Annotated in this window: 44 protein-coding genes, 1 other RNA gene and 1 pseudogene; 20 read left to right on the forward strand and 26 right to left on the reverse strand. The window is 63.6% G+C overall.

The window, feature by feature from the left end:
* A pseudogene (locus tag ACOZK4_RS20570) lies at positions 1–481 on the forward strand (peptidase M20); the annotation flags it as partial.
* A gap of 148 nt (positions 482–629) precedes the next feature.
* Here ACOZK4_RS20570 and ACOZK4_RS20575 read toward each other — a convergent pair.
* From ACOZK4_RS20575 to ACOZK4_RS20585, 3 genes are all read right to left on the reverse strand, one after another.
* Positions 630–1,853 (reverse strand): PLP-dependent aminotransferase family protein, encoded by a 1,224-nt coding sequence (locus ACOZK4_RS20575; RefSeq protein ID WP_421593512.1) that lies wholly within the window; start codon positions 1,851–1,853, stop codon positions 630–632.
* Positions 1,854–2,404: 551 nt separating this feature from the next.
* On the reverse strand, positions 2,405–3,424 hold the full coding sequence (gene ilvC / locus ACOZK4_RS20580; protein ID WP_117366444.1) for a ketol-acid reductoisomerase: 1,020 nt from the start codon (positions 3,422–3,424) through the stop codon (positions 2,405–2,407).
* Positions 3,425–3,482: 58 nt separating this feature from the next.
* Positions 3,483–4,130, reverse strand: a complete 648-nt coding sequence (locus tag ACOZK4_RS20585; protein WP_421593514.1) for a TetR/AcrR family transcriptional regulator C-terminal domain-containing protein — start codon at positions 4,128–4,130, stop codon at positions 3,483–3,485.
* A gap of 395 nt (positions 4,131–4,525) precedes the next feature.
* Between ACOZK4_RS20585 and ACOZK4_RS20590 the strand changes: the two genes are divergently transcribed.
* The 4 genes from ACOZK4_RS20590 to ACOZK4_RS20605 all read left to right on the forward strand — a co-directional run bounded on the left by ACOZK4_RS20590 (position 4,526) and on the right by ACOZK4_RS20605 (position 6,098).
* Positions 4,526–4,906: a hypothetical protein gene (locus ACOZK4_RS20590; protein WP_421593515.1), complete on the forward strand. Its 381-nt coding sequence runs from the start codon at positions 4,526–4,528 to the stop codon at positions 4,904–4,906.
* Between the two features lie 117 nt (positions 4,907–5,023).
* The gene (locus ACOZK4_RS20595) at positions 5,024–5,323 is read left to right on the forward strand and encodes a hypothetical protein (RefSeq protein ID WP_421593516.1); all 300 of its coding nucleotides are present in this window, start codon (positions 5,024–5,026) and stop codon (positions 5,321–5,323) included.
* Between the two features lie 10 nt (positions 5,324–5,333).
* Positions 5,334–5,696 carry a DUF4087 domain-containing protein gene (locus tag ACOZK4_RS20600; RefSeq protein WP_421593518.1) on the forward strand — a complete coding sequence of 121 codons (363 nt, stop codon included), beginning with the start codon at positions 5,334–5,336 and terminating at the stop codon, positions 5,694–5,696.
* A gap of 192 nt (positions 5,697–5,888) precedes the next feature.
* Complete coding sequence (locus ACOZK4_RS20605) at positions 5,889–6,098, forward strand: cold-shock protein (RefSeq protein WP_064330432.1); 210 nt, start codon at positions 5,889–5,891, stop codon at positions 6,096–6,098.
* 57 nt (positions 6,099–6,155) lie between these two features.
* Here the strand turns inward: ACOZK4_RS20605 and ACOZK4_RS20610 are convergent, their stop codons facing one another.
* Complete coding sequence (locus ACOZK4_RS20610) at positions 6,156–6,617, reverse strand: Lrp/AsnC family transcriptional regulator (RefSeq protein ID WP_421593581.1); 462 nt, start codon at positions 6,615–6,617, stop codon at positions 6,156–6,158.
* A gap of 168 nt (positions 6,618–6,785) precedes the next feature.
* On the opposite strand from ACOZK4_RS20610, the gene ACOZK4_RS20615 reads away from it, so the two are divergent.
* Positions 6,786–7,499: an aspartate/glutamate racemase family protein gene (locus tag ACOZK4_RS20615; protein WP_421593519.1), complete on the forward strand. Its 714-nt coding sequence runs from the start codon at positions 6,786–6,788 to the stop codon at positions 7,497–7,499.
* Positions 7,500–7,553: 54 nt separating this feature from the next.
* Positions 7,554–8,516, forward strand: a complete 963-nt coding sequence (locus ACOZK4_RS20620) for a bifunctional helix-turn-helix transcriptional regulator/GNAT family N-acetyltransferase (RefSeq protein WP_421593521.1) — start codon at positions 7,554–7,556, stop codon at positions 8,514–8,516.
* Here the strand turns inward: ACOZK4_RS20620 and ACOZK4_RS20625 are convergent.
* The gene (locus ACOZK4_RS20625; RefSeq protein WP_421593522.1) at positions 8,504–9,748 is read right to left on the reverse strand and encodes an FAD-dependent oxidoreductase; all 1,245 of its coding nucleotides are present in this window, start codon (positions 9,746–9,748) and stop codon (positions 8,504–8,506) included. The two genes, ACOZK4_RS20620 and ACOZK4_RS20625, sit on opposite strands and share 13 nt — an antisense overlap.
* A gap of 22 nt (positions 9,749–9,770) precedes the next feature.
* On the reverse strand, positions 9,771–10,178 hold the full coding sequence (locus ACOZK4_RS20630) for a winged helix-turn-helix transcriptional regulator (RefSeq protein ID WP_421593524.1): 408 nt from the start codon (positions 10,176–10,178) through the stop codon (positions 9,771–9,773).
* A 160-nt stretch (positions 10,179–10,338) separates the two neighbouring features.
* On the opposite strand from ACOZK4_RS20630, the gene ACOZK4_RS20635 reads away from it, so the two are divergent.
* Positions 10,339–11,226: an SDR family oxidoreductase gene (locus ACOZK4_RS20635; RefSeq protein WP_421593525.1), complete on the forward strand. Its 888-nt coding sequence runs from the start codon at positions 10,339–10,341 to the stop codon at positions 11,224–11,226.
* A gap of 41 nt (positions 11,227–11,267) precedes the next feature.
* On the opposite strand, the gene ACOZK4_RS20640 is transcribed toward ACOZK4_RS20635, so the two are convergent.
* Positions 11,268–12,020: a pyridoxine 5'-phosphate synthase gene (locus ACOZK4_RS20640; protein WP_421593526.1), complete on the reverse strand. Its 753-nt coding sequence runs from the start codon at positions 12,018–12,020 to the stop codon at positions 11,268–11,270.
* 252 nt (positions 12,021–12,272) lie between these two features.
* On the opposite strand from ACOZK4_RS20640, the gene ACOZK4_RS20645 reads away from it, so the two are divergent.
* Together ACOZK4_RS20645 and ACOZK4_RS20650 are read left to right on the forward strand one after the other, a co-directional pair.
* Complete coding sequence (locus ACOZK4_RS20645; protein WP_421593527.1) at positions 12,273–13,376, forward strand: hypothetical protein; 1,104 nt, start codon at positions 12,273–12,275, stop codon at positions 13,374–13,376.
* A gap of 335 nt (positions 13,377–13,711) precedes the next feature.
* A complete protein-coding gene (locus tag ACOZK4_RS20650; protein WP_313527325.1) occupies positions 13,712–14,395 on the forward strand; it encodes a MerR family transcriptional regulator in 684 nt (227 codons plus the stop codon).
* 174 nt (positions 14,396–14,569) lie between these two features.
* Here the strand turns inward: ACOZK4_RS20650 and ACOZK4_RS20655 are convergent, their stop codons facing one another.
* Positions 14,570–15,697, reverse strand: a complete 1,128-nt coding sequence (locus ACOZK4_RS20655; protein ID WP_313527220.1) for an ATP-dependent RecD-like DNA helicase — start codon at positions 15,695–15,697, stop codon at positions 14,570–14,572.
* Positions 15,698–15,839: 142 nt separating this feature from the next.
* On the opposite strand from ACOZK4_RS20655, the gene ACOZK4_RS20660 reads away from it, so the two are divergent.
* On the forward strand, positions 15,840–16,931 hold the full coding sequence (locus tag ACOZK4_RS20660) for an AbrB family transcriptional regulator (RefSeq protein WP_421593528.1): 1,092 nt from the start codon (positions 15,840–15,842) through the stop codon (positions 16,929–16,931).
* Here the strand turns inward: ACOZK4_RS20660 and ACOZK4_RS20665 are convergent.
* The 4 genes from ACOZK4_RS20665 to ACOZK4_RS20680 are packed head-to-tail and all read right to left on the reverse strand — an operon-like array spanning position 16,928 to position 19,187.
* Positions 16,928–17,284, reverse strand: coding sequence for a nitrile hydratase accessory protein (locus ACOZK4_RS20665; protein WP_421593529.1), 357 nt, complete (start codon positions 17,282–17,284; stop codon positions 16,928–16,930). The two genes, ACOZK4_RS20660 and ACOZK4_RS20665, sit on opposite strands and share 4 nt — an antisense overlap.
* The gene (gene nthB / locus ACOZK4_RS20670; RefSeq protein WP_421593530.1) at positions 17,271–17,930 is read right to left on the reverse strand and encodes a nitrile hydratase subunit beta; all 660 of its coding nucleotides are present in this window, start codon (positions 17,928–17,930) and stop codon (positions 17,271–17,273) included. Before nthB ends, ACOZK4_RS20665 begins: the two co-directional genes overlap by 14 nt.
* The gene (gene nthA / locus ACOZK4_RS20675) at positions 17,927–18,559 is read right to left on the reverse strand and encodes a nitrile hydratase subunit alpha (protein WP_421593531.1); all 633 of its coding nucleotides are present in this window, start codon (positions 18,557–18,559) and stop codon (positions 17,927–17,929) included. Before nthA ends, nthB begins: the two co-directional genes overlap by 4 nt.
* A 34-nt stretch (positions 18,560–18,593) precedes the next feature.
* Positions 18,594–19,187, reverse strand: a complete 594-nt coding sequence (locus ACOZK4_RS20680) for a LysE family translocator (RefSeq protein WP_313527205.1) — start codon at positions 19,185–19,187, stop codon at positions 18,594–18,596.
* Positions 19,188–19,312: 125 nt separating this feature from the next.
* On the opposite strand from ACOZK4_RS20680, the gene ACOZK4_RS20685 reads away from it, so the two are divergent.
* On the forward strand, positions 19,313–20,158 hold the full coding sequence (locus ACOZK4_RS20685; RefSeq protein WP_421593533.1) for an aldo/keto reductase: 846 nt from the start codon (positions 19,313–19,315) through the stop codon (positions 20,156–20,158).
* A 63-nt stretch (positions 20,159–20,221) separates the two neighbouring features.
* On the opposite strand, the gene ilvN is transcribed toward ACOZK4_RS20685, so the two are convergent.
* Both ilvN and ACOZK4_RS20695 read right to left on the reverse strand, forming a co-directional pair.
* Positions 20,222–20,794 (reverse strand): acetolactate synthase small subunit, encoded by a 573-nt coding sequence (ilvN, locus tag ACOZK4_RS20690; RefSeq protein WP_313527199.1) that lies wholly within the window; start codon positions 20,792–20,794, stop codon positions 20,222–20,224.
* A 19-nt stretch (positions 20,795–20,813) separates the two neighbouring features.
* The gene (locus tag ACOZK4_RS20695) at positions 20,814–22,592 is read right to left on the reverse strand and encodes an acetolactate synthase 3 large subunit (RefSeq protein WP_421593534.1); all 1,779 of its coding nucleotides are present in this window, start codon (positions 22,590–22,592) and stop codon (positions 20,814–20,816) included.
* Positions 22,593–22,937: 345 nt separating this feature from the next.
* Here ACOZK4_RS20695 and ACOZK4_RS20700 point away from each other — a divergent pair, with 345 nt between their 5' ends.
* The gene (locus ACOZK4_RS20700; protein ID WP_421593536.1) at positions 22,938–25,046 is read left to right on the forward strand and encodes an ATP-binding protein; all 2,109 of its coding nucleotides are present in this window, start codon (positions 22,938–22,940) and stop codon (positions 25,044–25,046) included.
* Here ACOZK4_RS20700 and miaA read toward each other — a convergent pair.
* Entirely contained in the window at positions 25,043–25,951 is a 909-nt protein-coding gene (gene miaA / locus ACOZK4_RS20705) for a tRNA (adenosine(37)-N6)-dimethylallyltransferase MiaA (RefSeq protein ID WP_421593582.1), read from the reverse strand. The two genes, ACOZK4_RS20700 and miaA, sit on opposite strands and share 4 nt — an antisense overlap.
* On the opposite strand from miaA, the gene serB reads away from it, so the two are divergent.
* Positions 25,950–26,840, forward strand: a complete 891-nt coding sequence (gene serB, locus ACOZK4_RS20710) for a phosphoserine phosphatase SerB (RefSeq protein WP_421593537.1) — start codon at positions 25,950–25,952, stop codon at positions 26,838–26,840. The genes miaA and serB overlap by 2 nt on opposite strands.
* A gap of 95 nt (positions 26,841–26,935) precedes the next feature.
* On the opposite strand, the gene ACOZK4_RS20715 is transcribed toward serB, so the two are convergent.
* The 7 genes from ACOZK4_RS20715 to ACOZK4_RS20745 all read right to left on the reverse strand — a co-directional run bounded on the left by ACOZK4_RS20715 (position 26,936) and on the right by ACOZK4_RS20745 (position 32,840).
* The gene (locus tag ACOZK4_RS20715) at positions 26,936–28,480 is read right to left on the reverse strand and encodes a DegQ family serine endoprotease (RefSeq protein ID WP_421593538.1); all 1,545 of its coding nucleotides are present in this window, start codon (positions 28,478–28,480) and stop codon (positions 26,936–26,938) included.
* A gap of 119 nt (positions 28,481–28,599) precedes the next feature.
* Positions 28,600–28,788 carry a DUF2065 domain-containing protein gene (locus ACOZK4_RS20720; protein ID WP_421593540.1) on the reverse strand — a complete coding sequence of 63 codons (189 nt, stop codon included), beginning with the start codon at positions 28,786–28,788 and terminating at the stop codon, positions 28,600–28,602.
* Positions 28,789–28,792: 4 nt separating this feature from the next.
* Positions 28,793–29,740: a protease modulator HflC gene (gene hflC / locus ACOZK4_RS20725; protein ID WP_421593541.1), complete on the reverse strand. Its 948-nt coding sequence runs from the start codon at positions 29,738–29,740 to the stop codon at positions 28,793–28,795.
* A complete protein-coding gene (hflK, locus tag ACOZK4_RS20730; RefSeq protein ID WP_313527180.1) occupies positions 29,740–30,867 on the reverse strand; it encodes an FtsH protease activity modulator HflK in 1,128 nt (375 codons plus the stop codon). The genes hflC and hflK overlap by 1 nt, the downstream gene beginning before the upstream one ends.
* Positions 30,868–31,077: 210 nt before the next feature.
* Positions 31,078–31,599 (reverse strand): dihydrofolate reductase, encoded by a 522-nt coding sequence (locus ACOZK4_RS20735; protein ID WP_421593542.1) that lies wholly within the window; start codon positions 31,597–31,599, stop codon positions 31,078–31,080.
* Positions 31,600–31,614: 15 nt separating this feature from the next.
* Positions 31,615–32,409, reverse strand: a complete 795-nt coding sequence (locus tag ACOZK4_RS20740) for a thymidylate synthase (RefSeq protein WP_421593543.1) — start codon at positions 32,407–32,409, stop codon at positions 31,615–31,617.
* Positions 32,410–32,528: 119 nt separating this feature from the next.
* A complete protein-coding gene (locus ACOZK4_RS20745) occupies positions 32,529–32,840 on the reverse strand; it encodes a DUF2853 family protein (protein WP_421593544.1) in 312 nt (103 codons plus the stop codon).
* Positions 32,841–33,058: 218 nt separating this feature from the next.
* Between ACOZK4_RS20745 and ACOZK4_RS20750 the strand changes: the two genes are divergently transcribed.
* From ACOZK4_RS20750 to ACOZK4_RS20770, 5 genes are all read left to right on the forward strand, one after another.
* Positions 33,059–34,387, forward strand: coding sequence for an EAL domain-containing protein (locus tag ACOZK4_RS20750; protein ID WP_313527169.1), 1,329 nt, complete (start codon positions 33,059–33,061; stop codon positions 34,385–34,387).
* A 26-nt stretch (positions 34,388–34,413) separates the two neighbouring features.
* Positions 34,414–34,775, forward strand: a transfer-messenger RNA (tmRNA) gene (gene ssrA / locus ACOZK4_RS20755).
* 111 nt (positions 34,776–34,886) lie between these two features.
* Complete coding sequence (locus tag ACOZK4_RS20760; protein WP_117366475.1) at positions 34,887–35,405, forward strand: SspB family protein; 519 nt, start codon at positions 34,887–34,889, stop codon at positions 35,403–35,405.
* Between the two features lie 8 nt (positions 35,406–35,413).
* Positions 35,414–35,620, forward strand: a complete 207-nt coding sequence (locus ACOZK4_RS20765) for a DUF4169 family protein (protein WP_421593545.1) — start codon at positions 35,414–35,416, stop codon at positions 35,618–35,620.
* A gap of 68 nt (positions 35,621–35,688) precedes the next feature.
* On the forward strand, positions 35,689–35,919 hold the full coding sequence (locus tag ACOZK4_RS20770) for a ribbon-helix-helix domain-containing protein (RefSeq protein ID WP_421593546.1): 231 nt from the start codon (positions 35,689–35,691) through the stop codon (positions 35,917–35,919).
* On the opposite strand, the gene ACOZK4_RS20775 is transcribed toward ACOZK4_RS20770, so the two are convergent.
* The 4 genes from ACOZK4_RS20775 to ACOZK4_RS20790 all read right to left on the reverse strand — a co-directional run bounded on the left by ACOZK4_RS20775 (position 35,912) and on the right by ACOZK4_RS20790 (position 45,618).
* Positions 35,912–39,700, reverse strand: coding sequence for an AsmA-like C-terminal region-containing protein (locus ACOZK4_RS20775; RefSeq protein ID WP_421593547.1), 3,789 nt, complete (start codon positions 39,698–39,700; stop codon positions 35,912–35,914). The genes ACOZK4_RS20770 and ACOZK4_RS20775 overlap by 8 nt on opposite strands.
* Before the next feature lie 51 nt (positions 39,701–39,751).
* Positions 39,752–41,164, reverse strand: a complete 1,413-nt coding sequence (locus ACOZK4_RS20780; RefSeq protein WP_421593549.1) for an FAD-binding oxidoreductase — start codon at positions 41,162–41,164, stop codon at positions 39,752–39,754.
* Between the two features lie 93 nt (positions 41,165–41,257).
* Positions 41,258–44,431, reverse strand: a complete 3,174-nt coding sequence (locus ACOZK4_RS20785) for an efflux RND transporter permease subunit (protein WP_421593550.1) — start codon at positions 44,429–44,431, stop codon at positions 41,258–41,260.
* Positions 44,431–45,618, reverse strand: coding sequence for an efflux RND transporter periplasmic adaptor subunit (locus ACOZK4_RS20790; protein WP_421593552.1), 1,188 nt, complete (start codon positions 45,616–45,618; stop codon positions 44,431–44,433). The genes ACOZK4_RS20785 and ACOZK4_RS20790 overlap by 1 nt, the downstream gene beginning before the upstream one ends.
* A 297-nt stretch (positions 45,619–45,915) precedes the next feature.
* On the opposite strand from ACOZK4_RS20790, the gene ACOZK4_RS20795 reads away from it, so the two are divergent.
* Entirely contained in the window at positions 45,916–46,737 is an 822-nt protein-coding gene (locus tag ACOZK4_RS20795; protein WP_421593553.1) for a cyclase family protein, read from the forward strand.
* Positions 46,738–46,747: the final 10 nt, after the last annotated feature.

Consider the following 46,747-nt stretch of genomic DNA (forward strand, 5'->3'; position numbering starts at 1 on the left):
AGGCGGCACCGATCCTCTGAAGGTCAGCCGGGAGATCGTGGCGGCAGCTGCGACGGAAGCAGGGATCGAGGGCCCCGCCGTCATTATCGGCTTCGGCAGCCTGCATTATCCGCTGGTCCATCTGGAGCGCGCCGGCGAGACCGGGCGCTTGATACAGGGCCGGCTGGAAACGGTCATGCAGGACGCCGCCAGGCGGCACGGCACGTCGATCAAGTTCAAGCAGATCTTTGCCGGCATTTCCGACATGAGCTTCTTCGGCCATCGGCCGAACGCCGGCGAAACCGGCCTGCTCGCCGCCAACACGCCATCGGCGGCCTTCACCGACAACGCGCCGGACGGACTGCTGTCTTTCCCGACGGTCAATATCGGGCCGTGGGGGCGGGATTATCACCAGAAGTGGGAGCGCGTGCATGCGCCCTATACGTTCGAGGTTCTGCCGGATCTGGTGTTCGAATCGGCGCTGGTTTGGCTGGCGGCATAGGCAGGCAAGACCCTCTCTGCCTGCCGGCATCTCCCCCACGAGGGGGGAGAAAAGCCAGCGGCAAGCTCCTCGCAAGAAATCGTTAGCCGAGAGTGCCGCAGGTTAGTCCCTCCCCCTTGTGGGGAGGGATTTAGGGAGGGGTTTCCGCTCAGGCTGCAAGCCGCTCGGTATTTAGCAGACGACCGAGACGGGAAATCCCCTCCTCGATGGTCGCCGCATCGGCGCAGGAGAAGCTGAGGCGCAGCGTGTTGGCACCGCTGCCGTCGGCGTGGAAGGCCTGACCGGGCACGAAGGCGACCTTTTCCGTCTCGATGGAGCGGGCAAGCAGTTTCGCGCCGTCCATGCCGGCCGGCAGCGTCACCCAGACGAACATGCCGCCTTCCGGCTTCGTCCAGGAAACGCCTTCCGGCATGTATTTCTGGAGCGCCGCCAGCATGGCATCGCGGCGTGCGCTGTAGGCGGCCTTGATCTTCGCCACCTGCGCGTCGAAACCGCGCTCGGCGACATGAGCGATGGCCATCTGGTTGATGGTCGAGGAATGCAGGTCCGCCGCCTGCTTCATCAGCACGAGCTTGCGGATAACGGGCGCGGCCGCGACGATGTAGCCGACGCGCAGGCCCGGAGCCAGCGTCTTGGAGAAGGAGCCGCAGTAGATGGTACGGGCGGCGTCGATATCGCCGGTCTTGGCGATTTCCAGCGCCAGGATCGGCGGCACGGCTTCGCCGTCATAGCGCAGCGACTGGTAGGCCGCGTCCTCGATGACGGGGATGTCCAGTTCTTCGGCAAGCGACAGCAGCTTTTCGCGGCCGGCGCGATCGACGGTTTCGCCGGTCGGATTGGCGAAATCGGCCGAGAGATAGGCAAACTTGACGCGGCCGCCCGCGTCCGTCGCTGTGGCGCGATAAGCGTCCGGCGTGCGGTTGCCCTGAAGGTTCAGGCGGTCATAGGTCGGCTCATAGGCATTGAAGGCCTGCAGCGCGCCGAGATAGGTCGGCCAGGTGACGAGCGCGGTGTCCTTCGGCGACAGGAAGAGTTTGCCGAGATAGTCGAGGCCCTGCTGCGAACCGGAGACGATGAAGACATTGTCGGCGGTGCAGGGAATGTCGAGCTTGCCCATTTCGCCGGCAAGCCACTCGCGCAGAGGCTTATAGCCCTCGCTGACGGAATATTGCAGGCCTGCATTGGCGCCCTCGCCGGCCAGCACGTCCGTATAGGCGGCGGAGAAGGCTTCCTTGGGAAACAGGGCCGGATCCGGAATACCGCCGGCAAACGAGATGATATCGGGCCGCTCCAGCAGTTTCAGGAGTTCACGGATTTCGGATGCCTTCATCCGCGACGCGCGGGTCGCGAAGGCCTGTTCCCATTTGAACATAGGGGTTTCCTCGGGCTTGTTGTTTGAACGCACCTCATCACGGCGCCGTATTTATGTCAATAATGCTGACCTAAATATTCGCACGGAGAAAAAGGTGCACCAACAAGGTTTCGCGCAGACATAGACTTTCCGGAGCATCCCTGCTCCGGTTGCCGTTTCAGACTGCGGGAGCGCTCAGGTGGCGCGGTCGCTGTAAAGGCTGAGCAGGACAAGCATGGCTATACTGCCCAGGATAAAGAGGTCGAACCAGGCGAAGTATTGGATAATCGTGGTCATCGCACCATCCTCCTGACGGCTGAACGAAACACTTGCGTATTTTGTTCCCGTTTCGCCGTCCGCGCAAGATTATTACTTGCTGCGCCGCAATAGATCAGAGGATGCGCTGCATTATTTCAGATTGACTGAAATAGAGGGCCGGGCGGATAACGCCCGGTCCTTCGTCTGCGCTTTCGCGCAGGACGATTAGTTGACGGCCTTGTCGACCGGCTTGTTCTTGCCGATCACCGCATTGCCGCAGGCATGCAAGCAATCAACGGGGATCGGCAAGCCACTTAGTTGACAGCCTTGTCGACGAGCTTGTTCTTGCCGATCCACGGCATCATGCCGCGCAGCTTCGCACCGACTTCTTCGATCTGGTGCGAGTCGTTGTTGCGACGGATGCCCTTGAAGCGTGCGCCGCCGGCCTTCCATTCCTGCATCCACTCGGAGGTGAACTTGCCGGTCTGGATGTCGTTGAGGACGCGCTTCATTTCAGCCTTGGTGTCGGCGGTGATGATGCGCGGACCCGTGACGTATTCGCCCCACTCGGCTGTGTTGGAGATCGAGTAGTTCATGTTGGCGATGCCGCCTTCATAGATCAGGTCGACGATGAGCTTTACTTCGTGCAGGCACTCGAAATAGGCCATTTCCGGCGCGTAACCGGCTTCGACCAGCGTTTCGAAGCCGGCGCGGATCAGCTCGACGAGACCGCCGCACAGAACGACCTGTTCGCCGAAGAGGTCGGTTTCGCACTCTTCCTTGAAGTTGGTTTCGATGATGCCCGAACGGCCGCCGCCGACGCCGCAGGCGTAGGAGAGCGCGAGGTCAAGCGCGTTGCCCGAAGCGTTCTGGTGAACGGCAACGAGGCAGGGAACGCCGCCGCCCTTCTGGTATTCGCCGCGAACCGTGTGGCCCGGGCCCTTCGGCGCGATCATGACGACGTCGACCGAGGACTTCGGCTCGATGAGGCCGAAATGCACATTGAGGCCGTGGGCGAACGCGATGGCGGCGCCGTCACGGATGTTGCCGGCGATTTCGGCCTTGTAGATGTCGGCCTGGAGTTCGTCCGGGGTCGCCATCATCAGGAGGTCGGCCCACTTGGCGGCTTCGGCGACCGTCATGACCTTGAAGCCGTCGGCTTCGGCCTTCTTGATCGTCGGCGAACCGGCCTTGAGCGCGATCACAACGCCCTTGGCGCCGGAATCCTTGAGGTTGAGGGCGTGAGCACGGCCCTGCGAGCCGTAGCCGACGATGGCGACGTTCTTCGCCTTGATGAGGTTGAGATCGGCATCACGATCGTAATAGACGCGCATCGATGGTTCCTTCCCTTGCTGTCTGTTTGAACCTGAACCGGCGGTTTTCCTGCCGGCCTTACCCTTTCGCGCCGTGAAGCGTCAGGAAGGCGTCGACCGCCTTCTCCGCGCGTGGCGAGAATTCCTTTTTGAGTGCGCTAGCGTCCTCGCCCAGCAACATGCGCAGATGCATGTCGGAGACTACAAGGCCGTAGAGCGTGCCGTATGCCTCGTCGGCGGTGTCGAATGCAAGCAGCTTCGCCTTGCGGCCGGCTTCGAGCAGCGCTGCGGCACGCTTGCCGATCTGCCGGCGGCCGCGCTCCTGCAGCAGGCGGCCGAGACCGGCGCCCTCGCGGCTCGCCTGGCCGATGGCAAGGCGGTTCAGCGCCAGCGACACGTCGCCCGAGAGCACGTCGATCAGATCGCCTGCGAAGGCGACGAGATGCTTGCGCAGGCTTTCCGCCGTCAGGGCGCGCGCATCGACCTCGACGGTGCGCACCTTGCCGGCCTGGTAGGTGATCATCGCCGAGATCAACCCGTCGCGATCGCCGAACCACTTATAAAGACTTTCCTTCGAACAGTTCGCAGCACGCGCCACTCCGGCCGTGGTCAGGGCCCGTTCGCCGCCCTCCACCAGCAGGCCGAGCGCACGCTCCAGCACCGCGCCCTGACGTTCCGTCAGTCCCGCGGCGGCCGCGCCCGTCTTTGCCTGCTCTGCGATATGCAAGATTTCCACCCGTCATTTTGCGTACCGTACGGTACGGTTCGCATCTTCTAGCGATGTCCGGTGCCCTGGTCAACGCTCTTCTTGCCGAAGCTGAAAAAACTGCGATTTGGTATCTTGATATTTCGGCGTGCGGACACAGGCCCGCACCGCAATGCACAAAGCGGCTCAAAAATTTCTTTCGCCTATGTCGCTGTTTTGAAACAGAACTCCAAGGGAGTGCGATCGCGAGCCGGCTCACAATAAAATATTTCGCTTCCCAATCCGTTTCCCCTTGTTAAGATTTGTGAGACCTGCGGTGCAGCAGGCCGATTTGCGTCGCGGATCGGCAAGCCTGAACCCAGGGGTCTATGTACAGGAGTAACAAGCGAAACGCCCTTACGCCAAGGAGACAGAAAATGTTGAATTTCCTGCCAGACCTTCACGAAGGACATGCTCCCATCACGCTTCAGCAACTGTTTGGTGACGCTCTCGAGGCCTTCGATGCCTGGGAAGACGAACGCGCCGAACCGATGGTGATCTTCGAAGACAAGATCGTTCCCATCGGCGCCGTGTTCGACAGCATGCTGGACTGCACCGACCTCCTGCCGCGCACCATGGCGGATATCGTCGCCGATTGCCTTGCCCGCAATCCGGCGGCGGAAAATGCCGACATCGCCACCTTCGGCGATGCCGCCCGCCTTGCATCCGCCCTCGTCGAACAGCGCCGCCTCTGCGGCGAAGCGGCCATTGCCGCTTTTCTCGACCATAACCGCGTCGACAAGCGACGCCCCGCCTGATTTCAGGAAAGCCCCGCTCCGGCGGGGCTTTTTCGTACCGGCAGCACCCATGCGGGAATAATTGACGGCCCTCGCCCGTTACGGGAGTATCCACACTCCTGTTTCGGATCCCGCGCCATGCTTCGTCTCGTCGCCGCCGCCTTGCTTGTTTCCGTCCTGCCCGCCGCCGCTGCCAAGGAGCCGCCCTATGTCGGCACCTGGGATTGCGAGGTCTCGACCTTCACCTTCACCGCCGACACCTATGATTCGGGCGAAGGCCCGATGCCGATCCTCAAGAGCGAAAAGGATGGCGGCGCCTATACGCTGACCTTCGCCGACGACTACCGCATCGGTCTCGCCAATTTCACCGGCACAGAGATGGACTGGGCGTCCGAGACGAGCGGCGACATGTTCCATTGCAAGAAGATCCAGAACTAAGAGCACGCCTATGAAAAAGACCCTTCTTGCCGCGCTCTTCACGCTCGCAACCCTTTCCACCGCCGCCAACGCTGCTGAAAGCCGCTGCGGCTGGCTACAGAACCCGACGCCGGGCAACTGGTGGCTGGACGATGCCGACGGCACATGGACGATGATGAGCCAGGGCGGCGGCACCGAGCCCGACGGCATGGACCGCATTCCCGATATTTCCGAAGGCGACTATGTGCACACCAACGGCAATTACGGCTATGCCTGCGCCTGCCTGAAGGTCGACACGGATGAAGACGAAGGCCGGATCGTCGCGATTTATTCCTTCCGGCAACTGCCCATCTCGCAATGCGCGAACGACGAGGCACTTTCCGCACCGGAATAAGGACGAGCGTGCGGGCGCGTCTTGACCGGTCGCGCCGAAGCACTTATTTCTCCCGCATCGAGATTTGAACGTTGACGTCGCATTTGCGGGTTTCCAGCCTGCAGCTCCACGAACTTCCCCTTCAAATTCGACCACCCAAGGCCGCCCGACGGGCGGCCGAAGATTGATTTGACGGCTAGGAAAGGTTTCGTCATGGCAACTGGTACCGTAAAGTGGTTCAACACGACCAAGGGCTACGGCTTCATTCAGCAGGACAGCGGTGAGCCGGACGTTTTCGTCCACATCTCCGCTGTACAGCGCGCGGGCCTCGCTGCCCTCAACGAAGGCCAGAAGGTTTCCTTCGAACTGGTTCGCGACCGTAAGTCCGGCAAGATGTCGGCTGATCAGCTCGTCGCAGCCTGATCTGTCGCAACAGACACCGAAAAAGGCCGGTTTTACCGGCCTTTTTTGTGCGTGCTTTCAGGCATGCTCGACAGGCAGGCGCGATCCGCTCTTGAGGCTTTCCATCGAGATCGACGCCGACACGTCGAAAAGCTCGACCCGGCGCACGATGCGCTTGTAGACCACGTCATAGTGCTCGACGCGTGGCAGCACGATCTTCAAGATGTAATCGTAATTGCCGGTCAGCCGGTGCGCCTCGACGACCTCGGGAATATCCGCGATCGCCTTCGAAAACAGCGCGATCCAGTCGTCGCTGTGATGGGCGGTCTTGATGAGGGCAAAAACCGTCGTCGGCACACCCATCTTGTCACGATCGAGCAGCGCGACCCGGCCCGCTATATGGCCGCTCTCCTCCAGCCGCTGGATACGCCGCGCGCAGGCCGAGAGCGACAGGCTCACCTTTTCCGCCAGCATGGAAACGGGCGCACCCGCATCCTCCTGCAACAGCGCCAGCAATTTCCGGTCTCGTTCGTCCAGCACGCAGGGATTCTCCATCGCCGCCTTCATTCACGCAAGCAATGAGCGTCACTTGAATTTTATGCAAGAAAATTTCCTGCCAATTCGTGGATTAGGCGCGAACATTGCGAACAATCGCCGGCGGTTGCACTGCATTCTCCCTGCCATCCAGACAGAGCGGAGGAAACGACCATGAAAACAATCGGCCTTATCGGCGGCATGAGCTTCGAGAGCACGGCGGTCTATTACCGCATGATCAACGAGGCCGTGCGTGAGCGGCTCGGCGGCCTGCATTCGGCGGAAGTGCTGGTGCATTCGGTTGATTTCCAGTCGATCGTCGAGCTTCAGAAGGCCGGCCGCTGGGACGCCGCCGGCGCACGGCTCGGTGCGGTTGCCGCCGGTCTTGAAAAGGCCGGCGCCGATTGTGTGCTGATCTGCACCAACACGATGCATCTCGTCGCCGATGCCGTGCAGGGCGCCACCAAGGCGACGCTCCTCAACATCATCGATGAAACCGCAGGCGAAATCCGCGCCGCCGGCAAGCGCCGTCCGCTGCTGCTCGCCACGCGCTACACGATGGAACACGGATTTTATGCGGAACGCATGAAGGCCGCCGGCCTCGACGTCATGGTGCCCGACGAAGCTGGCCGCATCCTGATGCACGACGTCATCTTCAACGAGCTGTGCCAGGGCAAGGTGCTCGACACCTCGCGCGACCGCGTGCTGGCGCTGATCGATGCCGCACGCGCTGAGGGCGCCGACAGCGTCATCCTCGGCTGCACGGAAATCTGCCTTTTGCTCGATCCCGATGCGCTTGCCCTGCCCGGCTTCGATTCCACCGCGATCCACGCCAGAGCCGCCGTCGATTTCGCCCTCGGCACTGATGTCGCCAGCAAGGCCGCGTAATTTATTTGACTCAGTCAATTAAATTGGGAAACATGGTGGTCGAAGGAGATCACCATGACTGCCCATGCCCCTGACGAAGCCGCATCAGACCCGATCGAGACGATCCGCGCCTTCAACCGCTTCTACACCAACCGGATCGGCGTGCTCGACCGCGCCTATCTCGACACGCCCTATACGCTGACGGAAGCGCGCGTGATCTATGAGCTTGCCGCACGCGGCACCACGTCAGCCTCGCAGCTCACCGAGGAACTGTCGCTCGATCCCGCCTATCTCAGTCGTCTGCTCAAGACGTTTGTCGGCAAAGGTTTTGTCGATGCCCGCAGGGACCCGGCGGACGGACGCGGACGCCTGCTCGGCCTGACCGAAAACGGCCGGGCCGTCGCGGCCGATCTCGCCATACGTTCCCGGCAAAGCATCGCAAAGCTTATCGAACCTTTAGCGCAAACCGAACGGCTGGACCTGACGGCGGCGCTGGACCGCGCCACGACCCTGCTCACCGGCGCATCTGGCAAAGCCGTCATCCGTCCCCATCGCCCCGGCGATATGGGCCGCGTGATCGCCAGTCAGGCCCAGAGCTATACCGAAACCTATGGCTGGAACGCGGAATATGAGGCACTGGTGGCGGAAATCTGCGCGCAGTTCCTGCGCCATTTCGATCCCGCACGGGAACGCTGCTGGATCGCCGAACAGGACGGCCAGTTCGTCGGCAGCGTCTTCCTGGTCAAGGCGAACGAGACGACGGCGAAGCTACGCCTGCTGCATGTCTCGGATGCCGCTCGCGGCCAGGGGCTCGGCACGCGGCTGGTGACGGAGTGCATCCGTTTTGCTCAGGACGCCGGATACAGCAGGCTGGAACTCTGGACGAACGACATCCTGATCGCGGCCCGGCGCATCTATCAGGCGGCCGGCTTCGTGCTGGAAAAGGAAGAGGCGCATCACAGCTTCGGCAAGGACCTCGTCGGCCAGACCTGGGCGCTCGATCTCGATGGCTGGCAGCCGCCGGGTCATGCCTCCTGAAGCACGCTCTCCAGCCAGCGGCACTCTTCCAGACCGGCCCGCGTGAACGGGTCGGCAAGCGTGCCGGACACGATCGCCGCAAGTATCTGCGGTGCTGGCGGAATTTTCGCGACCGTCGCCACGAGCCGGTCGCGTAGCCAGGCGATCGCCCGCGAATCCGACTGGTAGAACGGCGTGAAGACATAGGAGAGCAGCTGGAAGAGGCGCACATGGTTGCGCCTCGCATTTGCATAGGCCGCAAGCCCCTCGTCCAGCGTCGCCGCCGAAGACAGCGCATGCGCCAGCGCCGCAGCATCCAGCAAAGCCATGTTCGCGCCCTGCCCGAGCTGCGGGCTCGTCGAATGCGCGCTGTCGCCAATGAAGACGATGCCGTCCGCACAGGGCGGCAGCGTGGTGCGGTGGGCGTAGCGGGCGAGCGTCAGCTGGTCCCAGTCCGTGATCTGGTCGAGGAACGGCACCGCCTCCGGCCAGTAGCCGGCAATGCCGGCTTTCCAGCGATCGAGACCGGCCTGCTTCACCGCCTCCGCCTCTGCCGTCTTGAGGCTCCAGAAGAACGCGGCCTTGCGCCCCTCGCCGGCATGCGCCCGGCCGACCGGCAACACGCCGATCATGACTTTCGCAGCGTCATACCGCTGAGAGAGGGCCGTAGAGTCATGCGCGATGCCATCGCAATCCAGCGTCGCCCAGAAGGCGCCCCAGGGCAGTGCCTTGACCGGCGGCGCAACGACGGAGGCGGCGACGAGCTGAGACCGCGCGCCCGTCGCATCGATTACCAGATCGTAGTCGCCGACGATCTCGCCCTCAGGATCATGCAGCGCCGTGCGAGCCTGCCGCGTTTCGGCTTTCGCCAGCGTGATGCCGGTGCGAATGGGCAGACCTTCCGCTACGACCGCATCATGCAAGGTTGAAAACAACGCGGCACGGTGCACCGCCAAGCCATAGCGCCCGCCGGCCAGCGCGTCGTAACGCACATCGAGCACCGTCCTGCCGCTCAGGGCATCGGCGCCGTGCAGCCGATCGATGCGGTTTCCAAGCGCATGGATGGCGGGCGAAAGGCCGAGCGCATCGAGCACGGTCAGCCCTGTCGGCTGCATCAGGAGACCCGATCCCACCGGCGAAGGGCGCTCGAAGCGCTCGATCAATTCGACCCGATGGCTGGCACGCGCAAGGAACAGTGCGGCTGCAAGGCCTGCGGGGCCCGCGCCGGCAATGCCGATATCCAGTGGCTTCATGCCCGTCCCCGCTGCGCCTTCGTCAGTCCTGTTCCGCGTCATAGGCCGTACGTGCGGCCCGGATCGCGGCATGATTTTCTGAAGACCACTGCACGAGCGTGCGTAGAAGCGCAAGGAAGGAATGGCCGAGCGGCGTCAGCTTGTATTCGACGCTCGGCGGCTGGGTCGGATAGACGGTGCGCGTGAGATAGCCGTCGCGCTGGAGGTCGCGCAGCGTCTGGGTCAGCATGCGCTGCGAAATATCGGGAATCAAGCGGCGCAGCTGCGAGAAGCGGCGCGGCCCATCGGCAAGGCCGAGGATCATCAGCGACGTCCACTTGCCGCCGACGCTGTCGAGCACGTCGCGCACCGGACAGTCGTCCATCGACATGGGCACGCCATCGATGAGCATGATGCGTTCGCCATCGGCGCTGCCGACGATCTTGTTCATAGTCGGTTCCCTCCAGGTAACCACCGCAGAAAAAACTGCCTCCTTTACAGGCTCTATCAGATTACCAGATAAGAGCAAGTCTCAATAAGAGACCGACATCCACGGGTTCGACGGTATCCCCCCTGCCCCAGCCGGAAACCCTGCCCAGAAAGGCATAGACATGACCGACACCATTCTCGTCACCGGCGCTTCCGGCCAGCTCGGCCGCCTCGTCCTCGACAACCTCATCGCCTCCGGCGAGGTGGCTCCGACCGATATCATCGCCACGACGCGCGACGTTGCAAAACTCTCCGGCTATGCCGCCAAGGGTGTCACCGTGCGCGCCGCCGATTTCGACGACCCGGCCTCGCTCGACGCCGCCTTCGCCGGCGCCGGCAAGATCCTGATCATCTCCACCGACGAACTGGGCGTTCCCGGCAAGCGCCTCGCCCAGCACAAGACCGCCGTCGCTGCCGCCAAGAAGGCCGGCGCCAAGCACATCCTATACACGTCGATCCCGCAGCCGGACGATTCGCTCGTCACCTTCGCCCCCGACCATCTCGGCACCGAACAGGCCATCCAGGCGACCGGCATTCCCTACACGATCCTGCGCGACGGCTGGTATGCGGAAAACCTGGTCATGTCGCTGCCGCACGCGCTTCAGACGGGCTCCTGGTACACCTCGACGGGTCAGGGCAAGATCGCCCACATCACCCGCGCTGACACCGCCGCCGCCCTTGCCGGCGCAATCCTGAAGGCCGGCGACGAGAGCAAAATCTACACGCTGACCGGCACCAAGGCGCGCACGGCGGAAGAAATTGCCGCCATCGTCTCCGCCGCCACCGGCAAGGAACTGAAGGTCGTGCATGTCACGGATGCGCAGCTTGCCGAGGGCCTGAAGGGCGCCGGCCTGCCGGAAGGCTTTATCCCCACCATCGTCTCCTTCGACGCCAACACGCGCGAAGGCAAGATCGCAGCCGTCACCGGCGATGCGGAGGCGCTCTCCGGCCGCAAGCCGACAGCCTTCGAGGATTTCGTTGCCGCCAGCAAGGCAGCCTTCCTCGGCTGATCGCGAAAAGATGCGGCGCTCCAAAGGGGCGCCGCATTGCGTCAGACATCCTGACCGCAGGCGCGGCGGAAGCGGCGAACGCTCTCCGCCATGCCATATTCCAGCGCGTCGGCGGTCAGGCCGTGGCCGATGGAGACCTCCTCGAGACGCGGAATGCGGCCGATGAGCGCCGGCAGGTTGGCGACCGTGAGATCATGGCCGGCATTGACGCCAAGGCCGAGTTCGAAGGCGATATCCGCCGTTTCCCCAAGCAGTTCGACCATGCGCACGGCTTCCGCCGGATTATCGTAGCAGCCGCCATAGGGGCCTGTGTAAAGCTCGATCCGGTCGGCCCCGAGATCGCGCGCGATCGTCAGCGATTCCCGATCCGGCTCGCCATCGGCGAAGACCGAAACGCGCAGGCCGAATTTCTTCAGCCGCTCGATGATGTTACCGAGCAGATTGTGGTTCTTGCGGAAATCCCAGCCGTGGTCGGAGGTCGCCTGCGCCGGATCATCCGGCACCAGCGTCACCTGCTCGGGACGGTGTTCCTCAATGAGGCGCATGAAGTTCTCTTCCGGGAAGCCCTCGATGTTGAATTCGGTACCGGAAAATTCGGTGTCGATGAGGCTGCGGATCATGCCGAGATCGCTGAAGCGCACATGGCGCTGGTCGGGGCGCGGATGCACGGTCAGGCCGCAGGCGCCCGCTTCAAGCGCAATCCGGCCAAGTGCCGTGACGCTCGGCCAGGGCAGGTCCCGGCGGTTACGCAGCATGGCGATTGCGTTGAGATTGACCGACAGTTTCGCAGGCATGACGACGCGGGCTCCTATGACTGAAAACAAGGTCTAGCGCGTTGTTTCCACAAGGGCAATCGCCTGAAAACGCCGGATGGCGGTACGATGGCGGACAATTGCCGCACACGTGGTCAACCACCCCTTGCCGTTCATCAAGAATCACCGCTAAACTCCCCGTGATTTTTGGGGGTAGCGGTCATTCCGGCCGCCTCTGTTCCGAAATGGGGAAGGAACTCAGGCAGCGACGATGGCCTCCTCTGTGGCGACACCATGAGCAGGACCGACAGGCCGGCGTGCGATCTCGTGCGGCGCGCGCTTCATGCCGTCATTGCGAGCGAAACCTTCGCCCGCTCCGAGCGGTTGCGCTCGTTCCTCTCCTATGTTGTGGAGAACGAACTGGCCGGCAAAGCCGCCCAGCTCAAGGGCTACAGCATCGGCATCGACGTGTTTGGCCGGCCGCCGGGCTTCGACGCCGGCAACGATCCGCTGGTGCGCGTGCAGGCCGGCAAGCTGCGCAAGCTTCTCGAGCAATATTACGAGACCGAAGGCACGGCTGAACAGCTGCGCATCCGCGTGCCGCTCGGCAGTTACGTCCCGGAATACAGCGTTGCGCAAATCGCGGCAGATGCCGGCGATAAACCGGCAATTGACGAGGCAGAGACAACGCGGCTTCTCGCCAATGCCGTATCGAGGCCAAAGCGCTCATGGCTTCCCAAGCCGATCTCCTCGCCGCTTGCGCTCTTCTCGCTGCTGCCGCTGCTCTTCCTTGCGCCCTCCTTCTATCCCGAAGCCACCAATGCGGCCGTCGCCAAGGTGCAGCAGGTATTGTCGATGCAAAACAGGCTCGGCGGCATGGTCGAGCTATTGCCGCAGCTGCACATCCTGCAATGCTGGCCGCAGAGCGGCGAGTGCAACGCGCTTGCCCGCGCCATTTCCAATTCGGCGGAATATCACCGCACCGTGCGTCTGGCAGATACGCTTGAGACCGGTGCGCCGCCGCCGCTTTCCTATTCCATCCGCGTGGAGAACCGGCCGGATGGGCTCGGCGTCTATGCAAGACTGATCCACGATCAGTCCGGCGCCACGATCTACGCGCGGCATTTTTCGCGTGATCAATTGAAGAGCGAAGCGGGCATCGCCTATGAAGCCGTCGCCTTCGCCGCCCGGACCCTTTCGGCCAGCGGACCGCTTTACCGCCACGCCATCCGCAAGGGAACGGCAAGCAGCGTGATGGAATGCCTTTCCCACAGCAGCCAATCGACGCCGCGCGGCACGCCGCACTTCCGCCAGCCGGCGGCCTGCACGATCACGCCGGGCGCAGCGCTGGCCGAAGCGGCAATCGTTGACGACGCCGGCGCCACCCTGACGCGATAGTCCGCTCTTCCCCGCCGCAAAGCGGGAAGCCGACCCAGGAAATACATCCCTAGATATAACGATAGGCACGCCCGGCCCCAGGGTTTATTTTATGAACCTGGGCGGATTGGTATTCTGTGCCGCTTCGGGGTTTGGATTCCTGCACAATCTCCTCGCGAGATGGATCTGGAACCCAGGCAGAGTCGTAGGTGGTTTCCTGGCAGACAGGCCGGAGAAGCGGCGAGCGATAATGGGGCGTTTTTCGCCGTCTTGAAGCCTCGTCTCTGAACGAGGTGTAGGCTGGCGACCGGGGGTAATGACATGACCGATCTTCTTTTTTGCGGGCTGCTTTCATGATGACGAACGAGTCGAAGAAAGTCGCCGCCGACGCCCGCTCCGGCGCGCGTAAATCCATCCGTTATCTGCCCGTGACCCCGCTCCCGGAAAATCTGCCGGCGGGACGTCTGGCGATCGCCGATATGGCCAATGCCTTCGGCGTCACGCACCGCACGCTGCATTTCTACGAGGAAAAGGGCCTGCTGAAGGCCGCCCGCGTCGGGCCCATGCGCGTCTATGGCCCGGAAGAAATCCAGCAGATGGCGGTGGTCAACACCTGTCGCGAGACGGGCATGCCCGTCGCGGTCATCCAGGAACTGCTGGAGCGCCTTTCGTCCGCCGAAAGCCAGGACGAGGCCGACATGATCTTCCGCACCGCTATGACGGCGCGCAAGCGCGAGCTGGCCGCCCAGCAATCGACGATCCGCCGCCAGATGCAGCAGATCAACGAACTGCTCGATTTCACCGGCGCGCTCGAGCCCGAGACCAACGACAACACGCCGCAGGCGCATCTGACCGCCGCGGAACTGCGCTGCCTCTCGCTGATGGCCGAGGGCTATCCGACGAGCCGCATCGCCCGTGCGCTCGAAGTCGAGCCCGGCGAAGTGCAGGTTATGGAAAAGAACATCATCGCCAAGTTCAACAGCAACAACCGTTTCCAGGCCGTCGCCAAGGCGGTCATGCTCGGGATCGTCGGCCATTAAGGCTGGCGTTAAGCGGCCGGACATGATGACCGGCCTCTCGTCTCCGCCTCCTGAAAGGCGGTTCGTCGTACGGGTCCCATAGCAATTCCAGCAAAAGTGCACCGCGGTTTTGCGCCCGGAATTGCGTGAGAAAAATGGATGGATCCTTTTCGCGCTTCAGCGAAAAAGATCCGTCTATCGTACGATGGTGAGCGTTTCCGCGGCGCGCGTAATGGCAGTGTAAAGCCAGCGTTCGCGCGTGTCGCGGAATGCAAAACTCTCATCGAACAGAACGACATCGTTCCACTGCGAGCCCTGTGCCTTGTGCACGGTCAACGCATAGCCAAAATCGAACTCGTCATAGCGCTTGCGCGTCGACCACGGGATTTCCTCCTCGAGGTTCTCGAAGGCCGCCTTCAGCAACTTGATCTTGGCCGCGCCGCGATCCATGTCGTCGTCCTCGGGCCGGATCATCAGGTTGATGCCGGGCTTCACCGTTTCCTTCGACGAACTCATCACCTGCCAGAGCGAACCGTTGAGCAGGCCCTTGGCCGGGTCGTTGCGCAGGCAGACCAGCTTGTCGCCGGACTGCGGATAGTCCGTCGTAAACCCCTTCAGCTCGCGAAGACGCTGGTTATAGCGCCGGCGCGTGCGGTTGGTGCCGACAAGCACCTGATCGGCCTCGAGCACCAGGGTCTGGTCGACCTCGTTGCGGCCGATGACGCGTGCGGCACCATAGTCGCCATAACCGATGTCGTTGCCCTCGCGCACCTGCATGGCAAGGCGGATGATCGGGTTGTCGCGCGCCTGCCGGTGGATGTCCGTCAGCAGATAATCCGGCTCCTGGTTGGTGAAGTAACCACCGCCGGTGACAGGCGGCAGCTGGCCGGGGTCACCGAGCACCAGGATCGGTGTACCGAAGCTCATCAGGTCGCGGCCGAGCGCCTCGTCGACCATCGAGCATTCGTCGACCACCACGAGGGCCGCCTTGGCGACCGGGCTCTGGCGGTTGATCGAGAACATCGGCGAGATCGAGGTCTTGCCCGTCTCCTCGTCCGACACCTCTTCCTCGCCACGCGGACGATAGATCAGCGAATGGATCGTCTTGGCATTGCTCGCGCCCTTGGAGCGCAGCACCTGCGCGGCCTTGCCGGTGAAGGCGGCAAACAGCACCTCGCCATCGACATTTTCGGCAAAATGCCTGGCCAGCGTCGTCTTGCCCGTTCCGGCATAACCGAACAGCCGGAAAAGCGGTTCGCGCCCGTCCTTCAGCCACTTTGCGACGGCCTTGAGCGCTTCATCCTGTTGGGGTGCGAATTCCATGCCGGGACTTGGCAGGATTCGCGCCCGCGAAGCAAGAGGCGGAACCCCGTTCGCAGGCTGCACAATCCGCCCACCCCCTGTTTTGGCCCTGTTCGTCACGGCGGCGTCGCTGTATGGAAAACACGATCCACGGAGCGATGACGTGTCCCCCGCCTCCCCGACCCCAGATGAAACCGTATCCCCGCCCAGCGGCCTTGGACGCTTGCCCGCCGCCCTGCAATGGACCTGCGTGACCTGCCTGTCGCTGGTAACCACCACACCGCTTTACATGACCGGCTTTCCGGCGGCGCTGATGATCGGCCCCATGCTTGCCGGCATCGTCGTGGCGCTTGCCGGCGGCACGATCCGCCTGCCGCGCCTCTGCTTCTTCGTCGTGCAGGTCGTCCTCGCTTTGATGATCGCCGGCACGGTGTCGCAGGATTTCGTCGCCACCTTCCTCGACAACTGGCTGCTGATCCTCGCCGTCGTCTTTTCCGTGATCGCGGTCAGCGCCTTCAGCGGCTGGATGATCGCACGCACCGGCGTCCTGCCCGGAACGACGGCGATCTGGGGCTCTTCGGCGGGCGCTGCCTCCTCCATGCTGATGATGGCGGAAGCCTATGGCGCCGATATGCGCCTCGTCGCCTTCATGCAATATCTGCGCGTGCTGTTCGTCGCGAGCCTCGCCACACTGGTCGCGCATTTTGCCGGCCATGAGGGTGCGGCCGCACCGCCACATGCCTGGTTCGAGCCGGTACCCTTGCTTCCGCTCGTCGCGATGCTGGCCATCGGCATTCTTGCCGGCCTTGTCGCTCAGAAGCTGCGCATTCCGGCCGGTGCCTTCCTTCTCCCCTTCGCCCTCGCCTCGGTGCTCAACACGTCCGGCACCGTGACGATCGTCCTGCCGCAAGGACTGCTGGTCATCGCATTTGCGCTGCTCGGCTGGAACATCGGCCTCGGTTTCACACGCGCCATCCTCATGCATGCTCGCCGCGCCATGCTGCCGACGGTGCTCTCCATCGTCGCGCTGCTCTGTTTCTCAGGCCTTCTGGCGGCAGGGCTCGTCTTCCTGCTCGGCGTCGATCCGCTGACGGCCTATCTCGCCACCAGCCCCGGCAGCCTCGATTCGGTTGCCGTCATCGCCGCCTCCGCCAATGTCGACATCGCCTTCGTCATGACCTTGCAGACGGCGCGGCTGATCCTCGTGACCTTCATCGGCCCGTGGCTTGCCCGCTTCGTGGCCGACCGGATCTAGCCGGCGTTCTCAAGGAGGATAGGCTTGCCGTGCGGCGTCGCCTCGGCGGCGCGCGCCCAGCGGTCGGAAAGTGCGGTTTGTTCCGCCTCACTTGCCACGCCGCGCGCGGAAAGCAGCGATGACAGAGCCGTCACCCAGCACTCGAAATAATCGGCGCCATCAACGGCACGACCGGGCCGATGCACCTCGCGCGACAGCGCCTCGGCCCATTCGGCCCAGGAAAACACGCCCTGCTCATGCAGCCGCACCGTCATCGCAAAGGCCTGCGCCTGCCAGGGCTCGGCAAAGATTGGGTCACCCTCGGCGGATGTCGGCAGGCCGGGTGTATCGGCAAGCGTCTCACACCGGCTCAAGATAGCTCTCCCAGGCATCGATGGAGACGGTCAGGCCGGGTGCAGCACCCTCGCCCCAGATCTCACCGCCATCGAAGACGACGGTATAGACCCATTGCGGGCTTTCGCCCTTGCCATGCGCATTGTCGTCGGGAAACACGAAGGCGCCCTGCACGGTCTCGATCACGCCGACCTTGTCGCGGGCATAACGCGGCAGGCGCGTGTGGGTCGTCGGGTTGAAATTGCGGGTGCGCACGCGTGCGCCGGCGGCAAAGCGCGGGGCTTCCTCCACCGGCCGGTCGCAAGGGCCGCCTTTGGCGAGCACCGCCGGCACCATGTCGGCCTTCAGGACACGCTTCGGCGTGGCGCCCTTTTCCAGCATCCGGCCCTCGGCCAGTTCCGCGGCGCTGACGAAGCCGTGGCGCTGCAACAGCGTTTCCAGCGCCCGGATCCAGATCTCGTAGTAACTCGCCGAGAGATAAGTGGCGGGCGGGATGTTTTCGCGCGCGTGGCGGCTCTCGTCGATCGTCCAGGCGCCGAAAGCGCCGCAGGACAGCGTCACGCCCAGCGCCCGCTTTTCCCAGTCGCCGTGAAAATACGGTTCGTTCGGCTCCGGCGCGACCGGGCCGAGACCATGCTGGCCACCCAGATCGTGCGGCCCGTTCATGGCCGTGCCTCCGGCGCCAGCGCCAGCCCGGTGCCGATCATCGCATCGCGCGTCACGAGATCGGCGAGCGCTTCCTGGTCCAGTTCCTCGGTGCCCTCGGGGCGTTGCGGCACGACGAGGTAACGCAGCTCCGCCGTCGAATCCCAGACGCGGATTTTTTGGGTCTCGGGAAGAGTCACGCCGAATTCCGCCAGAACGCCGCGCGGATCGATGACCGCGCGCGAGCGATAGGCCGGCGCCTTGTACCAGACGGGCGGCAGGCCGAGCACGGACCAGGGGTAACAGGAGCACAGCGTGCAGACGACGAGATTGTGCGTCTCGTCATCGTTGAACACGGCCCGCATATGCTCGCCCTGCCGGCCGGTATAACCGAGGCTGGCAATCGCCGCCGTGGCATCCCGCTTCAGCCAGTCGGCGAAATCCGGGTCCGCCCAGGCCTTGGCCACGACGCGCGCGCCGTTGCGCGGACCGATCTTCGTCTCATAGGTCTCGACGATGACATCGATCGCCTTGGGATCGATCAGGCCCTTCTCCGTCAGGATGGTTTCCAGCGCGCGCACGCGCGCTTCCATCGGCGAGAAGTGGTTGTCGTGATGGTGATCGTCGTCGTGGTCGTGATCATGCAACATGGCAGTCCCTCAGGCGTTGCCTTTTCATACGCTCCTAGCGCAGCATCGGCCAGAGGCTGGCGACGAGCAGCAGCGCCATCGTGATGTTGAACCATTTCAACCGGACCGGCACGGACAGCCATTCGCGCAGCGCCGAGCCGAAGCCGGCCCAGGTCGAGACGCTCGGGAAATTCACGATCGCGAAGGCAATGCCGACGATCAGCACGCTCATCGTGTAATTGGCCGAATTGGTATAGGTCGCCATGGCGGAGACGGCCATGACCCAGGCCTTCGGATTGACCCATTGAAAGGCGGCGGCCTCCAGGAAGCTCATCGGCCGGGCACCGGCCTTGCCCTCGCCGAGCGAGCGCGAGGTGCCGATCTTCCAGGCGATCCAGACGAGATAGGCGCCGCCGGCAAATTTCAGCACGGTATAGACCAACGGCACGGCCTCCAGCAGCGCGCCGAGCCCGAAACCGACGGCTAAGAGCAGCACGAGGAAACCCACGCCGATGCCGCACATATGCGGGATCGTGCGCACGAAACCGAAATTCACGCCGGAGGCGAACAGCATCATATTGTTCGGGCCGGGCGTGATGGAGGTCGTGAAGGCGAAGACCAGCAGCGCCAGAAAGATTTCGATCTGCATGGCAGTCTCTTGTGATCCGGATTGTTTTTTCCGATTGATAGTCCATCTCTTGGCGACGACCAGCCAATTCTTGTCATACACACAATTCCGATTGCTGATGTATGGCGTCTCTCGTGGAGTGCAGCATGAAAGCGGAACTACCGGCAGTCACCCTTCCCGGCGGAAAACAGGTCCCGGCCCTTGGCCTCGGCACCTGGCATATGGGCGAAGGCGAGGCATCGATGGCCGAGGAGGCCGCAAGCCTGCGTGCCGGGCTCGATCTCGGCATGACGGTCATCGACACGGCGGAAATGTATGCTGACGGCGGCGCGGAGGAAGTCGTCGGCGAGGCCATCAAGGGACGGCGCGACGACGTGTTTCTCGTCAGCAAGGTGCTGCCCTACAATGCCAGCCGCGCGGGTACGATCGCCGCCTGCGAAGCCAGCCTCAAGCGCCTCGGCACCGACCATATCGAACTCTACCTCTTGCACTGGCGCGGCCGCCACCCCTTCTCCGAGACGGTGGAGGCCTTCGAGACGCTGAAGGCTGAGGGCAAGATCGGCGCCTGGGGCGTCTCGAACTTCGACATTTCCGACATGCGGGAACTGCTCGAAGACGCCGAGCCGCGTCGCCCGGCGGCCAATCAGGTGCTCTACAATCTCGCCCGCCGCGGCATCGAATTCGATCTCCTGCGCTGGAGCCAGGTGCAGGGCATCCCGATCATGGCCTATTCACCGCTCGACGAGGGCCGCCTTCTGGGCCATCCCGTGCTGGAGGAGATCGGCCGCATTCACAATGTCGGCTCGGCCCAGGTCGCGCTCGCCTTCCTGCTCACCAAGGCCGGCGTCATCGCCATCCCGAAATCCGGCTCGCCCGAACGGGTACGCGACAATTTCCGCGCCTCGGAAATCCGCCTGACCTCGGAGGACCTGCGCCTTCTCGACGAAGCCTTCCCGCCACCGACCCGCAAGCGGCCGCTGGAGATGATCTGAGCAAAACAAAGGGCCTTTCCGTTTCCGGAAAGGCCCTTTGCCGAATTCAAACCGTGAGAAATCTCACATGCCCTGCGGGCCGCGGTTCATCGCGGCGATGCCGGTGCGGCAGACTTCGACGAGGCCGAGCGGCTTCATGATCGCCACGAACTGGTCGATCTTCGAGGACTTGCCGGTGATTTCCAGGATGAAATGATCCGTCGTCGCATCGACGACCTTGGCATGGAAGGCATCGGCCAGACGCAGCGTTTCCTGGCGCATCTCGCCGGAGCCGACGATCTTCACCAGCGCCACTTCCCGCTCGATCGGCCGTTCCTGGCCGAGCGCCTTGGCGCGCACGGTGAGGTCGACGACGCGGTGGACCGGCACGATGCGCTCGAGCTGCGACTTGATCTGCTCCAGCACGCTGGGCGTGCCGCGCGTCACGATGGTGATGCGCGACAGATGCGCCTCGTGCTCGGTCTCGGAAACCGTGAGGCTCTCGATGTTGTAGCCGCGGCCGGAGAACAGGCCGATGACGCGGGCAAGCACGCCGGGCTCGTTATCGACCAGCACGGAGAGCGTGTGGCTCTCCGCGACCTGGGTTTCCTTGGCGATGAAGTAGGCAGAACCGGTGGGCTGTAGGTGTGCGTTCATGATCGTTTCTACCTTTTCATCAAACGAGCTGGCGGCCCTTGGCGTCGATCGCGTTGGCGACCGCTTCGTCCGTGGCCTCGTCGGGCAGCAGCATTTCGTTATGTGCCTTGCCCGAGGGGATCATCGGGAAGCAGTTGGCGAGGTTCGCCACGCGGCAATCGAAGATGACCGGGCGGTTGACGTCGATCATCTCCTGGATTGCGCCGTCAAGATCGGCAGGCTTGTCGCAGGCGATGCCGACGCCGCCATAGGCTTCCGCCAGCTTGACGAAGTCAGGCATGGCTTCCGTATAAGAATTCGACAGGCGGTTGCCGTGCAGCAGCTGCTGCCACTGGCGCACCATGCCCATATACTGGTTGTTCAGGATGAATATCTTGACGGGCAGATTGTACTGGACCGCGCAGCTCATTTCCTGAATGCACATCTGGATCGAGGCATCGCCCGCGATGTCGATGACGAGGCTGTCGCGGTGCGCGACCTGCACGCCGATCGCCGCCGGGAAGCCGTAGCCCATCGTGCCGAGGCCGCCCGAAGTCATCCAGCGGTTCGGCTGTTCGAAACCGTAGAACTGCGCCGCCCACATCTGGTGCTGGCCGACTTCCGTCGTGATGTAGGTGTCGCGGTCCTTGGTCAGCTCATAGAGCCGCTCGATCGCATATTGCGGCATGATCACGTCGTTGCTCGCCTTGTAGGCAAACGAGTTGCGCGCACGCCACTTGGCAATCGAGGACCACCAGTCGCCCTGCTGCGACTTGTCGTAGTCCTTGGCGCCGGCCCGCCATAGACGGACCATGTCTTCCAGGACATTGCCGACATCGCCCAGGATCGGAACGTCGACGCGGACGTTCTTGTTGATCGAGGACGGGTCGATATCGATGTGGATCTTCTTCGAATTCGGCGAGAAGGCGTTCAGGCGGCCGGTGATACGGTCGTCGAAGCGCGCGCCGATGCAGACCATGACGTCGCAGTCATGCATCGCCATGTTCGCCTCGTAAGAACCGTGCATGCCGAGCATGCCCAGCCAGTTCTTGCCGGAAGCCGGATAGGCGCCGAGGCCCATCAGCGTGGAGGTGATCGGGAAACCGGTGATCTCGACGAGTTCGCGCAGCAGGCGCGAGGCTTCCGGACCGGAATTCACGACGCCGCCGCCGGAATAGATGATCGGGCGGCGGGCCGACTTCATCAGACTGACGGCCGCTTCGATCGCGCGGGCATCACCCTGGATCTTCGGCTGGTAGCTTTTCTGAACGGGGGCGGCCGATGGCGGCGTGTAGGTGCCGGTGGCAAACTGCACGTCCTTCGGGATATCGACGACGACGGGGCCCGGACGACCGGACTGCGCGACGCGGAAGGCCTCATGGATGATGCGGGCGAGATCGTTGACGTCCTTGACCAGCCAGTTGTGCTTGGTGCAGGGGCGCGTGATGCCGACCGTGTCGCATTCCTGGAAGGCATCGGAACCGATGAGCGTGGTCGGAACCTGACCGGTGAGGCAGACGAGCGGGATGGAATCCATCAGCGCATCCTGCAGCGGCGTGACGGCATTCGTCGCACCCGGACCCGACGTGACCAGCATGACGCCGACCTTGCCGGTGGAGCGGGCATAGCCTTCGGCCATGTGGCCGGCGCCCTGCTCGTGGCGAACGAGAATGTGCTCGATATCGTCCTGCTGGAAGATCTCGTCGTAGATCGGCAGCACGGCGCCGCCGGGATAGCCGAAGATATGTTCTACGCCATTGTCTTTCAGGGCCTGCAAGACAATCTCGGCGCCCGTCATCTGGTTTTCTGTTCCGCTCATCGGTTTCCCGTCCGTCTCTTTCGTATTTCCAGGGTGCTTATCGAATTTTCGGGCATAAAAAAAGGCCCCTTGGAGGAGCCTGCTTACCGCGCATGGGTGCTTTCGCCGGATGGTTACACCACCCTGCCCATGCGCGTTCCCACCACAAGAATAACAACCGTCAGATTTTTCATGGGTCGAAGTGTTAGCCACAAAGCCGGCGCGCGTCAACGCTTTTCCCGATGCTTCGAAACGGCACGGAATCCGGGACCGACGGGAAAAGCTGGTGCAAAGCCGCGCCAACACGAAACGTCTTATTAAGCGGCCTCGGCTAGAATCCGCCTTTGATGGCAAGGAGTGCCGTGATTGCTGAACAATGATTTTCAAAGTTCTATAGTAGCAGGCGAACAGGAGCGCCGGGACGACGTGTTGCAGGGCAACCGTCTGATGGGCCGAGTCGTCGCCTGCAACGGCTCGCACGCCACCATCAGCGCCGTTGCCGAAAGCGGGCAGACGGCGCTCACGGAACTGTGGGCCGTGGGGCGCCTCATCTCGATTTCCGTCGGCCGCAACCGCATCGTCGCTCTCGTTTATTCCATGTCCACCGACCAGCAAAGCTGGGTGGAAAACCGCGATACCGTCTTCCGCATCGAAGTCGAACTTCTCGGCGAAGTTCATGTGGGCCCTGATGGCCGCGAGGAATTTTCCGCCGGCATCACCGACTATCCGCATCTCGGCGCCATCGCGCACCGCATCCGCGCCTCCGATCTCGCCAAGGTCTACGACACCGGCAAGAACGATGTCTGCGCCATCGGCAAGCTGACGCAGGACGAGAGCATCGACGCGACGATCCATGTGCCTTCAATGCTGGAAAAGCATTTCGCCATCGTCGGCACCACCGGCGTCGGCAAATCGACCTCCGTCACGCTCTTGCTGCACAAGGCCATCCAGGCCGATCCGCGCCTGCGCGTGCTGATCCTCGATCCGCACAACGAATTCGCCTCCGCCTTCGGCGACCTCGCGGTCGTCATCGATACGGATACGCTCGACCTGCCCTTCTGGCTGTTCCGGCTGGAGGAATTCGCCGAGGTCGTTTTCCGCGGACGCCCCCCGGTGCCGGAGGAAATGGATATCCTGCGCGACCTGATCCCGGAGGCCAAGCGCGCCTTCCGCGGCTCCAGCGACAACGGCCTGGTGCGCCGTGCAAGCGAGAAGAGCTCGGTGACGTCGGATACGCCGGTCCCCTTCCGCATCGCCGACCTACTGGCGCTGATCGACGAGCGCATCGGCCGGCTCGAGGGACGGGCGGAAAAGCCGCATCTGCGCTCGCTCAAGGTCAAGATCATGTCGGCGATCAACGACCCGCGCTACCACTTCATGTTCTCCTCGAACACGATCACCGACACGATCCTCGACACGATCGCCCGCATCTTCCGCATTCCCGGCGACGGCAAGCCGGTCACCACCTTCCAGCTCGCCGGCATTCCCTCGGAAGTCGTCAATTCGGTCGCCTCGGTTCTCTGCCGCATGGCCTTCGAAATCGGCCTGTGGAGCAATGGCGGCGTGCATATGCTGGTCGTCTGCGAAGAGGCGCACCGCTATGTGCCGGCCGATCCGAAGCTCGGCTTCATGCCGACGCGCCAGGCTATCGCCCGCATTGCCAAGGAGGGCCGCAAATACGGCGTCTCGCTCGGCATCATCACGCAGCGCCCCGGCGAACTCGATCCGACCATCCTGTCGCAGTGCTCGACGATCTTCGCGATGCGCCTTGCCAACGATCACGACCAGGAGATCATCCGCTCGGCGATCCCCAATTCCTCGTCATCGACGACGAGCTTCATCTCCTCGATCGGCAATGGCGAAGCGATCGCCTTCGGCGAAGCCGTCGCGGTGCCGATGCGCATGCGATTCTCCCGCGTCGAGGCAAGCCGCCTGCCCAAGGCGAACGGCACGGGTGTGAAGGTCACCGAAGAGACACCGCAAAGCGTCGATCTGCGCAACATCGTGGCGCGCATGCGCGCCATTACCGGCCCGGATATTTCCGGCTTCCAGAACGCCTATCTCGCCACGCAGGGCCAGGGCGGCGCATTGCCGACCGGCTACGAGGATGCGCCCTACGAGGACGAGGAGGACTATATCGACACGCTGCAGAACGCAGCCCCCGCACCACGCCCGATCGCAGCCGCGCCAGTGCAGGATCCCTATCGCCCGGCCGCAGCCGCGCCGCCGGCGCATGAGCCCTATCGTCCTGATATGCTGCCGGGGGCCGCAGGCGCCTATGACCAGCCGGCGCAGGATCGCTTTGAAACCATCCGTCGCGAACTGACGACGGAACAGCAACGCCCGGCGGCCGATCCTTATCGCCAGCCGCCCCGCCCGGCCTTCGGCGAACAGCAGCAGGAAACGCCGCGGCGCGAAGGTTCCATCCGCGAACAGCTTCTCAAGAAGCCGCTCAGCAGCCTCATTCGCCGTTAATCGCCCGAATGCGGATCGATCCGCCGCCAGCTCTCGTCGAGCTGGTTGCGGAACCAGGTCATCTGGCGCTTGGCATATTGTCGGGTTGCGGCAGCACCCCGCTCGATCACCTCGGCCTCGCGCATCTCGCCCGCCAGCATCGCCGTAATCTGCGGCACGCCGATCGCCTTCATGACAGGCATTGCCGGCGAGACGTGTTGTGCAAGCAGCGCCTGCACCTCTTCCACCGCGCCCGCCTTGAGCATCATTGCGAAGCGCCGGTTGATGCGGGCGGCCAGCACCGCGCGGTCCGGCAGCACGACGATCTTCTCCGCCCGCTCCGGATCGATCAACGTCGGCCCTGAAGCCGACTGGAAGGCCGAAATCGACTTGCCCGTCGCCTCGACCACCTCAAGCGCCCGCAGAATGCGCTGGCCATCGCTCGGCCTCAGCCGTGCAGCCGTTTGCGGGTCGCATTTGGCAAGATCCCGGTGCAGCGCCTCGGCGCCCTCGGCCACAAGGCGTGCGCGGACCCGCTCCCGGATATCATCGGGAATGGTGGGCATATCCGAGAGTCCCCCCGTCAGAGCCCGAAAATAGAGACCGGTGCCGCCGACGAAGACCGGCAACCGGCCCCGTATACGCAGCTCTCCCACCAAGGCAGTTGCCTCCCGCAGCCAGTCGCCGGTGGAATAGGCAGCACGCGCCGGTACATGGCCATAGAGGCGGTGTTCGATGCCGTCCATATCGCCGGGCCGCGGCCGGGCGGTCAGAACGTTCAGCGTGTCATAGACCTGCATGCTGTCGGCATTGATCACCACGCCACCGTGCTCGGCCGCCAGCCGCACGGCAAGCGCGGACTTGCCGCTGGCCGTCGGGCCGGTTATCAGGATCGCGTCCTGCTTTCGATCAAGGTTTTCCATCATGGCTTTCGTTGCCACGCTTGTCGCCAATCCGTCAAACCCTGTTCTGACCCCGGCGCTCGCCGAAAAGGCTGCCGAGGCCGTCAATGCATCCGGCCTCTACTGGCTCGCCGACGGCATCGCCTGCGACATCGCGCTTCGCGACGACAGCGATCCGGATGAAGCGGGCGACAAAATCCGCGCCGTCATCGGCGGCGCGCCGATCGATCTCGCCGTGCAGGACGCCGAGACGCGTCGCAAGAAGCTCCTGATCGCCGACATGGATTCGACGATGATCGGCCAGGAATGCATCGACGAACTGGCGGCCGAAGTCGGTCTCAAGGACAAGGTCGCGACCATCACCGCCCGTGCCATGAACGGCGAGATCGCCTTCGAGCCCGCCCTTCGTGAGCGCGTCGCGCTGCTCAAGGGCCTGCCGATCTCCGTCGTCGACGAGGTCATCGAAAAGCGCATCACGCTGACGCCGGGCGGGCGCGAACTCATCGCCACCATGAAGGCCAAGGGCTATTACACCGCACTCGTCTCAGGCGGCTTCACCGTCTTCACGAGCCGCATCGCCGCGACGCTCGGCTTCGACGAGAACCGCGCCAACATCCTGCTCGACGTGGACGGCAAGCTGACCGGCGAAGTCGCCGAGCCGATCCTCGGCAAGCAGGCAAAGGTGGATGCCCTGAACGACATCGCCACGCGCCTCGGCATTTCCCCAGACGAGGCCATGGCCGTCGGCGACGGCGCCAACGACCTCGGCATGCTGCATCTCTCCGGCACCGGCGTCGCGCTGCACGCCAAGCCCGCCGTTGCGGCCGAGGCGAAAATCCGCATCGATCACGGCGATCTTACCGCGCTGCTCTACCTGCAGGGCTATCGCAAGTCGGACTTCGTGACCGGCTGAGTCCATGCAAAAGGCCGCTGAAGCGATGCTCCAGCGGCCTGATTCACTCTGTCCGATAGTGCCGGCAAGCCCCTGACGGGACTCGCCTTTTTGTCTCAATCGATGCGAACCGTGACATAGCGCAGCGCGCCGGTATGGTTGGCGATCATCATCAGCGCGTTGCGGCGGTCTTCCGACTTCAGCTTATCGACGCGGGTCGTGACCTCCTCGGCCGTGGTCACCGCTTCCTGGCCAATCTCGACGATCACGTCGCCCGGCACGATGCCGCGCTCGGCTGCGGCCGAATCCGGCGCGACCTCGGTGATGACGACGCCCTTGACGCTTTCGACGATATCAAAGGTCTTGCGGGCATCCGCATCGAGATCGCCGATCGCCATGCCGAGCACCAGGTCGGCAGGGGCCGGCGCGGTCTTCTCGCCGGTCTCGGGCGTCGTGTCCTCTTCGATCGTGCCTTCTTCCGGCACCATCTCGTCGCCGGCATCGGCCTGCTTCTCACCGTCCTCGAGACGGCCGAGCGTCACCTTGACCGTGATCTCCTTGCCGTCGCGCAGCAGCAGCACATCGACCGCCTTGCCGACGGGGCTTTCGGCGACGACGCGCGGCAGGTCGCGCATCTCGTGCACGTCCTTGCCGTCGAAGCGGGTGATGACGTCGCCCGTCTGGATCGAGCCGTTATCGACCGGACCGCCCTTGATGATGCCGGCCACCAGCGCGCCCTTGGTCTCCTTCATGCCGAGGCTTTCGGCAATATCGTCGGTGACGGGCTGGATGCGCACACCGAGCCAGCCGCGGCGGGTCTCGCCGAACTCGCGCAGCTGCGTAAAAATGTTCTGCGCCAGTTCCGTCGGCACGGAGAAGCCGATGCCGATCGAGCCGCCCGAGGGCGAGATGATGGCGGTGTTGATGCCGATGACCTCGCCATGCATGTTGAACAGCGGGCCGCCGGAATTGCCGCGGTTGATGGCGGCGTCCGTCTGAATGAAATTATCGTAGGGGCCGGCATTAATGTTGCGGCCGCGCGCCGAGATGATGCCGACCGTCACCGAACCGCCAAGACCGAACGGATTGCCGATCGCCATCACCCAGTCGCCGATGCGCATGGTGCGGGAATCGCCGAACGGCACGGCCTTCAGCGGCGCTTTCGGCTCAACCTTGAGGAGCGCGAGGTCGGTCTTCGGGTCGGTCCCGACGAGCTTGGCCTTCAGCTTGGAGCCGTTGGCGAAGTTCACCTCGATATCGTCGGCGCCTTCGATGACGTGGTTGTTCGTCGCGATGAAGCCCGAGGGGTCGATGACGAAGCCGGAGCCCAGCGAATTGACCGTCTGACCCTGGTTGCCGCCCTCGCCGCCCTCACCCTTGAAGAATTCGTCGAAGAAATCCTGGAACGGCGAGCCCTCCGGCACCTGTGGAATGGGCGCCTTGTCGTCGCTCTTGACGTTCTGCGAGGTAGAAATGTTGACGACGGCGTCGAGCAGGCTCTCGGCAAGGTCGGCCACGGATTCCGGGCCATTGTTCGTCGGCTTCACCTCAGCGGCGGCCGGCACGGCGAACGGTGTGCCCGCCACCAGCGAGAACGTTACCGCGAGCGCGAGCGCCGCCTTGGCTGCGCTGGACGTCGTCTTCAAAGCCATATCAGGCATCCCCATTCGTTCCGGATCTCATGGCGAGTGTTTGCCCCGGATACGGCAAAAATCAGTCCGCCACGCTGAATTGATGTGAAAGTCATGCCCGTCTTCGCGGGTTCCTGCAAGGGCCGCCGTCATGCGCCCCGGATGAACCAGACCATCAGCACGCCGAGCCCGATGGCAAAGAGCCCGCTCGCCCTCAGCTGCGTCTCGGGAATCTGCGGCAGCATTTCCGCCATGCGCCGCAAAACCGAAGGGGCCAGTGCGTACACCAGCCCCTCGATGATCAGGAAGAAGGCGATTCCCGTGAGGAAATCGGCCATGTCGTCAGTTCGCCGTCGCCGGCGTCGTGGCCGTGCCGGTCGTCGTGTCCGTCGCCGTGGATGCGGCAGGCTTGGTGCCGGCGGCGTCCTCGAAGTAGCGGAAGAATTCCGACTGCGGCGAAAGCACGAGCGTCGTGTCCGACGCCCCCATCGCTTCCCGGTAGGCGCTCATCGACCGGTAGAAGTCGAAGAAGGCCGGATCCTGCGAGAAGGCTTCGGCGAACACGCGGCTGCGCTCGCCTTCACCCTCGCCTCGCAGGATTTCCGAATCGCGCTGGGCGGCCGCGATGAACTCGACGACCTGACGGTCGGCGATGGCGCGGCGGCGCTGGCCGGCTTCGTTACCGCGAGCGCGGATCAATTCGGCTTCGGCAAGACGCTCGGCCTTCATGCGCTCGAAGGTCTGCTGCGAGACTTCCTGCGTCAGGTCCGTGCGGCGGATGCGGACGTCGGAGATCGTCAGGCCGAGATTGGAGGCGTCGTTCGTCAGTTCGCCGCGAACCTCGCGCATCATCGAAGCGCGCTCTTCGGACAGAGCGGATTCGAAACCGCGCAGACCGTAGACGCGGCGAAGGGCGGCATCGAGACGGGTGCGAAGGCGCGATTCCGCCGATTCCCGGTCACCCGAGACGGTTTCGCGGAAGCGGCGGGCATCCGTGATCTTGTAGACCACGAAGGCATCGACCTCATAGAACTTGCCGCCCGAGACCTGAACGCGGATATCGTCGAGATCGAAGCGCAGCGCCTGGTCCTGGATATACTGGACGCTGTCGGCATCCATGAAGCCGAAGGGCAGCTTGAAGTAGAGGCCCGGTTCCGTCTTGACGTCCTGGATCTGGCCGAAGCGGATGACGATCGCCTGCTGGCGCTCGTTGACGACGAACACCGAGGAATAGGCGATGAACAGGAGAACGCCGATGGCGATCAGGATGGCTGGAAAACGGTTACCCATTACTGCGTCCCTCCTGCCTGCTGGCCCGTAGTGCGGCCCAGTTCATTGAGCGGGAGGAAGGGAACGACGCCCTGTCCGCCCTGCTTTTCGTCGATGATGACCTTCTTGGAGTTCTTCATCACGCCTTCCATGGTTTCAAGGAAGAGACGCTTGCGGGTGACATCGGGCGCTGCCTTGTACTGTTCGTAGATGGAAAGGAAGCGTGCCGCCTCGCCTTCCGCTTCCTTGACGACGCGGTCCTTGTAGGCGGCCGCCTCTTCGCGGACCTGCGCGGCCTGACCGCGGGCGAGACCCAGTTTCTGGTTGGCATACTGGTTGGCTTCTTCGAGGAAGCGGTCCTCGTCCTGCTCGGCGCGCTGCACTTCGTCGAACGCGTCGGCGACTTCGCGCGGCGGGGCCGCGTCTTCGATGGCAACCGTGTTGATCGAGATGCCGGCGCCATAGGCGTCCATGGTCGCCTGAATCGTCGTCTTCACGCCTTCGGCGATCGCCTGACGGTTATCGCGGAAGATGTCCTGCGCCGGACGGCGGCCGACGACTTCGCGCATGGCGCTTTCGGAGACCTGCTGCAGCGTTTCGGCGGGATATTCGAGATTGAAGAGGTAGGCCTGCGGGTCGGTGACCGAATAGAGCACCGAGAACTGCACGTTGACGATGTTCTGGTCGCCCGTCAGCATCAGGCCGGAGGCATCGGAATTCGACGCGGCCGTGCGGCGGCCGATATTCTGCTGCTGCTCGGTGATCTTCACGAGTTCGACGGTCTCGAAGGGCCACATGTGGAAGTGCAGGCCCGGCATGGAGATTTCCTGCTTGGGCTTGCCGAAGCGCAACTCGACGCCGCGCTCGTCTGGCTGGACGGTATAGATGGAGTTCATCAGCCAGAAAACGCCGAGAAGCAGGAGGCCGATGACAACGGCGCCGCCGTTGAAACCGCCGGGCATGACGTTCTTCAGCTGGTTCTGGCCGCGCCGGATGATTTCCTCAAGGTCCGGTGGGCCGCCATTGCCGCCACCGCCGCCGCGAGGACGGTTCGGACCCTGCCCCCATGGCCCCTGATTGTTTCCACCACCGCCGCTGCCGCCGCCACCCCAAGGGCCGCCGCCGCCATTCTGATTGCTCCAGGGCATCAATACCTCTTTCTTTCATGTCCCCTTGGCGCATCTCCGCGAAAGGGCGAAAATCCACCATCGATCTGTTGCTGAGCGTTTCGCGGATTGTTTCGCCGCACAACGCTAGGTGAACCCGTTATAGGTATCCCTCGGGCACCTTTCAACAAATCCACGACGGGATGCGCACCCGTGCGGCAAAATAGTTCGTGATCGACGCGATTTACCGCCCTAAGCCGCGGTTTTCCGGCGCCAGGTGACGAAGCGCATGGCGTGGCTGTCCTTCTCGCCCTGGGGAATGGGCTCTTCGACGACCTTCTCGAACACGGCGGGGTCGATTTCGGGAAAGCGCGTGTCGCCGTCGACGTCCGCCTCGACATGGGTGACGTGCAGGATATCGGCGCGGTCGAAGACCTGCGCATAGATCTGCCCGCCGCCGATGACACAGACCTCGTCGACGCCGAGCTTTTCGGCCTCGCGCTGCGCGCAAACCAATCCGTCGTCAAGCGAGGAGACCACCTCGGCGCCGGGTGCGGAAAATGTAGTGTCCCTGGTGATGACGATGTTCGGGCGCCCCGGCAGCGGTCGGCCGATCGAATCCCAGGTCTTGCGGCCCATGAGCACCGGCTTGCCGAGCGTCAGCTGCTTGAAGCGCTTGAGGTCGGACGGCAGGCGCCACGGCAGGTCGCCGTCGCGGCCGATGACACCGTTTTTCGCCACGGCGACGACGAGGACGATCTTGACCTGGCTCATGCGACTTCCCGGAAATCAGACGGCGATGGGCGCCTTGATGGTTGAATCGGCTTCGTAGCCGATCAGGGTGAAGTCCTCGAATTTGAAGGAGAAAAGATCCTTCACATCGGGATTGATCTTCATGAAAGGAAGCGGCTTCGGCCGGCGCGTCATCTGCGTGCGCACCTGCTCGAAATGGTTGGCATAGATATGCGCGTCGCCCAGCGTATGAACGAAATCGCCCGGCTGCAGATCCGTCACCTGCGCCACCATCATGGTCAGCAGCGCGTAGGAAGCGATGTTGAAGGGCACGCCGAGGAAGATATCCGCCGAGCGCTGATAGAGCTGACAGGAGAGCTTGCCGTCCGCCACGTAGAACTGGAACAGGCAATGGCATGGCGGCAGCGCCATCTCGTCGACCAGCGCCGGGTTCCAGGCCGACACGATGTGGCGGCGGGAATTCGGGTTGCGCTTGATGCTGTCGATTACGGCGACGATCTGATCGAGATGGCGGCCGTCATGGGTCGGCCAGGAGCGCCACTGATAGCCGTAGACCGGGCCGAGTTCGCCCTTCTCGTCGGCCCATTCATCCCAGATGGTGACGCCGTTGTCGTGGAGATAGCCGATATTGGTATCTCCCTTCAGGAACCACAGCAATTCATGGATGATCGAGCGCAGGTGCAGCTTCTTGGTGGTCAGCACCGGGAAACCTTCCGACAGGTCGAAGCGCATCTGATGGCCGAAGACGCCGCGCGTGCCCGTGCCGGTCCGGTCTCCGCGGTCGGAGCCGTTTTCCATTACATGGGCGAGAAGATCGAGATATTGCTGCATGGTCGCCGCCGATTCGTTGTCCAGCGTAAGATACTAATGCGCGAACGGCGGCGACCAAAGGACGAAATGGGATTTCCCCGTTTTCCCCAAGGCTCCGTTGTCTTGAGGCCCGGCCTGTCTCAGGCCAGCGCGTCGAGTTTCCCGAGTTCCTTGGCCGTGAGATAGTAGAAGGTGACGCGCGATTTCGTGCGGTCGTCGGCCATCGCCTTGCAAACGGCCTCGACCGCCTTGTCGGCGGCGTCGCCCGTGATGCCGAACTTCTTGCTGCACCACTTCTCCTTGACGCGGTCGAGTTCCGCGGGGTCGGAGCAGGAGACCAGCGACGAGTCGCGGTTGCGCAACGCGATGCCGAGATGGCTCACGATCTTCTTGACGACGGCCTCGTCGGCACCGCTGTCATATTTGCGGACATCTGCGAGATAATCGGTCATGCTGTCTCCCTCTACGATCAACATGCGTGCCGCCATCATGGCGAGCCTGACGCACGGCCATGGTTTTCCCGTGCTCGAGGCAAGTCAAGCGATAATAGGCGATGCCAGGCTCCCATAGGATTTGCACCGGTATTTTTGCAATTTCTGAAGAAATACCACGTAGAGGTGTGTGCTGCGGCCTGCAACAGGCATGCCGCTGATAACGACGGTATCGGCAGGTGCGACAGACGGAAGACCATTCGCAGAGATTCTGGCTTGCCTATGGCGTAGCCTCTCTGGCCGTTGCGGTGATGGCGCTCGGCTGGGGCATCTTCTTTGCCTCCCGGCAAGCCTGGGCCCTTGTTGGCATCGACGTCGCGGTAATCGCCGTCGCCCTCATGAGCTTTCTCCTGGCGCATCGCCGTCAGCTTTCGGCGGCCCTGCTGTTCTCGCAGATATCCTTCTTCTTCATCATCCTGGTCTTCTGCCTCGTCTTTGACGTGCCGAATGCCGTGGCGCCGCGCGTCACGCATATCTTCCTGCTGGTCCTGGCGCTGCTCGGCTATATCAACTACCAGCGCGAGCGCTCGCGCCTCCAGCTGGCCGTCATCGTGCTGTGCCTCGGGTCCTTCATTGTCTTCTCGAGCACCAATTTCACCGCCCCGGTGACCCAGCCGATAGCGGACGAATTTCGCACCTTCGGCACGTGGGTGAATACGATCATCGCCGTCGCTCTGCTCTGTGGCGGCATCTATGTGATGCAGCTGAAATTCGCGCATAACTTCGATCAGGCGCGCGATATCAAGGCCGCGCTCACCAACCGGGAATTCGAGCTGTTTTACCAGCCGCAAGTGGATGAAGCCGGCAAAGTGTCCGGCGCCGAAGCGCTGCTGCGTCGCAAGCGGCCGGGCGGCGGCCATATTTCGCCGGCCGAATTCATTCCCGCCGCGGAAGAGGCCGGCCTGATGCCGGCGCTGGGCGACTGGGTGCTGGGCGAGGCTTGCCGCACCCTCGCCTTCTGGCAGCAGGACGCGGCGACGCGCCATCTGAAACTGTCGGTCAATGTCAGCGTCGACCAGTTCATGAAGGCCGACTTCATCGAAACCCTGATGGCCCGCATCGCGGCCCGCGAGCTCGATCCGACCCGCCTCAAGCTGGAACTCACCGAAAGCATGATGGTCGACGACGTCGATGTCATAGTGGAGAAGATGCGGGCGCTGCGTGCTGCGGGCATCATCCTCTCGCTCGACGATTTCGGCACCGGCTATTCCTCGCTGAGCCACCTGCGGCAATTGCCGATCCACGAGATCAAGATCGACCGCTCCTTCGTGCAGGACGCGCCCCAGAGCAAGCGCAACCGGATCCTGCTCAAAAGCATCTTCGACATCGCCCGCATGCTGGAATTTTCCGTCGTCGCCGAGGGCATCGAAACGAAGGAGCAATTGCTGCTTCTCCAGTCCTTCGGCTGCACCGTTTTCCAGGGCTATTATTTCGGCCGGCCCGTCCCGCTTGCCGAATTCCAGAGCCGCTGGGCCAACGAAGCCCCGCCGCTTGCCGAAACTGCCTGAAGGTAAATCGGAAATCCCGTCACAAAACCCTTTTCTTGCGCGCCGGGAATGCCTATATGTGACGTGCTGCTTCGGCAGCTATGGCAATAAACGGGCGGTGTAATAAACCCATTGGACCCGGGGGCGGTACCCGGCGCCTCCACCAAAAACCGGTCAACCCTTGACGGACCGGCTTTTGATGGGGGCGAAATAGGATCGACAAGGGCGTAAAGATCGACTTTTTGCTCGGCATTGTACCACCGTTATCGGGCTAAACTTGTAGTTGCAAACGACAACTATGCGGAAGCTCGTCTCGCTGCTTAATCGCGGTGTGACACTTCACTCAAAGTCCTGACGGGTCGCACCGGCAGGCGGGGTCCGAAGGCACCTGGCAACAGAAGCCTTCACCTTCTCCAATCCCTTGAAATGGTCTATAGCTGTGCCAGATGACTCGTGCCCGACCGCATGAGATGAGACGCAATGCCTGATATAAAGGCAGCAGGAAGAAAGACAGGAACGGATGGCGCAAGACCACATTCGCTACGACATTCTCGCCCAGGACGCGCTGCGCAGCGTCATTCGCAAGGTTTTGTCCGAAGTCGCGGTCACGGGGCACCTCCCCGGTGAGCACCATTTCTTCATCACCTTCCTGACCAACGCCCCCGGTGTGCGCATCTCGCAGCACCTCAAGGCGAAATATGCCGAGCAGATGACCATCGTCGTGCAGCACCAGTTCTGGGACCTCAAGGTCACCGAGAGCCTGTTCGAAATCGGCCTCTCCTTCTCCGATACGCCGGAAAAGCTGGTCATCCCGTTCAACGCCATCCGCGGCTTCTACGACCCTTCGGTGAGCTTCGAACTGGAATTCGACGTGCCGGCCGCCGAGGAGGAGGAAGAGCACTCCGCCGAGATCACCGCCTATCCCGCCTCGCCAGAAAAGGCCGAGGATGCGGGCGAAGAGCCGACGCCCCCGACCGGCGGCGACGACAACAAGGGCGGCTCGGTCGTCTCGCTCGATTCCTTCCGTAAGAAGAACTGAGTTCTTCGATGAGCGGCGACGTCGTCAATCTTCGCCAGTTCCGCAAGCAGAAAGCCCGCTCCGACAAGGAAAAGCAGGCCGAGCAGAACCGGGTCACCTTCGGTCGCACGAAGGCGGAGAAGACGCTGACGCGCGCCCTCAACGAGAAAGCGGAAAAGACCCTCGATCAGGGCCGTCTCGAGCAATCAGAGCGGCCCGACGAGACGAAGGACTGAAAGCTTTTCAAGCCTTTGCCGGGAAAACCGGAATCGATCTCCCAAACCCTTGAATCGATGCACAAGGCATGATCCGCAAATATTCCACGACCCTTCATGGCCACCGCACGAGCTTTTCGCTGGAGCCGGCCTTTCACGACATGCTGAAGGATATCGCCGACGGGCGGGCGCTGCCGCTGGCCGCTCTCATCCGCGAGATCGACGACACGCGCGCCGTAGACGACAACCTCTCCTCGGCGCTGCGGCTCTATGTGCTCGAATGGCTGAAGGAACGGGTGGCCGACAGCCCGGTTAGTTGACACCGGGCAGGCCGTCGAAATTCAGCTGACCGCCATCGACCGGCGGCAGATCCTCGCCGCGCTCGACACCCTCTCCGGGCGAGACGAGACGGCGCTGCTTTGCCTCGTCCTCAGCCTTGCGCGCTTCCTCAGCCGCCCGCTGCTCGGCAAGCCGGCGCGCCTCCTGCTCGGCTTCCTTGAGACGCCGCGCGTCATCCGCCGCCTTGCGGCGCACGCGTTCGGCCTCCTCGGCAGCGGCACGCGTGGAGCGCTCCTGTTCCAGTCGCTCAAGCGCTTCCGCCCGGCGGCGCGCCTCTTCCTCGGCCTGAAGCCGCGCCGCCTCAGCAAGGGCCGCCCGCGCCTCGGCACGGGAGCGATAAAGGGCAGCCTCGCGACGCAGGCGCTGCTTTTCCAGCACATTGGCCTGCAAGGTCTCGACGCGCCGGCGCTCCGTCTCGAAGCGGCGCAGCGACAGGAAATTGGCCAGAGGCTGCACGTCCATCTCGAAGCCCGGTGCCTCGACAAGCCCGCGATAGCCGAGCACCACTTCCGGCTCGGCACCCGCCAGCGCCTCCTCGCCCGCCTTGTAGCTGACGGCAAGGCGCGCCGTCATGGTGTCGCCGGCAAGATCGACATCGGCATCGCCGGTCAGCGCCGCCATGGCATCCTCGGCCGTCACGCTCTGAACGCGCAACTTGCCGCCGGCCAGCGCGAAGGGAATGCGCACGTCACCGAGGGCTGCTTCCTTCTGGAGAATGGCATCGGCGGCAAAACCCGCGACCCGTTCCGGCGTGACATCGCCTTCGATGCGGTCACCTTCCGCCAGCAGCGCCGGCAGCGCCCCGGTATGGAGCCCGCGCAGGGTCAGGTCCGAAACATGCACCTCGCCGGAACCGCTCGCGCCCTCGACCATGGTCCGGACGCTCTTGCCGGAGGCATCGACGGCCAGTGTTACATCCGCCTTGCCGGTGGCGACAGCGCCTTGCTGTCCAGCCCATGCGATCTTCGAGAGATCCGCGCCCGTCAGCCGGGCGCGCGCCTCGAAGAGCCCGTTCTCATCGGCATTGGCCACCTTGAGGCGACCCGAAAGCCGTCCGCCCAGCCAGTCGCCCTCCATGTCGTCGAGCGTCAGTTCACCGCCCTTCCACTGTAGATTGCCCTTGAAATCCTCGACCGCGCCATAAAGCCCCGGCCAGAAGGAACCGGCCGACAGCGCGACGGAGACATCGGCGGCATCCTGCAGCGGCTGCACCAGCGGCGCGGCATTGAGCCCGCCTTCCACGACATCCTGCACCGGGCCAGCGACGGCCTCGGCGAGGAAGGCGAAATCGACCGTATCGAAACGCAGCGCACCCGTGCCCTTGAGCACCGTCGCCGCGCGATCGAAGGTCAGACTGCCGGAAAACGCATTGCGATCGGCTTTGCCTGTGATCTCCGTGATGGCGATGGCTTCGGGGCTGGTCGCGACCGAGGCCTGCAAAGAGATCGGCAGGCCGGTGCCGGCCTGCGGCACGGCGATGCCGTTCATCATCAGATAGGGTTCGATATCGTCGCTCTTGGCGGTCACGGCGAGCGTACCGTCGAGGAATCCGTTCGCTGCCAGCACGGCGGTGCCCTTCGCGGAAAGCGTCGTACTGCCGGCGTTGAAAGACGCTGACACCGTCGCCGGCCCCTCCTCCGGCTGCGTCACACGGATTGTGGCGCTGCCATCAGGCTCGGCATCGAAGGGCAGTGGATCAAGCCCGATCTGCCCGGCGAGCACGACGGATTGCGGGTTGAACAGGCTGCCCTCCAGCTCGAAGCGGCTGCCGGCCAGAAGATCGGCGGGCGTTTCGGCCGAAACGTTCAGTTCCAGACGCCCCTCATTGACCGGGCCGGTGACGGTCAGCGTCGCCGGCTTGTCCTCCGCCATGGTCGCGCGGATGGAAAGGTCGGCATTGTCATAATAGCCGGCATTGGCGACGAAGCGGCTGAGAAGCGGATGGGCCGGCAGGTGGCGCGCCAGGAGATCGGCGACCGGCCGCATGGCCTCCACCTTCAGCTTCACATCGATGCCGGCGCTCGGCGCGAACAACGTCCCGCCGAGCGTGCCGCTGGCCGACAGCGTCGCGCCCTCCAGTGCGGCGATATCGAGATGGCTCAGCGTCAGCAGGCCGTCCTTCATCGATAGCGCCGCATTGACGCCGCTGGCAGTTTCGCCAAAGGCGTTGAAGCGGTCCGCCTTGATATCCAGCGCCATCGCATGGTCCGCCAGCGTGCCAAGCGATGCATCGCCGGCGACGAGACCGGTCAGGGCCTGCAACGAGTCCAGCTGCACCTCGTTGCCGCGCAGTTCCAGCGACAGGGTCGGCGCGGCATCGGAGCGGGATTCGCGCTCCAGCCGGCCGTTCAGCGACGCACCGCCAATCGCGATTTCCAGGTTCTCAAAGCGCTGCAACTCGTCCGTCAGGTTCACGTCGGCGGAAAAGCCCGCGGTCTTCAGCTTGCGGATTTCCGGATCGACGGAGCCGGCAAGCCAGGTGGCGAGGCCAGACGGCTGGTTGGACGCGACCAGCAGGCTGCCGACGAAGCCGCGGTTTTCGCGCAATGTCAGCCGCCCCTTCGCCTCCAGCGCGGTGCGGCCCGGCAGCTGCGCATCCGCCCGATCGATACGCCAGCCGTCTCCGTCAGGCTTCACGTCGAGGCGGATTTCGCGCACCGTCGTATCGCCTACGACGACGGCGGGCAGGAACAGACTGGCGCGGCCCGGCACCTGCGGGATCGGAATATCCGCGGCGATCGCCAGCAGCGCCTGAAGCCGCTGGCGGGCGGAAAGCTGCGGGTCTCGGCCAGTCTTTCCGGTCTCCCCGCTGTTGCCGATGCGCGAGACATCGATCTGCTGGCCATCGGCGATCAAAAGGAATTCCGGCGCGCGGCCGGTGTCCAGCGTCGCCTCGCCCGTCACCACATAGGGATCGGCGGCAGGCCCCGCTTCCAGTCGGTATTCGGGAATACGCACACGCTCGTTGGAAAGCTCGAACTTGCCAGCGACGCGGATCGGATCGCTTACCACCTCGCCCTTGGCGCGCGGCTTTTCGGAAACGGTGAAACCGCCCTGATATTGCGGACGGAAATCGACGATCTTCAACGCGCCGTCGAGATCCGCTGTAAAGGCGAGATTATCGGGAACGATGCGGGCGCGCATGGACAGCGCGCCATTCTCCACCTGCCCGCTCGACAGCTGGAACGCCCCGCTTTCCCCATCGAGCGCGCCGCGCCCATCGATGCGCCAGGGACCGGCCAGCGTTTTCGCCGAGATCTGCGCGTCGAGCCCGGTGACATGGCGCGTACGACCCGTCTGCTCGTCGACGAACTCGATGTCGCCGCCGGTGATGGCGACATTTTCGAGAATGACGGTGCGGGCGGGGATATCCGACTTGCGGCCCCGCGCCCAGTCGAGCGTGCCGTCCTGGAAGAGTTTGATCCGCGCCTTCGGCTCCTCGATGCGCATGTCAAAGATCAGCGCCTCGCCGGAAAGGAACGGCGCCAGCTCCGCATCCATCGAGAAGCGCGCGACCTCGACCAGCGGCTTGCCATCCTCCGGCGAGCCCACGCGCACGTCGTTCAGCGTCACGGATGGGAACGGGATGAGGCGGGCATCGACGCTGCCATGCACGGTGACGGGACGGCCCATGATACGGCTCGCCTCGCGTTCGAAATCCTGCCGGAAATTCGTCCAATCGACGAAGAGCGGCGCCAGCAGCGCCACGAAGAGCGCCACGACCACAAGGCCGCCACCGATAAGCATGATCCTAGAAAGCACGCCGCATGCCTCGAATTCCAATCCACCGCGTCAGGATAACGCGAACTGCCGCTACAAAGTCGAAAAAATCTTGCCGGGGTTGAGAATGTTGTCGGGATCGAGCGCCTGCTTGATCTGCCTCATCAGGGTGACCGCGCCGCCAAGCTCCGTCGGCAGGAAAGCCTGCTTGCCCTGACCGATGCCGTGTTCGCCCGTGCAGGTGCCGTCCATGGAGAGGGCGCGGGCGTTGAGGCGACCGACGAAGGCCTCGACCTTTTCGACATGAGCCGGGTCCTTGTCGTCGAAGACCACGCAGACATGGAAATTGCCGTCGCCGGCATGGCCGACGATCGGAGCGAGAAGACCATGCTCCTCGATGTCGCGCTCGGTCTCGGCTACGCAATCGGCCAGGCGCGAGATCGGCACGCAGACATCGGTCGCAATCGCCTCATAGCCGGGACGCAGCGCCTTCGAGGCCCAATAGACATTGTGCCGGGCCTTCCAGAGCTTTGCCCGCTCCTCGGCATCGGCACTCCAGTGGAATTCGCCGCCGCCGCATTCGGCGGCGATGGCGCCGAATTCTTCCGATTGCAGGCGAACGCTCTCCTCCGTGCCGTGGAACTCCACGAACAGCGTGGGCTGCTCCGGCAGATCGAGACCGGAATAGGCGTTGCAGGCCTTGATCTGTAAGGTGTTAAGCAGTTCGATGCGGGCGACGGGAATGCCAAGCTGGATGGTCATGATCACCGCATTGCTGGCATCCTTCAGCGTCGGAAAACCGCAGATGCCGCCGGCGATGACGGCGGGGATGCCTTGCAGGCGCAGGGTCACGGAGGTCAGAACGCCAAGCGTGCCCTCCGCCCCGACAAGAAGGCGCGTAAGGTCGTAACCGGCCGAGGATTTGCGCGCCCGCCGGGCGGTGCGGATCTCCTCGCCGGTCGCCGTAACGGCGGTCACGGCCAGTACATTGTCCTTCATCGTGCCGTAGCGCACGGCGTTTGTGCCCGAAGCGCGCGTCGAGGCCATGCCGCCGATCGAGGCATTGGCGCCGGGATCGATAGGGAAGAACAGGCCGGTATCGCGTAGGTAGACGTTCAGCTCCTCGCGGGTGATGCCGGGTTCGACGGTGCAGTCGAGATCCTCGGCATTCACTTCGAGGACGCGCTTCATAGCGCTAAAATCGATCGAGATGCCGCCGAAGGGGGCATTGACCTGTCCTTCGAGCGAGGAGCCCGTGCCGAAGGGAATGACAGGCACCTTCAGCTCCGCGCACAGCCCAACGACCGCCTTCACCTCCTCGGCATTCTCCACGAAGACGACGGCATCGGGAAGCTGCGCGGGAATATAGGTGGTGGTGTGGGCGTGCTGCGTGCGGATCGCCTCGCCGGTCTGCAACCGCGTGCCGAAACGCGCCGAAAGCCGGGTTATCGCTGCGGCGATCCCCGCCTCGTTGCGCTGGCCCGTCCTGATATCCGCCAATGCCATGGTAAGGTCCTCACTCTCTGAGGTTTACTCAGCAAATTGACGCCCGGCTGTCCAGCCGCAATATCCGGTCATGCCCTGCATTTCCGGCGGCGATCACTCCGCCGCCTGCGGCAGGGCCTCGTCTTTCGGCTGTTCTTTCTCGCGGGTTCGCGTCAGCATCTCGGCATGCTGGAGTTCCGCGGCAAGGCGGCGCTCCTCGTCGGCATGCGGGCTGGTGAAGCGGGCGATGACGAGATAGGCGACCGGGGTCAGATAAAGCGTCACGACCGTCGCAAGGCCGAGGCCGCCGACGAGAACCCAGCCGAGCGAGATGCGCGCTTCCGCACCTGCCCCGCTCGCCAGCACCAGCGGCACCGCGCCGACGACTGTGGCGATCATCGTCATCAGCACCGGGCGCAGGCGGATGTTGGCGGCATTCTCGATGGCGCTACGGATATCCTGCCCCTGGTCGCGCAGCTGGTTGGCGAATTCGACGATCAGAATTCCGTTCTTCGCCATGATGCCGACAAGCAGCACGAGGCCGATCTGGCTGTAGATATTGAGCGTCGTGCCCGTCAGGATCATCGCGAAGACGGCGCAGGCGAGCCCCAGCGGCACCGTCACCATGATGATGACGGCACTGACGAAACTTTCGAACTGTGCCGAAAGCACCAGGAAGATGATGGCGATGGCAAAGCCGAAGGTGATGACGAGGCCGCTCGAATTCTCCTGCAACGAGGCCGCTTCCGCCATCGGCATCAGGCGCGAGCCCTCGGGCAGCAGGGGCTTTGCCATTTCCTCGACCATGGTGAGCGCATCACCCAGCGCCAGCCCATCCTTGAGGCCGGCGGAAAGCGAGACAGCGCGCAGCTGCTGCTCGCGTGAAAGCTGCGGGGCGACCGCTTTCTCTTCCAGGGTCGCGATGGACGACATCGGCACGATCTTGCCGTCGCCGGTCTTGAGGAAGATGTTTTCGAGGTCCATCGGGTCGTTGATGGGCGTCGTGGTGGAGGAGAGTTTGACCGGGTAGGACTGCCCGTCGACATAGATGTCGACGACGCTTGTGCCCTCCAGCATCGCCTGCAAGGCGGCGGAAAGGCCTGTAATGTCGATGCCGAGATCGGCCGCGCGCTCGCGGTCGACGGTCACGGAAAGCTGCGCCTGGTTGGCCTCGTAGTTGAGGCGCACGTTCTGGAAGCGGCCGCTGTCCTCGATCTTGCGCACCAGCTCCGCCGCCGCATTGCCGAGCTTGGTATAGTCGTTGCCGACAAGCGCCACTTGCAAGCCGTTGCCAGCGCCGCGAATGCCGAGACTGTTCGGCTGCTGCGCGAAGGCGCGTACCGAGGGCACGTCGGCGACGGCCGTGTTGATATCCTGCACGATCTGCTGCTGCGAGCGCTCGCGCTCGCTCCAGGGCGCCAGCGTCAGCACCATGAAGCCGCTGTTCGTCGAACCGCCCTGCCCCGAAATGGAGAAGATGTTGACGATCTCGCCGCCGTCATAAAGCGGGCGCAGCTTGTCCTCGATCATCTTCATCTGGTCCTGCGCATATTCGAGCGACACGCCCTGCGGCGCGTTGATACGCAGCATCACCATCGAGCGGTCCTCGGTCGGCGTCAGCTCGGATTTGATGGTGAAGAACGAGGTAGCGCCCGCCGCCGTGAACAGCAGAGCGACGATGAAGACGATGAAGGGCGCGCCGAGGCAGGCCTTGAGCGACGCACGGTAGAAGCGCGACGCGGCTCCGCCGATGCGGGCGAGGATGCCGGTATGTTCATGCGTCATGTCCTTCGTCAGCATGCGCGACGCGAGCATTGGGCAGAGCGTCAGCGCCACGAAGGAGGACAGCAGGATGGCGAAGGCGAGCACGAAGCCGAATTCGCGGAAGAGCCGGCCCGCCTGCCCCGGCAGGAAGGAGAGCGGCACGAAGACGGCGGCAAGTGTGGCCGTCGTCGCGATGACCGCGAAGAACACTTCCAGCGTGCCCAAAATGGCGGCGGCGCGCGGCTTCAGGCCTTCGGCCCGGCGGCGCACGATGTTTTCCAGCACCACGATGGCGTCGTCCACCACGAGGCCGGTCGCCAGCACGATGGCAAGCAGCGTCAGGATGTTGACGGAGAAGCCCGCCATATAGATCGCCGCGATGGTGCCGACCAGCGCGATCGGCATGCTGATCGTCGGAATGAGCGTCGCGCGCCAATCGAGCAGGAAGAGATAGATGACGAGCGTCACGATCAGGACGGCGACGACAAGCGCGATCTCCACCTCGTGGATGGCACCATCGATGAAGACGGCGTCGTCGCTGGTGATCTTGATTTGGGTGCCCTCGGGCAGGATCGTGCCAAACTGCGCGACCATCTGCTTGACACCGGCGGAGATATCGAGCGTGTTAGACTGCGCCTGGCGGATAATGCCGAGGCCGATGCCCTGCCGTCCGTTGGAACGCAGCGCCGTCGAGCCCTCGTCCGGGCCGAGTGTGACCATGGCGACGTCGCCGAGGCGCACGTGGTTCTTCAGGATGAGGTTTTCGAAATCGGACGGCTTTGTCAGGTCGGCCGTGGCGCGAACCGTGATATCCTGGCTCTGGCTCTTCAGCGAACCGGCCGGCACGTCGAAGGCAGCGGTCGCCAGCGCATTGCGCAGATCCGCAACCGTCAGCCCACGCGCCGCAAGCTTCGCCTGATCGACATCGACGCGGAAAATCTTCTCCTGATCGCCATAGACCGCCACGTCGGCGACGCCCTCGACGGAGGCAAGCCGGTCGGTGATCTCGTTTTCGGCCAGCAGCGTCAGGTCTTCGAGCGACAGCGTATCGGAGGTCAGCGCAAGGCGCATGATCGGCTGGCTGTCCGCATCGGCTTTGACGACGCGCGGATCGTCGGCATCGTCGGGCAGCTGGTTCGTCACGCGGCCGAGCGCATCGCGCACGTCGTTGGCCGCCTGGTTGATATCCGTCGTGTCGGAGAATTCCAGCGTCACGCGGCTGCGGCCGAAGGACGAGACGGAAGAGATCTTCTTGATGCCTTGCACGCGCGAAACGCCGCCCTCGATGACGTCGGTCAGCTCGCGGTCGATCGTCTCCGGCGACGCGCCGTCGAAATCGGTGGTGACGCTGATGACCGGCTGGTCGACGGATGGCAATTCGCGGATTTCGACGCCGGTGAAGGCGGCAAGGCCGGCGATGATGATCAGCGTGTTGAGCACGAGAGAGAGAATCGGCCGGCGAATGAAAAGCGCGGTAAAACCCGCCTTGCCGCCATCGTTCATTCCGCTCGCCTCGCCCGACATCACGTGCCCTCCGCGACGGCAGGTTTTTCCTTGATGCCGCGCTCTTGCGCCGTGCGCACAGCCCCGCCCGGCCGCAGCGTCTGCACGCCCTCGGTGACGACGGCATCCCCCTCGGCAAGCTCAGCCTTGACCAGCACTTTATCGGGATTGCGCTGCACGATATGGACCGGCACGCGCTCCGCCTTATCGCCCTTCACGCGCCAGATATAGGAACCGTCGGCACTCCATTGGAGCGAAAGCGGATCGACGCTCGGATAGAGATCGCCGGCAAAGTGCATGGCCACCTGGAAGGACATGCCGGCGCGCAGCACGTCTTCGGGATTGGCGATGCGGGCGCGGACGCGCAGCGTGCGGCTTTCCTGGTCGATGCGGTTGTCGATCGCCTGCACCGTTCCTGTGAAAACGTCGCCCGGCCGCGCGACCGCCGTCGCACTCACCTCGCCGCCGACCTTGATGCTGGTGGCAAACCGCTCCGGCACCCAGTAGTCGACGAGGATTTCCGAGCGGTCGTCGATCCGGGCAATCGCCGTCGACGTCGTGACATAGTCGCCCGGATTGACGGAGATGATGCCGACCACGCCGCCATAGGGCGCAGTGATGTCACGGCGGCGCAGCGTCAGTTCGGCATTGCGCAGGGCCAGTTCGGCGGCCTTCAGCGCGGTCTGGGCGTCCTGCAAATCGGCCGTGCTGGTGGAGGAGCGGAGATTTTCCAGGCGTTTCAGCTTCTGCTGGGCCGCTTCGACGGTGACGCGCGCCTGATCGGCGGCGATCTTCTGCTCGTCGCTGTCAAGCCGGGCGATGACAGCCCCCTGCTCCACCCGCGTGCCGGATTCGACGAGGACTTCGGTAAGATTGCCGGTGGCATAGGGCGTGACCGTTACGGTGCGGATCGCCTCGCCGTCGCCGATAGCATTCAGCCGGTCGTTGACGGTGGCCATGGCGACCGGCTTGGTGACGACGAGCGTCGGCCCGCCGCCGAAGCCGCCGCGACGGCCGCCGCCCTGCCCATTGGCCTGGCTCCCGCCGTCCGCCTTCTCCTCAGAGGCCGGCGCGATGGCCGCGACAAGCGGCGCCGGCAGGCCGGCAGCCGTCAGCATCCCGTTTGCGCCGGGCGCGAAGCGGCCCCAGAGCAGAACCCCGGCCGCAATGACGCCAAGGCCGATAAGGAGCTGTTTCCAAACCCGCATGCACTCTCTCTCCGATGGAAGCGAACCGTCACGTTTTGCAGTGCGACATAGGGCAAGTATCCCGTTTTGGAAATGAACCGGCAATGAAAGAATCGGATCATTACGGAATTGTAAGATTGAGGCTTCGATCTGTTACCGAAATGTAAGAAAACGTGGAGAAATCTTCCCCTGCCGCGCCTTATCCGAGCATGGGCGTGACTGGACGCTCCTTTCCCTTGTGATAGCGTTTCTGCCGGCCCACAGGCCGCGAACTATTTCAGTATTCTTTCATAAACCTATTGAACGAGAGGGGAAACCATGTGCGACGCCTGCATTATTGACTCCGTGAAATCCCGCATGCTTTCGAGACGAAGCTTCTTCCGCGCCGCCGCCGCGGGCGGGGCCGCTGTCGCCGCCGCAAGCTCCGGGGTACTCAGCCCGGCTTTCGCCCAGGCGCCATCCAAGGTGACGGACCTGACGCACGAACTCCACGAGGAATTTCCGACCTTCTTCGGCCAGCAGCAGTTCTGGCGCGAACAAAAGTTCAATTACAAGGAACACAAGTTCAACCTCTTCGAGCTGCGCGTCAACGAACACACCGGCACCCATCTCGATGCGCCGCTGCACTTTTCCGAGGACGGGACTTCGGTCGCCGAAATCCCGGTCTCCGATCTCGTCGTGCCGCTCGCCGTCATCGACATCAGGGAGAAGGCTGATGCCAGCCCGGATGCCCAGCTGACGCCGGACGACATCAAGGCCTGGATCGCCGCCAATGGCGACCTGCCGGAGAAAGCCTGCGTGGCGCTCCATTCCGGCTGGGGCAAACATCTCGGCACGGACAAGTTCCGCAATGCGGATGCCGACGGCAAGCTGCACTTCCCAGGTTTTCATGTCGAAGCCGTGCAATATCTCGCGGAAAATTCGAGCGCCGTCGGCATCGCGGTCGATACGCTCTCGCTCGACTATGGCCTCTCGCCGGATTTCGCCACGCACTACGCCTGGCTCTCCTCCGGTCACTGGGGGCTTGAAGGCGCGGCCAATCTGGACCAGCTTCCGGCAAAGGGTGCCACGATCTTCGTCGGCGCGCCGAAAGTGCGCGGCGGCACGGGCGGCCCGTCCCGCGTCTTCGCACTCGCCTGATGTCTGCCGG

Origin of the sequence: Shinella sp. M27, assembly GCF_049199905.1 — a bacterium.
In the GTDB taxonomy this organism is placed as follows: Bacteria; Pseudomonadota; Alphaproteobacteria; order Rhizobiales; family Rhizobiaceae; genus Shinella.

What these genes read in the sequence shown, in the direction of transcription:
- ACOZK4_RS20575 (WP_421593512.1), bottom strand. Translation starts at nt 1,853, where the DNA reads ATGTTCAAATGGGAACAGGCCTTCGCGACCCGCGCGTCGCGGATGAAG.
- ilvC (WP_117366444.1), bottom strand. Translation starts at nt 3,424, where the DNA reads ATGCGCGTCTATTACGATCGTGATGCCGATCTCAACCTCATCAAGGCG.
- ACOZK4_RS20590 (WP_421593515.1), top strand. Translation starts at nt 4,526, where the DNA reads ATGTTGAATTTCCTGCCAGACCTTCACGAAGGACATGCTCCCATCACG.
- ACOZK4_RS20595 (WP_421593516.1), top strand. Translation starts at nt 5,024, where the DNA reads ATGCTTCGTCTCGTCGCCGCCGCCTTGCTTGTTTCCGTCCTGCCCGCC.
- ACOZK4_RS20600 (WP_421593518.1), top strand. Translation starts at nt 5,334, where the DNA reads ATGAAAAAGACCCTTCTTGCCGCGCTCTTCACGCTCGCAACCCTTTCC.
- ACOZK4_RS20605 (WP_064330432.1), top strand. Translation starts at nt 5,889, where the DNA reads ATGGCAACTGGTACCGTAAAGTGGTTCAACACGACCAAGGGCTACGGC.
- ACOZK4_RS20615 (WP_421593519.1), top strand. Translation starts at nt 6,786, where the DNA reads ATGAAAACAATCGGCCTTATCGGCGGCATGAGCTTCGAGAGCACGGCG.
- ACOZK4_RS20620 (WP_421593521.1), top strand. Translation starts at nt 7,554, where the DNA reads ATGACTGCCCATGCCCCTGACGAAGCCGCATCAGACCCGATCGAGACG.
- ACOZK4_RS20625 (WP_421593522.1), bottom strand. Translation starts at nt 9,748, where the DNA reads ATGAAGCCACTGGATATCGGCATTGCCGGCGCGGGCCCCGCAGGCCTT.
- ACOZK4_RS20630 (WP_421593524.1), bottom strand. Translation starts at nt 10,178, where the DNA reads ATGAACAAGATCGTCGGCAGCGCCGATGGCGAACGCATCATGCTCATC.
- ACOZK4_RS20635 (WP_421593525.1), top strand. Translation starts at nt 10,339, where the DNA reads ATGACCGACACCATTCTCGTCACCGGCGCTTCCGGCCAGCTCGGCCGC.
- ACOZK4_RS20640 (WP_421593526.1), bottom strand. Translation starts at nt 12,020, where the DNA reads ATGCCTGCGAAACTGTCGGTCAATCTCAACGCAATCGCCATGCTGCGT.
- ACOZK4_RS20645 (WP_421593527.1), top strand. Translation starts at nt 12,273, where the DNA reads ATGAGCAGGACCGACAGGCCGGCGTGCGATCTCGTGCGGCGCGCGCTT.
- ACOZK4_RS20650 (WP_313527325.1), top strand. Translation starts at nt 13,712, where the DNA reads ATGACGAACGAGTCGAAGAAAGTCGCCGCCGACGCCCGCTCCGGCGCG.
- ACOZK4_RS20655 (WP_313527220.1), bottom strand. Translation starts at nt 15,697, where the DNA reads ATGGAATTCGCACCCCAACAGGATGAAGCGCTCAAGGCCGTCGCAAAG.
- nthB (WP_421593530.1), bottom strand. Translation starts at nt 17,930, where the DNA reads ATGAACGGGCCGCACGATCTGGGTGGCCAGCATGGTCTCGGCCCGGTC.
- nthA (WP_421593531.1), bottom strand. Translation starts at nt 18,559, where the DNA reads ATGTTGCATGATCACGACCACGACGACGATCACCATCACGACAACCAC.
- ACOZK4_RS20680 (WP_313527205.1), bottom strand. Translation starts at nt 19,187, where the DNA reads ATGCAGATCGAAATCTTTCTGGCGCTGCTGGTCTTCGCCTTCACGACC.
- ACOZK4_RS20685 (WP_421593533.1), top strand. Translation starts at nt 19,313, where the DNA reads ATGAAAGCGGAACTACCGGCAGTCACCCTTCCCGGCGGAAAACAGGTC.
- ilvN (WP_313527199.1), bottom strand. Translation starts at nt 20,794, where the DNA reads ATGAACGCACACCTACAGCCCACCGGTTCTGCCTACTTCATCGCCAAG.
- ACOZK4_RS20695 (WP_421593534.1), bottom strand. Translation starts at nt 22,592, where the DNA reads ATGAGCGGAACAGAAAACCAGATGACGGGCGCCGAGATTGTCTTGCAG.
- serB (WP_421593537.1), top strand. Translation starts at nt 25,950, where the DNA reads ATGGCTTTCGTTGCCACGCTTGTCGCCAATCCGTCAAACCCTGTTCTG.
- miaA (WP_421593582.1), bottom strand. Translation starts at nt 25,951, where the DNA reads ATGATGGAAAACCTTGATCGAAAGCAGGACGCGATCCTGATAACCGGC.
- ACOZK4_RS20715 (WP_421593538.1), bottom strand. Translation starts at nt 28,480, where the DNA reads ATGCCTGATATGGCTTTGAAGACGACGTCCAGCGCAGCCAAGGCGGCG.
- ACOZK4_RS20720 (WP_421593540.1), bottom strand. Translation starts at nt 28,788, where the DNA reads ATGGCCGATTTCCTCACGGGAATCGCCTTCTTCCTGATCATCGAGGGG.
- hflC (WP_421593541.1), bottom strand. Translation starts at nt 29,740, where the DNA reads ATGGGTAACCGTTTTCCAGCCATCCTGATCGCCATCGGCGTTCTCCTG.
- hflK (WP_313527180.1), bottom strand. Translation starts at nt 30,867, where the DNA reads ATGCCCTGGAGCAATCAGAATGGCGGCGGCGGCCCTTGGGGTGGCGGC.
- ACOZK4_RS20735 (WP_421593542.1), bottom strand. Translation starts at nt 31,599, where the DNA reads ATGAGCCAGGTCAAGATCGTCCTCGTCGTCGCCGTGGCGAAAAACGGT.
- ACOZK4_RS20740 (WP_421593543.1), bottom strand. Translation starts at nt 32,409, where the DNA reads ATGCAGCAATATCTCGATCTTCTCGCCCATGTAATGGAAAACGGCTCC.
- ACOZK4_RS20745 (WP_421593544.1), bottom strand. Translation starts at nt 32,840, where the DNA reads ATGACCGATTATCTCGCAGATGTCCGCAAATATGACAGCGGTGCCGAC.
- ACOZK4_RS20760 (WP_117366475.1), top strand. Translation starts at nt 34,887, where the DNA reads ATGGCGCAAGACCACATTCGCTACGACATTCTCGCCCAGGACGCGCTG.
- ACOZK4_RS20765 (WP_421593545.1), top strand. Translation starts at nt 35,414, where the DNA reads ATGAGCGGCGACGTCGTCAATCTTCGCCAGTTCCGCAAGCAGAAAGCC.
- ACOZK4_RS20770 (WP_421593546.1), top strand. Translation starts at nt 35,689, where the DNA reads ATGATCCGCAAATATTCCACGACCCTTCATGGCCACCGCACGAGCTTT.
- ACOZK4_RS20780 (WP_421593549.1), bottom strand. Translation starts at nt 41,164, where the DNA reads ATGGCATTGGCGGATATCAGGACGGGCCAGCGCAACGAGGCGGGGATC.
- ACOZK4_RS20785 (WP_421593550.1), bottom strand. Translation starts at nt 44,431, where the DNA reads ATGTCGGGCGAGGCGAGCGGAATGAACGATGGCGGCAAGGCGGGTTTT.
- ACOZK4_RS20790 (WP_421593552.1), bottom strand. Translation starts at nt 45,618, where the DNA reads ATGCGGGTTTGGAAACAGCTCCTTATCGGCCTTGGCGTCATTGCGGCC.
- ACOZK4_RS20795 (WP_421593553.1), top strand. Translation starts at nt 45,916, where the DNA reads ATGTGCGACGCCTGCATTATTGACTCCGTGAAATCCCGCATGCTTTCG.